Origin of the sequence: Flavobacterium sp. CF108 (genome assembly GCF_900129795.1) — a bacterium.
Lineage (GTDB): Bacteria > Bacteroidota > Bacteroidia > Flavobacteriales > Flavobacteriaceae > Flavobacterium.
In genome coordinates, this window is sequence record NZ_FQWW01000007.1 from 115,343 (window position 1) to 173,013 (window position 57,671).

Consider the following 57,671-nt stretch of genomic DNA (forward strand, 5'->3'; position numbering starts at 1 on the left):
TGGAACACCATTTGAGATATTACTAAAACCAGCACCCTGATTTACCTGCCATTGATATGAAGTTGCATTACTTGCAACAACAGAAAATGTAGTATTAGCTCCAGAACATATTGTTTTACTTGTTGGCTGTGTTGTAATTGCCGGAGGGGCAGAATCTGTAAATGTGAAATTATCAATAGCAAAATAATCGTAATTACCACTTAGTTGAATTTCTAGTTGATCGATAGTAAAGTTAGTATTATCTGATCCTCCTTCTGTAGCAAAATTAACTAATGTAAAACCATTACCAGGCAAAGCAAAGCCTGTATTAGCACCAGTTGTATTTCTTACAACAGTAAATTGTGTTGCACCAGCTAATTTTCCCCTAAAAGTAACAGAACCTGCTCCACCTCCATTAGAGGCTCCGGGGTTACTATTTGCATCACCAGAGATATAAAACCAAAAATTATTAATTTTAAATGTCCCACTTGCAGCTGTAATTACTCCAGTCTGTCCATAAGCTCCAGCAACAGCGGGATCTGATACCTGTATAAAATTTGGAGTTTTATTATAACCATATAGCTCAACCGGAAAGGAGGCTACCAAAAATCCAAATGGTGAAGTTAGATTAAAAGTTTTACCACTTGTCGTGAAGGTGGCCACATTTGTGGTCGAACTTTCAAACGTTTCTGTAACTTGCGCGCTAATATGCGGCATCGCAAAAAATAGAAGAATTAATAGTAAGTAGAGTTTTTTCATAATTACGATATTAAATTTATTCTGTTAGTATTGTAGCATTATATTTTTAACTTATATTTCTAACTTCAAAAAACATATTCTTAGAAGTTATAAAAACATGTATAAAGAAGAACTTACGATTATTGCTAAATCTATCATCGCGTCAAATACAGTTAATGAACATATAGAAAGTGCTCAAAAACTTTCAGATTTTTATAATGAAAATACAAAGCTTAAACATTCAGAAAGCAATGAAGTTTTTATTAAGGGCGGTGTTGCTTTGTCAAGTTCAGGAGCAGCAGACTGTGTTGACGATTATCTGCGTACTGTTTTTTTTATTAAAGGGATTCATAAAGCTTTGACTAAATTATGTGCAGATTTTCCGGAGAGAAGTATTAATATACTATATGCCGGCTGCGGGCCTTATGCAGCTTTAATTCTGCCTTTACTTCCATTATTTAATAAAGAGAGGATTAATGCTATCTTAATAGATATTAATAATTCATCCATTAAATCTGTTCAAAATCTTTTATCAATTTTTAGCCTTGAAGATTATAAAATACAGCTAGTAGAAGCAGATGCAGTAACGTATACCAAGCCAGAAGATTTTAGTATTGATCTTGCTATTTCTGAAACTATGCATTATGCATTAACCCGAGAACCGCAAGTCGCTATTACAAAAAATATTATGAAGCAGTTATCCTCTCATTCGGTATTTATTCCCGAAGAAATAAGAATCGATCTTGCCTATAGTTTTTTTGATTTTGAACCTTACCTTAAAAAAAACTTATATGAAGGAAAGGGCCACAAACAATTGCAGCCCTATTCCCATAATGTATTTGTTGATAGATTATTTACAATAAACAAAGAACATTTTAGCAGAGAAAATTTAAATTCAGTGATTGAAAGTAATTTTTATACGCTGCCAGATAATTTTGCCGATCATCCTGATGTATGCATTTTTACTGAACTTAAGATATATGAAGACATAGCGTTAAAAACTGCAGAGTCTTACATAACAAATCCTTATTGCCTTGTATCTATGTACAGTATCAAAGATTACTCAGAAATTCAATTAGTATATGATTTCAGCGAAATACCGCAATGGTCTTATAAATTGAAAGAATGATCTAAGCTGAATATTAATTTCTTGATGGGAAAAGACCAGAAACACAAATAATATAGTTTATCGCTAAATACGGCTGCATTATTGATACCGGAATATTACCACCCGTTGCACCTGTAGTAATGGTACTAGCTAAATTTACACTTGGGGTAGCCGTTGTAAAACCTAATGTAGGAGAAAAAGCTCTTGCTACTGTTGTTCCAGGCGTCGCAATTGAAGCACCATCTACAGGAGCAGATATCGTTGCATCTGCAGCACTTACACCAATTGTACCAGGACCAGCGTGTACGTGAGCAGGTAAATTAGAAGTTAAAATACTTACATTAGGTGTACCAGCAGTTTCACCAAGATCATAAGTACCGCCTTGTGGGCTGTTTCCTTGTCCAATTGGTACAATACCTTGTAAGTTAGGTAAGGCAAATGTAGTTGTACCATTTCCACCATAAGTAGTTCCTAAAATTGAAAATAAAGCAGTGTTTTGAGCAATAGACAATATTTGTCCTTGACAAAGCATAAAACCTCTTGGCGCAAAATTTCCAGCAAAAATTTTGATTACTCCTAAGTACTCTTCCATAATTTTTTAATTTAATAGGTTAATGTTAGTTTTTAGAATTATTAATAATTTGTCAGATTTGGTTAAAATAACTCTGACAATTTTTTTAACGAAATGCTAAGTTACTTTATGTAACTGTTTTTAAAACAAGTGTTTATACCTGATTTTTAAGTAGAGAATATTTTACTAAAAAAAATAATCCCTACATTTTTAAATTAAATCGCTAAACTTTTATGGGCTTAATTCAGGTTTAAAATTATATCGCTACATGCTTAACAGGGAAAAATATGTCATAGAACAGGTTTTTCTTGTCATGAAATTGCATTTAGTATAAAGGCTTGTAAGGTAAATTTTATAAGGTTTTTTTGCGTAATAAAGAGTTAAAGCAAAATTGATCTAACCTTTACTTTTCGGGTTGTAAGTTTCTTTACTAAGAAAGAATATAATAAAGATAAATAAAAGCTTACAAATAAAAACCAAATATTTATCAGAATTTTTCGAGGCAAATAAAAAATATTATTGTATAATATGCTGATTTAGAGTACCAGTAAAAACAAACTGTCAGGAACTATATCCTCGTTACCTTACTTATTAAGGTTTTCGAAAAAAAGTTCCTGACAGTTTATTTAGAGAATATCTTTAGATAGATATTGATACAGTTTACAGTTTTGAAGAATAATTCGAGTATATGATTTGCTAAATCTTAAACTCCACAAGACGAATGTTCGTCTATTATATTTTTGACACTGCGAATAAAAATTTCAGTGTTTTTAGCCTCCTCCTTAATATAGATATCATAATCGGTTAAATTAAACTGTTCCAGCATATCCTTTTTAAGATACTTTATCATCGATTCAATACTTCGCGTATCACTATCGTTTTGTCTTTTAAGTTCGCGATGTTTACTCTCCAGATATAATAAAGTCTTTTTTAATCTTTGAATGCTTAATTTATCCACGTTTTAATTTTTTAAAATTAATAGAAATAATGATCAACTAAATATCTAATCCTTCGTACTTACGATTAAATCGATAATTCAGTTTTAATGACTTTCTGGAATTTTAGAATATTTTTTACGGAAATGGTTTAACGATTTGAAAATCTTTTTATCAGGAAGAAATAAAATGAGAATATTTTTTTGCTTTTTCCTTTAGAAGAAGCATAAATTGCCAATTACTGCTTGGATTTCTACTAGTATGAGAAATATTTTAAACTTTTTCTTCTCTATTTTTAATATGATTTCGATGAGAAATTCCCCATTTAATCATTTCTAAAATTATAGGTCCAAAGGATTGGCAATAAGTAGTAGATTCATAAAGAATTGGCACTTTTGCGTCTCGGTCTTCGGTTCTTTTTACCAGATTATTCAGTTCCATATCTTTTAATTCCTTCGATAACATTCGCGAAGTAATTCCCGGAATACTTTCCTTAATATCCTTAAATCTATGATTTCCGTTACAAATAGAATTTATAATAGGCAGTTTCCATTTTCCGCCTAAAACATATAAAGTATCCTGAAGCGCCTGAACTTCTTCTTTTTGATTTCTTGCCATATTTAAGTTTTTTTGCCACGAAGGCACTAAGACGCAAAGTTATTTTTAAGAAGATTAAAAAAATAAGCACAAACCAATTAAATTGATCAAAAAATAATCTGCTAAATCTGCCAGATCTGCGTGAAAAAAAAATTGCGTCTTAGTGCCTTCGCTGCATAGCATAACAAAAGTATAAAATATATCATAAAATTGAATAAATGTTTTTATTTATGTATTTAACTACGTAGTTTTGTAATATAAAAATTAAAATATCATGGAACCAAAAATTAAACTTATAGAAAACCAATATTCAAATGTTATTGTCGATTTAATATTAAACATTCAGCAAAAAGAATTTAATGTTCCTATCACTATCGAAGACCAGCCGGACCTGCTTACTATTAATGATTTTTATTATGCCAGCGGAGGAGGTTTTTGGGGAGCTTTTATAAATGAAGAATTAGTAGGGACAATTGCTTTAGTAAAGTTTGAATATAATGCCGCAGCAATTAGGAAGATGTTTGTAAAGAAAGAATTTCGCGGAAAAGAATTTTCAATTGCCCAAAAATTATTAGAGACTTTAATTACACATAGTAAAGAAAACGGAATCGATGATTTATATTTGGGAACAGTTTCAATTTTAGAAGCGGCATTGCGTTTTTACGAAAAGAATGATTTTGTGCGAATCGAGAAAGAAAAACTTCCAACTGCTTTTCCTTTAATGGCACCAGACAATGTGTTTTGTCATTTAACTTTAAAGAAATAAAGATGAACATTATAGACGAATCAGGAATATTGGCCCTCTCGACACGATTGCAGCGACTGAGTGAACAATTGCGAAAAGACGGTGCCTTGTTTTACAAGTCATACGGAATTGATTTTGAACCCAAATGGTTTCCCGTAATTTATACTTTATATCATAAAGAGATTTTAAGCGTGGTGGAGATTGCCAATGAAATTGGTTATACACATCCATCAACTATAAGTTTATTAAAAGAACTCGAAAAACAAAAACTGATTCGTTCTAAAAAAGATAAAATAGATGAACGAAAAAGACTTATTCAGCTTACGGCAAAAGGTCAGGAATTAATTGAGCAGATGAAACCTGTTTGGGAAGTTATGAAAAAAGCGCTAAGTGATATTGCCGATAATCAAAATAATCTGCTTCAGGCAATTAATGAAGCCGAAAATAAAATTGTTCATCAAAGCTTTTTACAGCGGGCACTGCAATTAAAAAGTGAAGGGCAGAAATAAAAGAAAAGGAAAAAGCGATCTTATTAGGATCGCTTTTTTTGTTAAAAATATTTAAGTGGAACATCAAACGATATTATAAGAATGATAAACCCAATATGCTCCAAAAACAAATTCCATTTGAATTTACGCCCATTCTCTAACATCATTTAATAAATGTACGATAAAGTGTATGTTTTTGGTTTTTAAATATAGGTATTTTTGTAAAACTTTAACACAAGTAAATAATCTTGTCATTCTGAGGAACAAGGAATGACAAACTTTGTGAAAAAATTGCTAAAAGTGAAAAAAAAGCCATCGACAAAAAAGAAAAAAATCTTAGTACCTTAGCATCTCAGTACCTTAGAAACTACACAAATGACCATTCAGCAATTAAAGTATATAGTAGCCTTAGACGAAGAACGCCATTTTGCAAGAGCCGCCGAAGTCTGTATGGTGACACAGCCAGGGTTGACGATTCAGTTAAAAAATTTAGAGGAAGAAATCGGGATTAAGATTTTTGATCGTAATAAGGTGCCATTAACGCCAACAATCCTCGGAACAGAAATTATCAACAAAGCCAGAAAAATTCTTCGTGAAGCCGATGAAATCCGTGATTTTGTGGTAAATGAAAAAAATCTCATGGAAGGGGAGTTGAAGCTCGGTATTATCTCGACTTTATCACCTTATTTGATTCCGTTGTTTATTAATGCAATGAAAGAGGCTGCTCCAAAAGTACATTTTATCATTAAAGAAGGTTATACCGGGCATTTAATGAGAGATTTAGAAATAGGCGCGATTGATGTGGCCATTATGGCAACTCCAACAGGAAATCCCAATTTAATTGAACATGTTATTTTTAAAGAACCTTTTGTAGCCTATTTGAATGAATTGCACCCAATGGCAAACGAAGACTTTTACGAACTTCAGCCCGGAGATAAAACCGAACTATTGCTCCTTCATCACGAATATTGTTATAACGCACAGCTTTTGGATATCTGTGGATTAAAAACATCTGATAAAATTAAGGAACAGTTTACCTACGATATCAATTCGATAGAAACCTTAAAAAACCTCGTTCGTGCGCAATTAGGATTTGCGATTATTCCACAGCTTTCAATTTTAAACGAAGCACAATCCGGACTTTTTAAACCTTTTAAAGAACCCATTCCGGTAAGGGAAATAAGTCTGGTAGTTTCAGATTCTTTTTCGAAGAAATTATTACTCGAAAAAATGAACGAAGCCGTTTGGAACTGTCTTCCGGATGCACTCAAAAAAGATTTCGCATACAAAAAAATACGCTGGAACGATTCGCCGTATTTTGTAAAAGCTATTAGTAAAGTTTCTTAAAGGTAAATTCCAATAAAAAAATTCCAAATTCCAATTCGTAACAAAATTGGAATTTGGAATTTAAATATTGAAATTTCACTCCATTTTTGGAATTTCAAAATTGGAATTTATTTTTTCGAAGCAGCAATAATAACTTTTGCTACCGCTTCTGGCTGAGAAATAAATACCACATGGCTGCCTTTTATCTCCGTAATTTTTGTGTTAGAACGTTTGTACATTGCACGTTCGATATCAGGATTGATACTTTTATCTTCAGTTGCTACGATTCCGTAAGAAGGTTTAGTTCTCCAAGCTGCTTTAGTAATTGGAGTTCCAAAACCTTGGGCATAAAAAGCACCTTGTGAAGCAAACATAAAATCAGCATCTTCTTTACTTAAATCGCCTGCAAAACCAGCGTGAAATTTAGCTTTATCATAATAAGCAATTCCTTTATCATCTGGAGGCAATACACCGTTTTCTGGAGCAGGAGGCGCAGTTTGTAACCATTGAATAGAGTTTTCTCCGTTATCAGGCTGTAAAGCGGCAACATAAACCAAAGCCGCAGCTTTAGGATGATTTCCAGCTTCTGTAATTACAGTGCCGCCCCAAGAATGCCCCACTAAAATTGTTGGTCCGTCTTGTTTGTCTAAGGCTAAATTTGTTGCTTTAACATCATCTTCTAAAGAGCTTAACGGATTTTGAACAATAGTTACATTATACCCTTTTTTAGTTAAAATTTGGTACAAACCTTTCCATCCAGAACCGTCTGCAAAAGCACCGTGTACCAATACTACGTTTTTAATTTGTGGAGCAGTTTGTGCGTTTACATTTGATGTTGTAAATAACAGACTAAAGATTAGTGCTGCGAATGCTAAATAGCTTTTGATTGTTTTCATAATAATATATTTTAAATTGTTGATTTAAATTGTTGTGTTGTTTTTATAATGAAATTCCAATTTTTTGAAATTCCAAATACCAATTTTTTCCAATCTTTGGAGAGTTTCTTACGAAGATTCTTCGTTCCTCAGAATGACAAGATTGCGTTGGCTTTTTATTTACAGCAGTTGGAATTTGGAATTTTAATATTGGAATTTATTTAAAGTTGTTGATATTTAATTAGTTTAATGTTACAGATAATGTGATTTCTGTATTAAGAAGTTTAGAAATTGGACAAATTTCTTTTGCTTTTTGAGCTGTTTTTTGAAAATCTTCTGCTGAGATTCCAGGAACTTTTCCAGTTAACTCTAACTGAATTAAAGTAATAGTTCCGTCTTCAAAAGTTACTTTAGCAGTTGTATCTAAATCTTCTGGAACAAAACCAGCTTCAGATAATAAAAAGCTTAACTGCATGGTAAAACAGCCTGAATGTGCTGCTGCGATTAATTCTTCTGGGTTTGTTCCAACACCTTGTTCGAAACGGGTTTTAAAAGATAGTTGTGCATTATCTAAAGTCGTACTTTGAGTACTAATAGTACCTTTTCCTTCCATTCCTGTACCTTTCCAGTTTGCGTTTGCTCTTCTTGTAAATTTCATGATTTCTATTTTTTAAAGTTATTTTTTAAGATGATCAAATCATTTGTTTGATTTTGATGAGACAAATTTATGGTGATGCTATTTATTAATCAAATTAATAATTTTCAACACTTATAAAAATAAATTATAATCATCAATTTTAGAGGGCTGGATCAAAACTTTAGATTATATTTTTTTTCTGATAAATTTTAAATCTAAAAAAGAAAAGAGATTATTTCTCTGTTTTTTGGTTTCAAGTTAGAATTTGAAACCAACTAAATGCATGAATAATAGTTTTATATGTTCTATGGATTTAATTTTATTCGAAACAATTTTACAGGAATACCCCAGAGAATAAATTTTTAATGAATAATCTAACTTTTAAATTTATGAAAAAAGCTTTTCTAATAATTGTAGTTTGTTTGAGTACAGTTTTGTTCTCCTGCAAAAAAGATAAAGATACTGCTCAATCAAATCCGGAAGATGTAAAGTCTGATACTGCCAATGCTGCATTTGTCGATAACGGCTGGCCTCGCGAAGCTGAAAACAACGGTACAAAACTCGTTTATTATCAGCCTCAGGTAGATGACTGGAAAGATTATAAAGAAATTACAGCCCGACTGGCTTTTTCTTTAACTCCAAAAGACGGAAAACAAGTTATAGGTGTAGCTTCTTTAAAAGCCGAAACGTTGGTAGATAAAGACAACCGAAGCGCCTATATTAAAAACCTTCAGGTAACCGATGTGCGTTTTCCTGCTCTAGACGAAAAGAAAGTTCCCGAAATGGAAAAACTATTTAAAGAAACACTCCCTAAAAGCGGAGACCCAATTTCTGTAGATCGCATTCTCGCAGATTTAAGCCAGACCAAAAGCCCTGCAAAAGGAATTGCAGCTAAAAACGATCCTCCCGCAATTTTTTACAGCACCAATCCTGCTGTTTTATTAATAGTGCAGGGAGAACCGGTTTTAGTTCCTGTAGAAAAAACAGATATACAATATGTAGTAAACACAAACTGGGATTTGTTTTTTGATAAAACAGCTAAAGATTATTATTTATTGGCCGATAATGTCTGGCTGACTTCAAAAAATATAGAAGGTAAATGGACAAAAACTGCCAAACTGCCTTCGGGTTTAATTAATCTGCCTTCGGGACAAAATTTTGATGATGTTAAAAAGATGATTCCGCCTCCTTCAACCGGAACAGTTCCTGAAGTTTTTTACAGCAATAAACCTGCTGAATTGATTGCCGTAAACGGAAATCCTAAATTTATTAAAATTGACGGAACTAAATTATTATACATTGACAATACCGAAAATGATGTTTTTGCCAATGAAGCCGATGGTCAATACTATGTTCTATTATCTGGAAGATGGTTTAAATCTAAAGATTTGACAGGACCATGGACTTATGCCGGCAATAATCTTCCTGCTGATTTTGCCAGAATCCCTAAAGATTCTCCACGAGCAAATGTATTGTCCTCTGTACCGGGAACACAGGAAGCTAAAGATGCAGTAATGCTGGCACAAGTTCCCACAACTGCCATTTTAAAGAAAGCTGATGCAGAAGCTAAAGCAAAAGTAACCTATGACGGAGCACCGCAGTTTAAACCTATTGAAGGCACAAAAATGCAATACGCAAGCAATACGCAGGAGAAAATTATAAAAGTAGGCGACTTGTATTATTTGTGTTTTCAGGCCGTTTGGTTCATGTCGACAAGTCCTAACGGGCCTTGGAAAACAGCCGATTCTGTTCCGAAAGAAATTTATACCATTCCGCCGAGTTCTCCCGTATATAATGTAACCTATGTTACGCAAACCACAACCGATACAACTGTCGAAAGCAGTTCAACAGCAGGATATTTAGGTGCTTTTATTATTGGTGCTACAGTAGGCGCTATATTAACGTATGGTACAGGATGGTATTATCCGCCTTATGTATATTATGGCGGATTATATCCTATTTATCGTCCGTGGCCTTATGCTTATGGTGGTGGAGCAGTTTACAATCCGTGGACTGGTGGTTATGCTGTCGGAAGAAGTGTTTACGGACCTTATGGTGCTGCAGGAACTTCAGCCTGGTATAATCCGGCAACGGGAAGATACGGACGTTCAGCAAGTGTACAGGGCTGGTATGGCGGTCGAACTGCTGCAAGTACTTATAATCCGTGGACGGGAAATTATGCCAGAACCAATCAAGGACATAATGCCTATGCGCAATGGGGACATTCTGCTGCGACAAATGGCAATCAATGGGTGCAGACAGGACACGTTACAACCAGACGCGGAACAGCAATTGGTTACGAAACTTCTGGAGGAAATAAAGGTGTAATTACACATAACAGAGGAGGGGGAACCACGATTCATACCAACAATAATGTATATGCAGGTCACGACGGACATGTGTATAAAAAAGATGCTAACGGAAACTGGAGCCATTATAATAATGGCAACGGAGGCTGGACACAAGCCGGTACTTTGGGTTCAACAAACAAATCTGGCGGAGCTGTTGAACGTAATAAACCAAGTCAAGGACTCGGTGCAAATGGAGGAGGAGTTCAACGCGATAATCTTTCTAAACCAAATCAAAACCTTGGTGGAGAAAACCGTTTGGGTGAAGGTGCGCAGCGTGATAACCTTTCAAGACCAGAGCAAACACTTGGACAGCCAAATAAACTGCTTGGCGAAGCAGGACGTCCTGATGTAACAAACGATCTCGATCGATCTGCTTTATCCAGAGATCGCGGAGAATCGCAAACCCGAAATTTCCAAAACTTCCAGCATCAAGGTGGTTTAGGTGGTGGTGGTTTTAGAGGCGGCGGAGGCTTTAGGGGCAGAAGATAAATAAAAGTAAAGGTTGATTATAAGAGGAAAATCAGGAATGGTAGTAATAATGCCAGACCTGATTTTTTTATTGTTAAAAGTTAGAAGTTAGAAGTGAAATGAGTTGTCACCCTGAACGAAGTCGAAGGGACGTTCCAATTGGACACTGGTCTTCGACTTCGCTCAGCCTGACAAACGGTGAAACCTGAAACAAACAAATTCCCTATATTTAATAAAAAAATCAGACAAATGAACTCTAACAAACTTTTACTTTGTCTTTTATTCACAATGCAAATAGCATTAGGACAAACCAACCCGGACACTACTTTAAAACAATTAAGCAAACAGCATCAGTATGCTAAAATGGACAGCTTAAACAATAAGGAAAAAGGCAGAGACTATTATTTCTATAAAGGATTATATGCCAATGTCTGCAATAAACCGAAGTTGTCAAATATGTATTTAGACAGTTTAAAAAACAACGAACTCACCAATAGTTACGAATTTGCAAAGCTGAAGAATGACAACTATATAAAACTTTTTAATTACAATTTGGCTTATACGGCTTCTAAAGTTTTAACCCTTAAATTTCATAAACAGTATACCGAAGATGAACTTCAAGACGAATTAAACACACAGAGAATCTGGCAGACTTTACGCAATACACGCGTACAAACAATTGATAAATTTTTGACAATTTCAATTGCTGCAATAAAAGACAAAGCAGGTTTAATTACAACAGAAGTTACCGCAAATGGAACGCAGTCTAGTTTTGTTTTTGATACTGGAGCAGGAATTAGCTGTATGACCGAAAGTATGGCGAAGAAAATGGGAGTTAAAATCCTGCCCGATAATAATATCTCGGTGGCGAGCTTTACGGGACAAAAAAACAAAGTTCGTATAGGCGCAGCACCCGAAATTAATTTAGGAGAATTGAAAATTCATAATGCAGTGTTTTTAGTATATCCTGATAAGGCTTTTACATTTGCAGATGGCGCTTATGTCATTAACGGAATTATTGGTTTTCCTATAGTTAAAGAGTTAGGAACGATTACGATTGAAAAAGATAAACTTACCTTTTCTAAAGAATTAGAGACCAATACAACCGAAAAAAACTTGTTTGTAGACGAACTTAGAGCGATTGTAATGCTCACTTATAAAGGCAAAAGTCTGCCTTTTAATTTTGACAGCGGAGCCAAAGAAAGCCTTTTCAACAAAGCGTTTTACGAAACCTTCAAAACCGATCTTGACCGTATGGGAACTTTAGAAACGTCTAAATCCTCCAGCGCGGGTGCAGAAGTAGTTTCTACAGAAGTTTTGGTTTTAAAAGACCAGCAAATATATCTTGGAAAAAAATTAATTCAACTCCCAAAAATGGAAATTGACCAAAAGGATTATGGCGTTTATGGCGAAGTAAATTTTGGAAATATTGGGCAAGATGTGCTGGGACAATTTGAAAAGGTTGTGATTAGTTTTGATGGGAATTATTTAAGGTTGGAAAATTGAGTTTTCTGACTGTATTAAATATATTTTGAGTTATGGTTTTCCATAATATAATCTTGAATTTATTAATGTTATTTGTTTCCAAGAGTAGGAGTTTAAATTTCTAATCTTAATATAAATGTTTAATTTAAAAAATGCATTAATGGAAACAATTGAAGCAATTAAGCCTGGTCCAAAACCGAAAAAGGAAGATGGATCATTAGATGAAAGAAGACGTGTAACTCCTGAAAAAAAGGAAGATTATCCGCCTTTAAAAGAACATGATCACAAACCAAAGGATTGATGAATTATGATTTCAAGAAAAAAGAGACAGTTTTATACTGTCTCTTTTTATATAATTTTTCTTCTGTTGGCGCGCGAGTTCAGATATTTAATTTTGAGTTAAAAGGTCTTCTGGGAAATCAATAATATCTTTCTTTTTTGATTTTAAATTATTTTCAATTACTGTCTTATAGAATAATATTCTTTTATCAGCTTCACCATTTAATTCTTCTAAAATTTCTATTATATCTCCTTTTTTTAAAGTTAATTTTCCAATTGCTATAGCATATAAAAATTCTAACAAAGCTTCTCCTTGTGGCTGTGTACGATATTTAAAAATTGTTATCAAAATTTCTTTCATTTCTTTAGATAAAACAGAATCAATCGCATAATTCATTTCTTCATTTCTCGCACTACGTATAATACTTGCTTGAATAATTCCGTCATTAAATCTATTGAAATTTGCAGGAGACAAAAGATTTCTTATAAAAGATGATTGTTGCAAGATGTGGGATAAATTATTAGAATTACGAAGACGATTAATAACATACGCAATGCTAAAAAAAACATCTGATTGTGATGCATGTTCAGCATAATCTTCCCTATCAAAAAAAGCAGAGTTACGTCTAATATTTAATATTGAGTTAGTAGGAGAAAAAAGATTCGGAAGGAAAAGTTCGTTAGATAAACCTTTTATTTCTTTTGAATCAGATCCTAATAAACTTTTTTCACGATCTTTTAGAAAAGATTTTAATTCTTCGTCATCAGTATTCTTAATATGTTTTTGAAGAAAGTTTAATTCAGTTTGCCAAGAGTTAGATTCAGATAAATGAGAACATGAAATGGTTTCTACCTCAATAAAAGTACTATTTTCCGGCCCATAGTCACCATATTTTAAATTTGTTTTCAGAAATTTCATATTTTCAGGATTCGAAATTCTATTAATCCCGATAAAGAAAATTATACGTAAATTATTATCTCTTAATGCTCGATTTAGATAAAGTAAATTTTTTCCATTTGAAATACAAGATGATACTATTAAAACACTTCCTGACGGTTTTTGCTCTATTGATGAGAAATTATTTTGACTTAGTAATGTTGGAATTTTTGACTCTACATAATTAGGCGTAATTCTATGCAGAATATATTCGGCTAAAAGTTTTGATGAATCATCATTTAAATGAATAATGTAATGTAAATTACTTGGCACAAATTGATCAATATGAGCATCGAGTTTTGTTTTATGATCTTTAAATCTATGATTATCGAAATTGTTAATTATTTTTTCGTAATCTATATAAATTTCATATTTTCTACTAGATCCTTGATCGCTGTCTTTATAATTAACCTTTAGAATACTTTCTTTTTTTTCACTTGAAATAAATTGATTTATAAATTTTGAAGATGTTGGGAGAGCAATGTCCGAACCATTAATAAGTATGCTATTGACTTTAGGTTTTTCGAGTAAAAAAACATCTCCAGAAACTTCAATAGGAAAAGAGCCATTATCACATAAATCACATTTTTCATTTGTATATGTTTCATAAGGATCAACACCATTTAGATTATCATCATTTGTTTTAGTTAAATTACAAACAACTTGCTCTTTAGTTACTTCACTAGGATTTTTGTTCTCAAGATAAAATAAAATTATTACATCTTCTTTAGTTATTGCAGCTTGTTTTTTAATTATATATTCAATTATACCCCCTGATGTTGATGCTGAAATTATTACAAATGAGTTAGGTCTCAATTGGAATTTTTCATCATATAAGCCTTCATATGATTTAAAACTATTAATAGGGTAATTTATTTGTTTTTCTAAAGATATGAAACGATTCTTTAAATTAATCAATGATAAAGCGACGGAATTTATTGAGGAAGTATCACAATATATATAACGATAATCTTTTTTGCTAAATTGTTTTAAGAGACCGAGTGCTAAAAACGTTATTTCGCAACTGTACAAAAGTACATTGGCAGTTCTTAGAAATCTTTGACTGTGTTTTCCTGAGGGAAAAACATAGTGTTGTGAATCTCCAATTGATTCAACTAAACCTTCATGTTTTAAGAAAAAATTTTGGTTTCCTTTTGATAAATAAACTTTACTAAAATTTTTGAGGCTTTGAAAAGTATTAAGATCATCGTTAATAATAGGTGTTAGTTCACCAATTTCGTCAAATACTAAAATATGCAAATTTTTATAAAAAATAGAATTATCGATTTTAGGAACATGTTTAAAGATTAAATCTTTGCCATTTAAAATGATATTTGCAAAATCAATAATATATTTTCCTCCAATAAATATTGTTTTTTCAGTTTGATAATATTTAGAATAAAAATCCTTTATTTCAGTTTGGAGCTGTAAAGTGTCAATTGTAGGGTCGGGACAAAAAATTACAGTAGCAGTTTCCTTTGTCTTAGAATTCTTTTTATATTCTAGATTAAATATATAGAAACTATTCATGTTCTTGTTTATTAGTGAATGATATTGGATAAAGAATACTAACTATAGATCCAGAGCATTGATATTTAGAAGATAATATGTTTTCCGATCCCGTTTCCCAATCAAATATCTGCATTTTATCAGGATTGTAATTTTCAGCTAATCTGTAACGATCTTTTATCATATTTCTGTATACGCAATATTTATCTGTTTTAATTCGTATAAAACCATGATCGTCAAGTAAGTTTAAAATTCTGTCTAAACCAATACCTTTATCATTTTCTAAATTGCCTATAGAAGATGTTTGATGTTTTATTAGACAACTTTTTAATATAGAAAAATCATCTGTAACGTTGTTTTTATTATGAAATTTTTTTATAAAACCGCTACCAGTGTCAAAAACTGAAATTTCAACAAAAAATAATTGCTGTGAATTGTTGGTCTCTAATGATGGATGTGAGAAATAGTCTGTTATAATATCATCGCTAAAATTATCATTCAATATACTTAATTGTGGTCTTTTGTATGATCTAATATATAACCCTCTAATATTTGGATTCCAAGGAACTCCTAATTCATCTTCTTTACCCCATTCAAACGTATTCTTCATAAGTTCAAAAATGATACCTATGATATGATTAAATTTCCGCTCTATTTCTATTTTGCTTCTTTGATATTTAATAACTTTTTCAAGAATTGGTTTTTTTAGTATGGTCTCTAATTCTTTTTCATTTATATTAAATGAACCGTTTTCTTCAAAAAAATTTAAAATACCGCTTTGTGAATCAAAATGATCTAAGTTAATAAGTAGTAGCTTTTCTCCTTTCATTGCTTCAGCCTTTCTCATTTTTACAATGAATTTATTTTGAAACGGCCTTAAAAAAGGGCGAAGATTATCACCTGAAAGATTCGAAATTGTAATTTCATTCCAAGCTAGAGAAATTATTGGAAAGAAAAATTCCTGTTCATAATATTTTTCTGTATTTTCAAAGTCATCTAAATTAAGATCAATAATCAATTTGCCTTTTTTGTCAGACCTTATCCAAGTAGCAACAAATTGAATTATACTTGGAGCTAAACTAAAGAAGTATTTTTCAATGTATCTAGGAAGTCTTAAGTCAATTACTTCATTTGGCATTTCATTAAGTTGATCATAAAGTTTATCAACCTCGAAAAGTTTAATAGAATTTTTGATTCTTATTTCTCTCATAGTGTTTTATTTTTAATATTTTAATTCAAGAGGTAAAAGCTTTCTTAAATTAAGAATTAAAATATTTCGATTGCTAAATTATTGAATTATTAATTAAAAAAATGAGGAAAAATGTAAAGTATCAAAATATAGAAATCTTAGAAAGAATGATTAACTAAGTCAAATACAAATAGCATTCTATTGTTAGTTTTGTTTACTTTATTTTATTTATTATGATATCATAAAAACTGTTTTATGATTTATTGCTATTAACCCTCAATCATAAAATGATCAAGGGTTCATAAAATCTTTAAGACAAAAAGACTACTTCGCATCAAAAATAGGGATTCAAAATCTCAACTATATTAAACGAATAAAAGTTATTTTTCTAGTTTGATTTTGTTTCCTTTCACTAATAAAACCTAAATCAAGAATAAAATTTACCAGTCTAATGCTTTTTGCCATTTTTTTAGCGCTACAGTTTGGTTTGATTGAAAAAAATTATTCTTTATCGATTGGAGGAACTGTTACACTATTAATAACATCAAATTTAATTAATGTTGCTGTATCACCACCTTGGTCGTTCCAAACACATTCTTTTGCATTCCAATGTAATAAATGTATAATTTTTGAATCTTGATTTATAACACGATTTTTTCCAGTACCAGTACAAATAAAAGCCCATTCTCCAAGATTTATTTCTAGATTGGGAAGGTTATAAAAATGTCTAAACTCATTAGATATTTTACCTCCAGAATCAAAAGTTTTATCTACAATTGCATAATCTTTTAAATTGACTTTACCAGTTGCTTTAAGGATAACAAATTCTTTCTGAGGATCATTTGAATTTTTTACACGGTGGATTTTTAAACTCATATTTTTTTATTTTTGGTTCAATTTGTTAATTAGGAAATTTATTTACTCTTTCTCATGATTTGCGATAACAATGAAATTTAGTTTCCATGAGGTAAATTTATTGAAAGTTAAATGATGAGATTTACGGAAATCCATAATCAATTAAAAAATATTCTAACAAGTATATCAATAATCCAAACCCAAAACAACGCGTACTTTTACGGTATTTTCCAAATCAAAATCAAAAATAAAACCCTCAATCATAAAAAGATCAAGGGTTTTAAAGTTTTAAAAAATTTGTTAGAATTTACTCCACATCCAAATAAGGATTCAAAATCTCGGCTAGTTCATTGAGCCAGTAAAAGCTGTTTTCTAGTTTTAGTATTTCTTGTTGAAGAGTTTCGTTTTCTCTTATTAAACTTAAGGAAAGAACATAATTTGCCTGCCTTAAGGCTTTTGCCATTTGTTCTGGCGCTACGGTTTGATTGAAGAAATTGGTAAGTCTGATTTCGGCTTCTTTGGAAAGGGGTTTGGTACTCATAATCTTAACTTTTAGGGAAATATAAAACCCGCATGACTTAGGTGTCCTACGCTGTTAAGAGAGCGTTGCAGTTGTTTCCAATACCGCCACCATACCACACGGGCAAGCTTTTTTTCTGATATCATATCTTAACTATTAGGACTGTAAAGATATCAAAAAATATTTAAAATTGTAAGAAAATTATTTCTTTTAAGTTTTTGCTTCTAAATCTAATTTCCACAAAATCCTCTTATGAAAATGAGTGTCCTAGCCCAGATAGGAGCGACATCCTTTTGTGCCGGGGTTCGGCGCAAAAGATACAGCGGATAGCTGGAAATAGCTCCTTAAAAATCAAATACGAATATAAGAAATGGAAATGAAAACCTAAGCTTCGATAATACTCAAAATTGTCTTTGGAATTTCGGCGAAAGCCTCAAAAGAATTGGGTTTAATTATATGTATTTAAGGCGTTGTTGTTGTCATCTTCGGCAATTAAATCTTTTGAAAGGAATTAAATCATGAATTTCTATTGCAGGTATACTCTATGATACCATTAAAAAAGCAATGTGTTTTGAGATTTAACTTTGCTCCATTAATTTTAAACATATAAAAATGGACAATTTAAAAGATAAAATAGCTGTAATAACAGGTGGAAACAGCGGTATAGGTTACGCCACAGCAAAACAATTAAAAGAACAAGGAGCGCAAGTTATTATTACCGGAAGAAGAAAAGAAGCAATAGAAAAAGCGGCGCTGGAATTGGGAGTTTCGGCAATAACATCAGATCAGTCCAATATTTCGGATATTGAAAGTCTGGCTTTAAAAGTTAAACAGGATTTTGTTAAAGTAGATATTCTTTTTATCAATGCCGGAATTGCCGGTTTAGGAAATATTGAACAGGCAACAGAAGAACAATTTGACAGTATTATGGATGTGAATTTAAAAGGAGCCTATTTTACGTTGAGTCGGTTTATTCCAATTTTGAATGATGGTGCGTCGGTGGTATTTCTTTCTTCGAATACTGCGAGTATGCCGGGGCCGGGATCTTCGGTTTATTCGGCGAGTAAAACGGCTTTGAATTCGGTTATGAGATCAGCAGCTTTAGAATTAGCGCCTAGAAAAATTAGAGTGAATTCTGTTAGCCCGGGCCCAACCCAAACCGAAGTCATGAAAAAAGTTGGTTTAGATGAAGCAACCGTAAATGGGATTATGGATATGGTTGTGGAGAAAGTGCCGTTAAAACAAATGGGAAAATCTGAAGATGTTGCCAAAATGGTTTCGTATGTAAGCAGTGAAGCCGCAAAATTCATCACCGGAGCAGATTTTATTATGGATGGGGGAATGGTGTTGGCTTAATGGTGAATTGTGAATTATTAATTGTGAATTGAAGTTTAACCGCAAAGAGCGCTAAGGTTTACGCAAGGTTCGCTAAGATTTTTTTAATCTCGCAAAGTCGCGAAGTCGCAGAGTTTTTTTGTTTCACGCAGATTTGGCAGATTTGAGCAGATTATTTTTTTAAATTTTTGAATAAACAATCAATTAAAATCTGCCTAAATCTGCAGAATCTGCGGGAAAAATCATTTTAATCCTTTTAATCTGTGGCAAAAAAATATCACACAAAGGTCGCAAAGTTATTACCCACATAGCTTTGCGACCTTCGCATTTTTACAAATCTCTAAAAGTAAAAAAACCTTAGCGCACTTTGCGTTAAAAAAAACATTCGCATTTCAAACTCAAAACTCCTAACTCCAAGACTGTCCATTTCACCTCAAACTTCGCCCGTTTGGACTGTTTTCTGATTTCGTAAGAAGGGTTATCGAAATACTTTTGACGAAGAAATTAACTGATATTCAAATAATTTAAAAATCAAAAAAATGAAAACACTTCAACTAAACAAGCGTAGTTTTTTAAACGCTATCGCAGCCGGAACTTTTATGTTGGCTTCTGCCGTATCTTTTGCACAGAACGAAACTAAAACCGATTGTAATTTAATTCGTCCGTATCACATCAGCGTTTCGCAGGAAGCGATTACAGAACTTCGCAATCGTGTAAATGCTACAAGATGGCCGGATAAAGAAACGGTAACAGATCAATCGCAGGGAGTAAAACTGGATCAGATTCAGAATCTGGTTAAATACTGGGGAACGGATTATGACTGGCATAAAACAGAAGAAAAACTAAATGCATTGCCTCAATTTGTAACCAACATTGACGGACTGGATATTCAGTTCATTCACATCAAATCTAAACATAAAAATGCCTTACCGTTAATTATTACTCACGGATGGCCGGGTTCGTTTTTTGAACTTTTAAAAGTAATTGGCCCATTAACAGATCCAACAGCGTATGGCGGAAAAGCCGAAGATGCTTTTGATTTGGTTATTCCTTCGATGCCGGGTTACGGTTTTTCTGAAAAGCCAAAAGGAACAGGCTGGGGGCCAGAGAAAATTGGAAACGCCTGGGATGTTTTAATGAAACGTTTGGGGTACAAACAGTATGTTTCGCAAGGCGGTGACTGGGGTTCTGTAATTGCCGATGCTATGGCGCGACAAGCTCCTGAAGGTTTATTGGGAATTCACGTAAACATGCCTGCAACAGTTCCGGCTGATGTTGCCAAAGCACTTAAAGACGGAGATCCTGCACCAAAAGGATTATCGGTTAAAGAAAATGCAGCTTTTAATTCTCTGAATAAATTATACACAAAAGGCGGTGGTTATGCCGGAATGATGGTGACTCGTCCGCAGACTTTAGGTTACGGACTTACAGATTCTCCTGTAGGTTTGGCTTCGTTTTTCCTGGATAAATTCAACGATTGGACATACAGCGGAGGAAATGCCGAAAAATCATTGACTAAAGATGAAATGCTGGATGATATTTCGCTTTACTGGTTTACTAATACAGCCAATTCATCGGCTAATTTATATTGGGAAAATAACAACAATAACTTCAATGCGGTAGAACAAAGAACAGCTGAAATTAAGATTCCGGTTGCGATAACTGTTTTTCCGGGTGAGATTTATCAAGCGCCAAAAACATGGGCTGAAAAAGCATACAAAAACCTGATTTATTTTAAAGAAGTAAACAAAGGCGGACATTTTGCTTCCTGGGAAGAACCACAATTGTTTTCAGTTGAACTTCGTGCAGCTTTTAAATCATTGAGAAAATAATCTAATAATTTTTAAACACATAGAAACGTAGATATCTTATATGCTAAAAAAGTTTCACGCAGATTTGCTTCGCCAGTTCGCTATCGCTCGGGTGGCAGATTTGAGCAGATTAAATTAAATAAAAAAATCTGCGTTTATCTGCTTAAATCTTTTTAAAATCTGCGTGAAACACCCAGTAAACTATGTTTGTTCAAAACAAGTGAAACGCCTTTCTGGACAAAGAAAAACCATGTCCCTATGTGTTTAAAAAACTAACTATTAAAAAAATAAAGTCATGGAAACTAAAAAACAAAAAACTTGGGTAATAATCGCCATTATAATTTTAGGAATAATCGCCTTTTTAATTCCGAATCAAATTGCAGCCCAAACCGGAATAAAACGTACTGATTTACAAAAACACGATCTCAGCATTCCGGGAAGAGAAACCGTTCAAGCCAGAATTGATTTTGACGGACATACCGCTTTCGGAAAACATTCTCATCCGGGTGAAGAAATCATTTATGTATTAGAAGGTTCACTTGAATATGAAGTAGAAGGTCAGGCGCCAGTTACTTTAAAAGCCGGAGAAGTGCTTTTTATTCCCGCAGGAGTGGTTCACTCTGCTAAAAATAATACCAATACAAAAGCATCAGAACTGGCAACTTATATAGTTGAAAAAGGAAAACCGGTTTTGGTTATGAAAAAATAGTTTCAAGTTTCAGGTTGAAATGCGAATAGGTTTAACCGCAAAGTGCGCTAAGAATACGCAAAGTTCGCAAAGTTTTTGTTTCCCGCAGATTCTGCAGATTTGATTAAATTATTTACAATGAATTCAGCAAAAATAATCTGCTAAATCTGCAGAATCTGCGTGAAAAAATCATTTTAATCCTTTTAATCTGTGGCAAAAGCTTAACATAAAGATCACAAAGCTGTATGCAAAAAAACTTCGCGAACCTTGCGTAGACCTTAGCGCCTTTTCGGTTAAAAAAAACTTCTGTCCATTTCAACTTTTACTTTGTCCACTTCGGCTTTTTTCTCCTTTTAAAACGAGGATTGTCAAGATACCTTTGACGAAGAAATTAACTGATAATCAACTAATCAAAAAAATAATAATTATGAAAACGATAGTAAAAATCAAAAACAGTATTACAAACACAGCTCTTTTAATTGCCTTTCTTTTAGTAAATGCAGTATCAATTGCACAAACAGAAAAACAAGACGGTTCACTAGGAACTTTAAAACAAATCAATGCCGGATTATTAAATGTAGGATATACTGAAGCAGGCCCTTCAAACGGAACTCCGGTAATCCTGCTTCACGGATGGCCTTACGATATTCACAGTTACAATGAAGTAGTGCCAATTTTAGTTTCAAAAGGATATCACGTTTTTACACCTTATTTAAGAGGTTCAGGAACAACAACTTTCCTTTCAAAAGACACTTTCAGAAACGGACAGCAAGCAGCTTTAGCAAGTGATATTATTGCTTTTATGGATGCTTTAAAAATCGATAAAGCTGTAGTTGGCGGATTTGATTGGGGAGCCAGAACAGCGGTAGTTATGGCGGCACTTTGGCCGGAACGTGTAAAAGGTCTGGTTTCGGTAAGCGGTTATTTGGTTGTGAATTTAGAAGCTAATTTAAAACCATTACCTCCAAAAGCAGAATTAGGATGGTGGTACCAATATTATTTTGCAACTGAAAGAGGAAAATTAGGTTACAGCCAAAATACTTACGAATTCAACAAACAAATTTGGCAGATTGCTTCTCCGTTATGGAATTTCGACAAAGCTACTTACGATCAAACAGCTCAGTCTTTTGACAACCCAGATCACGTTGCAATCGTAATTCACAATTACAGATGGAGACAATCTCTTGAACCAGGAGAATCTAAATATGACAGTTTAGAAAAACGTCTTGCCGCAAGACCGGAAATTAAAGTACCAACAATTACAATAGGAAGTGATTTTGACGGCGCTTTCGCAGATGGAAAAGCATACGCCAACAAATTCACCGGAAAATACGCCCACAGAATTCTAAAAGGAATAGGACACAACGTACCGCAAGAAGACCCAAAATCATTTGCACAGGCGATAATTGATGTAGATGGGATGAAATAAATTCCAATTTTTTGAAATTCCAAATTCCAATGTTAGTAAATGTCAATGGCAATCTCAAAAATCAATTTCAATAATAAAATTAAAAAAATCAGAAATAATCTAAAATCAACAATCTAAAATCTAAAATTACTATGGAAACAAAAATCTTATACACAGGAAAAACACACACAACAGGTGGTAGAGAAGGCGCTTCTCAAAGTTCAGATGAACAATTGAATATTAAATTAAGCTCTCCGGGAACTTCACGTCCGGGAACAAATCCAGAGCAGTTATTTGCTGCAGGATGGTCGGCTTGTTTTATTGGCGCATTAGGAATTGCAGCTTCAAAACAAGGAGTTAGACTTCCGGCAGAAACTGCTGTAGACGCAGAAGTAGATTTGTGCGTAACAGAAGGCGAATATTCTTTGCAGGCACGTTTAAATATCAGCTTACCTGACATTGATCGTGAAACTGCAGAAGCTTTAGCAGCTCAGGCACATCAAACTTGTCCGTACTCAAAAGCAACAAGAGGAAATATAAATGTAGAGATTAACATCCTTTAATTTCTACGTTACTTAACCTGCAAGGTTTTCAAAACCTTGTAGGTTTAAATTATAGACTTTCTAAATAAAAAAATATACCTGCAAGGTTTTAAAAACCTTGCAGGAAATAAATAGGATCATGAAAAAGATAAAAATAATAAGTGCTTTTGCGATGCTGTTTTTCTTAACAGGAAACACTATTTTCAGCCAAAGCAATCAAGATAAAAAAGGCTTTGCCCTTTTAGAATTATATACTTCCGAAGGCTGTTCGAGCTGTCCGCCAGCTGATGAATTACTTGGGAAAATTCAAAATGAATTAAAAGATAAAAATGTTTACGTGCTTTCTTATCACGTTGATTATTGGGACAAACAAGGTTGGAAAGACATTTTTAGCAATGCCGATTTTACAAAAAGACAATACGATTATGCCAAATACATGGGCAAAGATCCAATCTACACGCCACAAGTAATCATTAACGGAAAAATCGATTATATCGGTTCTCAGGAAACAAGTTTACGAAACGGAATTAAATCGGCACTTTCAAAACCAGCTTTTACGAATTTAAGTTTAGAAGCCAGTCAAAATGCGAATACTATTGCTGTAAATTACAATGTGGAAGGAACTTCAAAAAACAGCCGTTTATTAATTGCTGTAGTTCAAAAAGAAGCCAAAAGCAATGTAAAAAGAGGCGAGAACGCACATAGAGTTTTATCGCATTATCAAATTGTTCGTAATCTGCAATGGGTAGATTTGAACAAAGTTAAAAAAGGAACAACACCAGTTCATCTTCCTAAAAATTATAATGCACAGGATTTTGAAATTATTGGGTTTGTTCAGGATATGAATTCAGGAGCTATTTTAGAAGTAAAACGAGCTTAATAGTTTTTCACGCAGATTTAAAAAGATTAAAACAGATTTTTGAAGATTTTTTTATTTTTTTAATCTGCAAAATCTGCGTGAAATATTTTTTCAAAATAAACCTATCTTTGACAAACAGGATAAAAACTGATACAATTATGGAAAAATCAAAACGTTTTCAGGTTTCACTCAAAATTATTTGGGGAAGCTCGATTGCACTTGCAATTCTGGCTTCAATCCCCAAATTATTTGATGCCGATTCTACGCCTGGAGACATCATCATAAACTCTTCAATTACACTGCTGTTTTCCCTTTTTATATGGTATTACAACATTTATAGTCTGCCCAAATTTTCATCGCAGCGTACAAATAAAAGCCTGTTTAACTGGAAACTTTTACTGAGTGTCGTTTTGGGAATTTTGCTGATGGTGATTCTCGTAATTGCACATCAGGAACTTTTTCAGGTTTCAAAAATGGACGCGCCAATTATGTTTGAACTTCGAGGTATTTTGATCAATTTGATTGTGTATATGTTTCTGCATTTACTTTTTCAGAATTACCAGACCCAGCAAATGGGAGTGGAGTTGGAGCGTACAAAAGCAGTACATTTAGGAGCGCAGTACGAACTATTGAAACAGCAGGTAAATCCGCATTTTTTGTTTAACAGTCTGAATACTTTAAAATCAATGGTGGATATGCAAGATCCGCAGAGTTCTGATTTTATCCTGAAATTATCTGATTTTTACAGATTTACTCTCGAAAGCAGAAAAATGGATTTGATTCCGTTAAAGGAAGAATTACAAATTTTAGATTCATATGTATATCTGCTGAAAGCCCGTTTTGAAGATGGATTTGAAGTGATAAAAGAAATCGATGAAAAACAATTAGATTGTGCGATTCCGCCTTTTTCATTGCAATTATTAATCGAGAATTGTATCAAACACAATGTGGTTTCGCTTGATAAACCTTTGAAAATTAAATTATATACCGAAAATGATTTTTTGGTAATCGAAAACCCAATTCAGCTGAAACGAGGAACTTTGTCAACCGGCGTTGGACTGAACAATATCAACCAGCGTTTTCTGCATTTAGTTAACAAGGAAATTGAAATTGATAAAACCGAAACCCTTTTTAAAGTAAAAATACCACTGATTTATGACTATCGTAATAATTGAAGATGAAGTAAAAACGGCCAAAGCACTTGGTCAGCTAATTTTGAGTATCAGACCCGATGCTCAAATTTTGTCGTATATTCAAAGTATAGACGGAGCTGTGAGTTATCTTTTAGAAAACGATCAGCCCGATTTGATTTTTATGGATATTCAACTTGCAGATGGTTTGAGTTTTGAAATCTTCAAAAATGTAGAAGTTTTGTCACCGGTTATTTTTTGTACGGCCTTTGATGATTACGCCATCGACGCTTTCAAATCAAACGGAATCGATTATGTCTTAAAACCTTTTTCAAGAGAAAGTATTTCGCAGGCTATTAAAAAAGCAGGCGAGCTGAAAAACTTCTTCCAAAGAAATAAAAAAATGATGCCTGATTTCGATTATCTCTTAACGAGAACAGGAGAAAATAAAGGAAAAAGCAGTTTTTTAGTTTTTAAAAACAACAAATACCAAACGATTCAAACAGAGAATATTGCCTTTTTCTACATCAAAAATGAAACACCAACCATCGTCACTTTTGATAAAACCGAATATCAAATTACGCAATCTCTGGATGAAGTTCATAAGCTTTTATCGGCGATTCAGTTTTTCAGAATCAACAGACAGTATTTAGTGAACTTTTCGGCGATAAGAGAAGCAGAGCATTATTTTTCCAGAAAATTGATTCTCAAACTAACCATTCCAACAGAAGAAAAATTATTAGTTGGAAAAGAGAAAGCAACGGCATTTTTAAGCTGGCTGGAGAATAGGTAACTTTTTAACCGCAAAGCACGCAAAGTTTTTTAAGTGACAGTTCTATATAACGCAAAGATCGCAAAGCTATATGAATAATAGTTTTGCGATCTTTTTTTTGCCACAGATTAGAAAGATTAAAAGGATTTTTTCACGCAGATTTGGCAGATTTGAGCAGATTATTTTTTCTGAATTTAAATAAACATTTATTAAAATCTGCCTAAATCTGCTGAATCTGCGTGAAACAAAAAAACTTTGCGATTTCGCGTCTTTGCGAGATTAAAAAAGAATCTTTGCGTAGATCTTAGCGTACTTTGCGGTTAAATTTTTTAAACTTGAAACCTGAAACAAAGAAAACCTGAAACAAAAAACTAAACTTTAGAAGGAGGTAACCCAAACTGTTTCTTAAACGCAAATGAAAAATGCGATAAATCCTCAAAACCCACTTCTAAATAAACTTCCGAAGGTGTTTTTCCTTTTTCTTTAATTTGATAATATGCTTCCTGTAATCTTTTCTGAATGAGCCATCGGCTTGGGGAAAGATCAAAAATGCGCTGAAAATCCCTTTTAAAAGTAGCCAGACTTCTTCCCGTTAAATAAGCAAAACGATCTAATTGTACGTTGAAATGAAAATTCTTTTTCATAAACGCTTCCAGATCAATTTTTCCGGGTTCGTTAAAGTCGAAAAGAATATCTTTTAATTCGGGATTGCATTGCAGTAAAATAGTAATTGCTTCATTTACCTTTAAAGCTTGAAGTTCTTCATTGATCAATTGATCTTCATTAATATACGGAATCAACGAATTCATAAAACTTTTTAATAACGGAACTTCTTTTAACTGCAAAACCATTTCCGTTTCCGGACTTTTAATCAAATTTGTTTTTTGATTGTATTGTATAGAATAATCCCGAAGCGCTTCCTGATTCAAATAAATAGAAATAGACTGAAAAGCCGTATTCGGATCGGGTTGTTTGATGAATTTTATAAGCTGATTTCTTCGGATAAATCTAAAATCACCAGGATTAAAAACGTATTCTTTATTCCCGTTATTTAAAGTCAGAACTCCCGAAATCTGAAAACTCAAAACATGCTGCGCAGCAAATTGCTCGCCTTCACGATTCTGTGTGTAATAACAGGAATACGCAATAGGCGAGGTTTTCTGATTTATTTTTGAATCGTTCATATCACAAATTTATAAAAATTAAAGGTTGGAGAATATTTTAAACACATAGAAACATAGATTATATTCTAAATAAAAGATGTTTGAAAAAATCTAGATTTTCACACATAGCTTTGCGTATAAATTATTTCACGCAGATTTTAATGATACAAGCAGATATACGCAGATTTTTAATTTGATCTGCATAAATCTACTGAATCTGCGTAAAAAAACATTAAGCTATGTTTGTTTAAAACAAGTGAAACGCCTTTATAGACAAAGAAAAACTATGTCCCTATGTGTTTAAAAAATTATGAGTTACAATGATCTTATTGTAATTGATATTGCATTTGTTATTTCTTAAGCCATTTAGCCTGAGCTGAATCAAAAAAACTTCCAGAGTCTTCATGATCTGTAGACAAACTTACATTCATCCATTTTTCCATTTCTTCGGTTCTGTTTTGATCGGCGTTTTGTAAAATTCCAATTGCCTCGCTTCCCAAAACAAGATGCACAGGCGGATTTGGATGCAAAGCCAGATCAACCATCACTTTAGCCGCTTTTTCAGGATCTCCAACCGGAACAAAATTTCCTCCTTTAAAGAAATCGGTGCGTTGTTTCACCATTTCGTAACCTTCAATATCTTCGGCATATGTCATCGATGCACCTGCCCAATCGGTACGGAAACCGCCCGGCTCTACGCTCGTAACTAAAATTCCAAGCGGTGCAACTTCTTTGGCTAAAGCCTCGGTAAATCCGCCAAGACCAAATTTCGCTGCCTGATACATTGTTAAACCCGGATTTCCAACGCGTCCGCCAACAGAGCTAATTTGTAAAATTCGGCCAGAACCTTGTTTACGCATATAAGGCAGAACCGCGCGTGTAATTTCGATTGGCGCATATAAATTGGTTTCTAACTGACTGCGAACCTGTTCGCTTGTATACGCTTCTGCAGCACCAATAATTCCGAATCCGGCATTGTTAACCAATACATCGATTCTTCCGAAATGTTCAACAGCTTTATTTACTGCCTGATGAACTTCATCATAATTGGTAACATCTAATTTTAAAGGCAGAATCTGATCCTGAAATTTTTCTTTTAAATCATTTAACTGATTAATGTCTCGTGCAGTTGCAGCTACTTTGTCTCCGCTTTCTAAAACTGCTTCAGTAAGATTACGTCCTAATCCTCGAGAGCTTCCTGTAATAAACCATATTTTGTTCATTGTAATTGTGTTTTTAAGTTCATTACAAATTTACGGCGGGAATAGAGGTTGTTGTTTTGTTGAAAAGCTCAAAATTATTTGTTTTAAGGCTCAAAGGTGTTTTGCCACGAAGGCACAAAGGTGTTTTGCCACGAAGGCACAAAGGCACTAAGTTTTTTTTGCCACAGATTAAAAGGATTAATAGGATTTTTTATTTCACGCAGATTTAAAAAGATTTAAAAAGATTTAAGCAGATGTGAGCAGATATTTTTTTTAAATAATCTGCGCAATCTGCTTAATCTGCGTGAAATAAAAACTTTGCGTCTTCGCGACTTTGTGGCGAAAAAAATTAGTTAGCTGTATAAGTTGCAGTATATAATCTTCTAAACATTATATAAGTAACACTTACCATTACAAAAGCAATAATAGCATCAATAGTTGCCGGAAAACCTAACACAACCAGTTTTGAAAAGAAAGCGAAAATAATGTCGAAAAATACTCCCGCAAATACCCATTCTTTTAATCGTAATAACTTATTCGGAATTAATAAGGTGATAACTCCGGAAACTTTCATTACACCAAGGATGTAAATAAAATGAGCCGGATAACCTAGAAGCTGTGTAATTTCCCAAACTAATTTGTTGGTTGTAAGTTCAAAAAATCCGCTGGCACCAAACCATAAAGAAGTTAAAATAATTCCTGTCCAATAAATAATTTTTGTTGATTTTGCATTCATGATTTTAAATTTTAAGTTGTTAAACAGGACAAATTTGCAGCAACGGCAATCGATTTCATATTGGTGTTTTGGTGAAACGGACAAATTCAAATCCCAAATAGACAATCAATAAGTTCATTTGATTTTATAACTTTACAAATGATTTTCAAACCAAAATAGTCACCATTTAAAATGGAAGCCAAAACACTTTTAAAAGAACATATCGCCAAAACAGTTTCACTCACAGAGGAAGAGTTTGATTATTTCTTTTCGCATTTCAAACCATTATCTTTTAAAAAAGGACAAACGATTATCAGCGCAGGCGATAAAGTGGATTGTGAGTATTTTGTGATTTCGGGTTGTCTGAAAGCTTTTTATATTAATGACGAAATCAAAATGTACATTCTGCAGTTTGCGATGCCAACCTGGTGGACATCTGATTATAATGCACTTTACAACCAAAGTCCGGCTGCCATAAATGTTGATTGCATTACGGATGCCGAAGTGCTTTGCCTTTCTAATAACGACCGCGAAAAACTTTGCGCCGAATTTCATCAGGTGGAACATTTCTTTAGATGGAGAACGAATAAAGGCTACATCGCTTCTCAAAAAAGACTTTTATCCTTTATGAATAATAATGTCAAAATACGTTATGAAGAACTTTTGGCTTTATATCCTCAATTATACAATTTAGTTCCAAAGCATTTAATTGCTGCTTATTTAGGTGTTTCGAGAGAGACCCTTAGCCGACTTTATAATTCTTAGTTTTTTTTAGCCCACGGATTTTACGGATTTATTTTTTTGTTTTGCGTAGATTTGATTTCCCACAGATTTTTTATCGCTATAAAAATATTGCCTGTGGTTTCAACCACAGGGATCTTGATTATGGCAATACTTTGCGTTCCAGCGGTTGAAACCGCTTTAAATTCGATATCAATATAAAAACCTTTGTCTCTTTGTCCCTTTGCACCTTTGTACCTCAAAAATAAGAATGTGATCTACATCACGTAACCGATTTCCATAGTCGCCGTTCCTTTGTACTGTACTTTTAAATACAACAAAAAATGGAAACAATAAATTTTGAAATCGTAAGCTCAAACAGCAGCGTAGAATGGACTGGTAGAAAAGTTACTGGTGCACATAATGGTACAATTGGTATCAAAAATGGTAATTTCATCTTTAATGATGGAAAAATAAAAGGAGGAAATGTTGTTATCGACACCACTTCTATTAAAATTCTGGATGTAACAGATCCGGCAGCGAACACTCAATTTGCAGGACACCTTGCATCTGATGATTTTTTCTCTATCGAAAAATTCCCAACAGCGACATTAGATATTTTAAGCGTAAAAGAAATATCAAGCACAACGTATCATCTTGAAGGAAACCTGACTATAAAAGATATTACACATCTTGTTGGGTTTGAAGCACAAGTAAACAATGACAACAACACACTTTCACTTGGAGGTAAATTGATCATTGATCGTACAAAATATGATATCAAATTCCGTTCAGGAAATTTCTTCAAAGATTTGGGAGATACCTTAATTTACAACGACTTTGAACTTGATTTCAATATCACTGCCGAAGCTTTTTCAGAACAATCTAAAAACTAATATCATGCCTTACGTAAAAATCGAATTGACCCGCGAAGGAGTAACACGCGGGCAAAAACAAGAATTAATCAACGGCATTACCAACCTGATTACAGAAGTATTAAATAAAGATCCGCATTTAACTCACGTTGTGATTCAGGAAATCGAACTGGACGATTGGGGTTATGCAGGAGAACAAGTATCAGTATTAAGAGAAAAAGGCATAACAGCCGACAAAAAATAAATATCATGAAAAAACAAACAATAATCGTTACCGGAGCAGCTTCAGGTATCGGAAAAGGAATCGCTAAATATTTTTTAGACAGAGGCGATAATGTGGTTATAAACTCAGTTACAGCATCTTCATTAGAAAAAACTTTCAATGAATTTGGAGCAGGCGAAAATCTGGCGATGTTTGCTGGCGATGTAAGCGATAAAAGAACCGGAGTGCAATTGGTTAAAATTGCTTTAGAAAAATTTGGTTCTGTAGACGTATTGGTTAATAATGCAGGGATTTTTGCCAGCAAACCATTTTTAGAAGTTGACGAAGCGTATTTAGATACATTTTTAAAAACCAATCTAAAAGGAACTTATTTCACTACACAATCAGTGCTTCCGCAAATGCTGAAACAACAAGGCGGTGTTGTAATTAATATCGGAACACCACTTGTAAATCACGGTTTAGGCGGATGGCCGGCTTCAGCACCAATTGCCAGTAAAGGTGCAATTCATGCTTTAACGATTCAGTTGGCTGCCGAATTTGGAAAACAAAACATTCGTTTCAATACCGTTGCTCCGGGTGTAATTCGTACGCCAATGCACGGTGACAACGCAGATCAAAGTGCCGGGTTACATTTATTAAACAGAGTAGGAGAGATCGACGATGTTTCTGAAATGGTCTACACAGTTGCCAAAAGCAATTTTATTACCGGATCAATCATCAATGTTGATGGTGGAAAAGGTGCAGGACACAATTTAAATTAAGGTGAAAACTATATTATTAACTGCTTTTATGCTCTGGGGTTTTCAGGGCATAAAAGCCCAAAATACTAGTAAAATGGAAAATCAAATAGAAATTCAGGCCATTACCAATGCAATAGAAAACTATTATTTTAAAGGTATATACGAAGGCGACGAAATCTTGCTTGGCAGTATTTTTCAACCCGGAACATTCCTGTTTGGAGATATAAATGGACAACCGTATTTCAAAACCGTTGATTTGTATTTAGACGGCGTTAAAAACCGTCAAAGTCCAAAGGATTCAGGCAAACCTTTTAAAGGTGAAATTCTACATATAAGCGTTGTAAATTCGATCGCTGTAGCGGAATTAAATGTTAAAATGTATGACTTTAATTATAGGGATTTTTTATCTTTCCATAAGATTAATGGCAAATGGCTTATCGTCAATAAAATGTTGACAGACACCAGCAAATAATTTAAAATTTGAAGCAATGTGGTACAATACAAAAGCTAAGGAACTGTTAGGAATTGATTACCCAATTTTGCAAGGCCCTTTTGGGGGCAATTTATCAACGGTAGAATTAACAGCAACTGTTTCTAATCTTGGCGGATTGGGCGGTTATGGAGCTTACACTTTAAGTCCGCAGGAAATTTATGAAGTTGATAAACAAATAAAAGCAGCCACGGATAAACCATATAACATTAATCTTTGGGTTTCAGATCATGATATTCCGGATGGTGGTTTAACCGATGAACAATTTGAAAAAACAAAAGCACTTTTTAAACCCTATTATGACGAGTTAGGAATTCCATTACCGGAAAAACCAGCGCCGTTTCAATCAAGATTTGAAAACCAGTTACAAGTTATTTTAGATGTTAAACCAAAGGTTTTCAGCTTTATGTTTGGCGTTCCTTCAGATGATGTTTTAGAACAATTCCGGAGATTAGGAATTGTTACCGTGGGCGCAGCTACAACTTTAGACGAAGCCATTTTTCTGGAAAGTAAAGGCGTTGATATGATTATTGCTTCTGGTTTTGAAGCAGGCGGACACCGACCTTCTTTTTTAACCAATGCCGAAGCATCTGTAACCGGAACTTTTGTTTTACTGCAGTTAATGCGCGAAAAAATAAAAACACCAATCATTGCGGCTGGCGGAATTGCCGACGGAAAAGGTGTCGCCGCAGCCTTAACTTTAGGCGCCAGCGCAGCCCAAATAGGAACCGCTTTTTTAGCTGTCGATGAATCGAATGCATTGCCAATTCACAGAGAAATGTTATTTTCTGATGCAGCAAAATATACAACGCTTTCACGCGCATACACTGGAAGACTCGGACGTGGCATTACAAGCCGAATTGCAAAAGATATTATAGGAAAAGAATCGAATATTCTGCCTTTTCCATTGCAGACTACTTTTATTTCTTCCTTAAGAAAAGCTGCACTAGATCAGCAGAAATGGGATATGATATTGTTTTGGGGCGGACAAATTTCTCCAATATTAAAACATACAAAAGCAAAGGAATTGATGCATTCATTGATTGAAGAAACTACAGCGTATTTTAATGATTTAAAATTATAACGTATCGTTTGTCATCTCGACTCTTCACGCCAAACCCGACAGGTTTTAAAAACCTGTCGGGTTTAAACTGTGTGCAAATTCGAGGGCATTTACTCTAACTGTATGAATTTCCATTATAAAAAAAGGAATTATTTAAATTTGAGTTGTGTTTTAATTCATTAAATATCAGTAATTTGTATTGTATGCAAAATGTTTTTTAAATAAAAATCAAAAAAAACAATTTTAAATACTACTAATTCGGTAGAATTAATATATATTTGTATCGCAGAAAAATTCTGAATGATACTTATCCAGAAAGACTGAGGGAGTAGGCCCTATGAAGTCTTAGCAACCTGTTACCGAATAAGGTGCTAAATCCTTCCCGCCTTGCGGGACAGATAAGAAAGATTGGCGCAAATCTGAATAAGATCATCATTGTTAAAATTATTTATTTTTTAAAATGAAAACCAAACTACATTTTTTACACGACAGTGACGAACTTTTGAATTCAATTTTCGAAGAATATAGTCTTGCTGGTTTCCGAATGCGAAAGCATTAAACTCTCTCTCATTTCTTTTTAAATACTATTTGCTAAAAGCCTTTATAAATTGGCTTAAAGGAATTCTTTTGCCCCAATATTAAACGATAATAAAAATCATATCATCACCTTAAAATCAAAATAAAATGAAAAAAATACTATTAGGTTTTGCCTTATTTCTTGGAGTTGCACAAACTCAGGCGCAAGAAAATAATTTGCAATTAAAAGGAACTGTTGTCGATACAGTCGCTCAATATGTGTATTTGCAAAAATTCCACAATAAAATGTTTACCACAATTGATTCGGTAAAAGTAAAAGACGGAAGTTTTAGCTTTAAAACCAAAGTTAAAACTCCAGAATTATACGGTTTAAGTGTAAATACTGAAGATTCTCCATTGTATATTTTCCTCGAAAAAACGCCGATTACAGTAAAATTAAGCCCAAAGAAATATTATACAAGCTCTGTAGTTGAAGGTTCTGAATCTCAGAATTTATTTGATGCCTATAAAAAATCAAAAGATGTAGAAATCAGTAAATTCATTACAGAAAATCCTAAATCTATAGTTTCAGCTTATGTATTGTACAGAAACTGGTCGTATAGATTAACGCCGGAACAAATCACTCAAAACATTGCTTTGCTTGATAAAAGTCTGCAAAGTACCACTTATGTGAAAGAACTAAAAGAACTGGTTACTGTTTTAGACGGATTGGCTGTTGGTAAAAAAGCCCCAGATTTTACTGCTAATGATCCGCAGGGGAAACCAGTTCGTCTTTCAGAAAATTTAAAAAGCTACACTTTAGTTGATTTTTGGGCTTCATGGTGCGGACCTTGCCGAAGAGAAAATCCAAATATCGTGGCGGCTTACAAAGAATATCACGACAAAGGGTTTAACATCGTAGGTGTTTCTTTAGATAAAAAGAAAGAAAACTGGATTAAAGGAATTCAGGATGATAATTTAACATGGATTCATGTTTCTGATTTACTTTTCTGGAACAGTGCTATTGCTAAATTATACGGTGTAAGAGCTATTCCAGGGAATTATTTAGTGGATTCTAAAGGAATAATCGTAGCAAAAAATCTTCATGGAGAAGAATTGCAGACTACACTTAAATCACTTTTAGGGCAGGCAAATTAATTTTTTTAAACACATAGGAACATAGTTTTTCTTTATCTACTGAGGCGTTTCACTTGTTTTAACAAACATAGCTATGTGTGAAAATCTAGATTTTTTCAAACATCTTTTATTTAGAATATAATCTATGTTCCTATGTGTTAAAAAAAAAACAATCAATAAAATTTAGTTAATTAAAATGATAAAGGAAATGAATGCTATTGAGAAAACAACAGAACCAATTGAATTGGAGTGTTACTTCTCTAAATTTAGAGAAAATACAATAGGAGTAGATCACCGCTTTAAATCCGTTTACGGAAAGCAAAACCTGCTTTATGCAGATTGGGTTGCCAGCGGAAGATTATACGCTCCAATTGAGGATATTATGCTCAATAAAATTGGTCCAATGATTGCCAATACGCATTCACTTTCTAGTCAGACAGGAAAGACTTCAACTCATGCTTATCAATATGCGAGAGATATCATTAAGAAATCAGTAAATGCCAATGAATCTGATGTTTTGGTGACAACCGGAACCGGAATGACGGCGGCTTTATCAAAATTGCACCGTATTATGCGTTTGCGAAAAGAATATGAAAATGACAAACCAGTTGTTTTTATAACGCACATGGAGCATCATTCTAATCAGGTTTCGTGGTATGAAACCAATGCCGATGTTGTGATTTTACCTCCAGACGAAAATAATTTAGTCGATCCCAAAATTCTTTCCGAAGAAATTAAAAAATATGCTCATAGAAGCTTAAAAATAGGCTCGTTTACGGCTTGTTCCAACGTTACAGGAATTATTACGCCTTATCATGAATTGGCCAAAATCATGCACCAAAACGGCGGACTTTGCTTTGTTGATTTTGCAGCTTCGGCACCGTATGTCAAAATCGATATGCACCCAAAAGATCCGGAACAGCAATTAGATGCTATTTTCTTTTCTCCGCATAAATTTTTAGGCGGACCGGGAACTTGCGGTGTTTTGGTTTTTAATGAAAAATTATACCAATCTGAGTTTCCCGATAATCCGGGCGGCGGAAATGTAAAATGGACCAATCCGTTAGGAAGATATTGTTATAGCGAGGACATAGAAGTTAGAGAAGATGGCGGGACACCAGGCTTTCTACAAGTAATAAGAGCTGCTTTAGCTTTAGAATTAAAAGAAAAAATGGGAGTTTTAAACATCAAAAACAGAGAAAAAGAACTGCTTGCTCTTTGTTTTTCGAGACTTCAAAAAATAAAAGGGTTGTCTATTTTAGGAGATTTAAAAACAGAAAGAATTGGCTGTGTTTCTTTTATAATCGAAGATATTCACTATAATTTAATCGTAAGGCTTTTAAATGACCGTTTCGGGATTCAGGTTCGCGGAGGCTGGTCATGTGCAAGTACTTATGCACATTATTTGTTCAATATAAACGAAAAGAAATCAGCGCAAATTACAAACGAACTTTTAGAGAGAAACCAAACTAATAAACCGGGCTGGGTACGTTTGTCGCTGCATCCAATTACGACAAATGATGAACTTAATTTTATTTGCGATGCAATTGAACAAGTATCTTTACATTATAAAAAATGGCAGAAAGATTATGAGTATAATCCCATAACAAATGAATTTGAAAATCCTGAAATTAAAGAAACTATAGCTGAAGAAGTAAATGAATGGTTTAAGTTAGAATAAATCATAAAATAAATATTCGAAAAGTATTAAACCTGACAGGTTTTTAAAATCTGTCAGGTTTCGTTATGAATTACTTTTGTACAATAAAAAGATAAAAATGAAAGCAATAGTATTACAGGAAAATCGAGAATTTCAATTAGAAGATGTTGAAATTCCGCAACCCAGAGAACATCAAATTCAGGTAAAAATAAAAGCTTCAGGTTTTAATCCGATTGATTATCAAATGACAGAAGACGGGTCTGAAAGAAAACTTTTGCACTCTCCAATTCTGGGACGTGAATTTTCTGGAATTGTATCAGCAATTGGTAAAAATGTAACTGATTTTAAAATTGGTGATGCTGTTTTCTGCGGATCAGGAAGTATGGGGTCTAATGGAACTTACACCGAATATATTTCTGTTCCCGAAGCAATTGCGGTGCATAAACCTTCTAATATTTCTTTTGAAGAAGCGGCAGCAATTCCGTCAGCAGGGTTAACAGCTTTGCAAGTCTTTAATCGTATCAATGTCAGTTTTTCTGATTCGATATTGATAACCGGAGCTGTGGGCGGAGTTGGAAATGTATTTGTTAAAATATTGATAGCAAATGGTTTTCAGAATTTTGTGGTTACAGCCGGGAATAAAAATAGTATTAATGCATTAATTGATCTCGGTGTAAAACCAAAACAAATCATCAATTATAAAAAAGAAGAAATATACGAAACTGCACTTTCTTTAAACGGAAATAAAAATTTTGATATTGCAGTTGATTTGGTTGGAAACAATGTTGCAGAAATTGCAGCAAAACTTTTAAAAACCAATGGAATCTATGTTGATGTAACCAATTTTTCTACTCCAGAATCGCGAGGAATTCTTTTTACAAAAGGTGCCTCAATCTTAAATATTTCCAATTATGCCCACGGACTTGAAAAACGTTACGATTATTACAAAAACGGATTGAATGCGTTACGATTACTTTTAGAACAGCAAAAGATTACACCACCCGTTATTTTAATAGTTGGAGATTTAGAAGTAAATACAGTAGAAAAAGCCCATACAATACTTCGTGAAAACAAAACAGAAGGAAAAAAGTTGATTATGAAGGTTTAGATATTTTTTTTACGCAGATTTGGCAGATTTAGGCAGATTTTAATAGTAAAATGCCAAAAAAAAAATAATCTGCTCAAATCTGCCTAAATCTGCCAAATCTGCGTGAAAAAATCTTTTTAATCCTTTAATCTGTGGCAAAAATTGGCGATAATCTGTACGGAGTTTCTAGTGCGATTCCTCGTTCCTCAGGAATGACAAATTGGATTGTTTAAACAAAGCAGATAAGCTTTAAATCAAAGCAACCGTTATAGTAATCTACTATTTTGATAGGTTAATAAAAGTTTTAATGGTTTTTATACTAAAATTAAAATTATCTATTTAAATTTGCAGCAACAATGAGAAATAATAGCCAGAAATTGAATAATTATTATAGCTGCAGCATGATGTGCTGTGATGCTTTATGATTGATTTGGCTTATATATAAAATGATATTATTTATTTCAAAAAGCCTTTCAAATAATTATGAAAGGCTTTTTTGTTTTTAAACTAGAATTGAACAAATGATTGAATTAAAAAACGTTACCAAAACTTTTCATCAAAAGGACAGAATCGTTTCTGCTTTAGATGATGTTTCGCTAAAGGTTCCGCAAGGGAAAATTTTTGGTGTTATTGGAACTTCGGGAGCTGGAAAAAGTACATTGATTCGATGTGTAAATCTTTTAGAAAGACCAACTTCGGGAGAAATTTTTGTTAATGGAAAACCATTGATGCAAATGTCGAATGCTCAATTGGCAATTGAAAGAAGACAAATCGGGATGATTTTTCAGCACTTTAACCTGCTTTCTTCAAGAACGGTTTTTGATAACGTTGCTTTTCCGCTTGAATTGATTGGAACTCCAAAAGCAGCAATTAAAACCCGTGTTTTAGAATTACTGCAAATAGTTGGTTTAGCCGAAAAAGCAAACGATTATCCTGCAAGCCTTTCCGGCGGGCAGAAACAAAGAGTTGCGATTGCGAGAACTTTGGCAAATAATCCAAAAGTTTTACTGTGTGATGAAGCGACAAGTGCATTAGATCCGGCAACAACACGTTCAATCCTGAATTTATTGAAAGACATTAACCGTCGTTTAAATATTACCGTTTTATTGATTACGCACCAAATGGAAGTCGTTAAATCGATTTGTGATGAAGTTGCGGTTATCAGCCACGGAAAATTAATAGAGCAGGGAAGTGTAGGCGAAATTTTTGCCGACCCAAAACATGAATTAACAAAAGAATTTATTGCTTCGTCGCTTCATTTGGAAATTCCGGACGTTTATCAGGAGAAATTACAAAAGGAAGATAACGGAAGTTTGAATCCGTTATTAAAGCTTGAAATGACTGGAAAATCAGTTAATGAACCTGTTATTTCAGAGGTTTCAAGATTGTTTGATACCAACTTCAAAATTGTGAGCGCACAGATGGATCAGGTAGGAGATGTAAACTTTGGCGTTATGCTGATTGAATTATCAGGAAAACGCGAGAATTACGATGCTGCCATTCAATATTTTATTTCAAAACACATTAAAACAGAAATCATAGGTTATGTCTGATTCTATTATCGCTTTATTATTAAATGGAACCTGGGAAACGATTGTTATGACATTTGTGTCTGGCTTTTTTGGTTTCCTAATCGGACTTCCAACAGGAGTTTTACTTTTCCTTACCCGAAAAAATCAAATCCTGGATCAGCCGGTTTTAAACAGAACTTTATCAGTTATTGTAAACGTTTTTCGTTCTATTCCGTTCATTATTTTAATCGTTTGGATGATTCCGTTTACACGTGCTATTGTTGGAACTTCGATTGGCGTAAGCGCTGCTTTGGTTCCGTTAAGTATTGGTGCGGCACCGTTTATTGCTCGTTTAGTTGAAAACAGTTTATTGGGACTGCCATCAGGATTAATTGAAGCCGCAAGAGCTTTAGGAGCAACGCCTTTACAAATTGTATATAAAGTATTACTTCCAGAAGCTTTACCATCATTAATAAACGCAGCATCGATTACTTTAATCACTCTTGTAGGTTATTCTGCAATGGGCGGAGCAGTTGGTGCGGGCGGTTTAGGACAAGTTGGTTATCAATACGGATATATTGGTTATGATGCCGTAACAATGAATTCGGTTTTGGCATTATTGGTGATTTTGGTTTTCCTGATTCAGTTTATTGGAGACAGATTATCAAAACATTTTGACCACAGATAATTATCAATTAAAAATTAGGAATTAAAAATTAAAAATAGATTTGTCATGAAAATAAATTTCTTGAAAACAGCCGGAATTTTAGCTTTATCATTAGTTTTAGTTAATTGTGGAAAAAGTAAAAACAACGATCCGCATTTTATAAAAGTGGGTGTGGCTTCCGGGCCGGAATTAAAAGTTGCTGAAGCTGCTAAAAAAGTAGCCAAAGATAAATTTGGACTTGAGGTTGAATTGGTTTCTTTCAACGATTATGTAATTCCAAATGAGGCTTTAAGTCAGGGTGATATTGATGCAAATGCTTTTCAGCATAAACCTTATTTAGATGAGCAATCTAAACAGCGTGGTTATAAATTGGCAATTATCGGAAATACATTCGTTTATCCAATTGCGGCTTATTCTAAAAAAATAAAAAACCTTTCTGAATTGAAAAACGAAAGCACTATTATTATTCCAAATGATCCAACAAACGGCGGACGTTCTTTATTGCTTTTACAGAAAAACGGTTTATTAAAATTGAAAGATGGTGTTGGTTTATTACCTAAAGTAACAGATATAGTAAGTAATCCTAAAAACTTAAAAATATTAGAGTTAGAAGCTCCTCAATTGCCTCGTGCTTTAGACGATGCTAATGTTTCGATTGCGATTATCAATAATACTTTTGCTTCTGCAGCTGGATTGGTTCCGTCGCGTGATGCCTTATTTGTAGAAGATAAAGATTCTCCTTATGTAAATCTTGTGGTTAGCCGCGAAGACAATAAAAACGATGAAAAGGTAAAACAGTTTTTACAGGCTTTTCAATCTCCGGAGGTTGAAGCTGCAGCAGAACGTGAGTTTAAAGGCGGCGCTGTGAAAGGATGGTAAGTTAATTGTGAATTGTGAGTTGTTAATTGTGAATTGAACTTTGGCAGCTAACTATTTGATATAAAAAAGGCAGATGAAAAATTGTTTCATCTGCCTTTTTTTATTTTGTTGTGTTTTTGGCTTCAAATCTTTCTTTTGAAGCTTATATTAGGCCTAACTGTCTTGCTTTATTAATAAGCTCGGTATCACCGCCTTTTTCTAATAATAAATGGCTTTTAATATTTGCTTTTCGCTTTTCAATTGAACTCATTGAAAGCGGAATATGATTTGGAATATTAACGGTTTTAACTCCTTGTGATAAAAGGATTAAAATCTGGCTGTCGTATTCGTCCCAATTTAAATTTCTGTGCGTTAATTTCTTCTGAGATTTAACGATTTCATCACTGTAAATTATTTCTCCTTTTAGAATTTTTTGACAGATAGCAGGAAAGGATTCAAAATTAACTTCACTTTTTGATATAAACCCGTCGGGAGCAATACTTTTTATAATTCTGTTTACGATGAAGGCTTCGGTATGCATTGTTAATAATAAAATTTTGCATGAAGGAAGCACTTTTCTAATCGTTATAGCCAAATCAATACCATCGGTAATATTGAATTCTTCATAAGGCGGCAGATTAACATCCAGAATGGCAAAATCCAGTTTGGTATTTTGTTTTTCGAGCAGCATTATTTTCTTGTAAGCTGTTTCGCAATTGTATTTTTTTAGGAAGGTTGGTTCAACTGTATCAAAGCAATCGTCAGACAGTAGGTTAACATAACTGTCTACCGTCATAGGATGATCATCAACAATTAAAATATTAAGTGACATTATCGTAAAATTTAAACAAAATTAAACAATCTTACGGATTTTCCGTAAAATATGCAACTTTTTTGGATGTTTTTTTGCAAAAACATAAAAATAACATACCATGAAAAGTAAAGTAATTCGTATTCTTTTTGCATCAGTTTTAATGATGAATTTATCTTGTACAACTGATGATCTTGACAACCAAGATTTTAATTCAACCGAAAAAAAAAAGCTAAATGATCAAATCAGCAAAGATGAAACCGTTAACTCCAAAACTGTTGACTCTTTAAAAATCAGTTATAATTTACAAATGAGCGCTCCCGATGGAGATCCGCTAAATCCAAAAATTAAATAAAAAATGTTCGACCCTATTTACTGAAGACTATAATACTGATATTGAAGTATTATAGTCTTCTTTATTTATGATATATTTGAATTTAATTTATAAAGTATCATTTTGAGATTTAAGTCGAAAATATATATTCCAATACTTCTATTAGCAATAGTAATTTTATTTATATTTTATCATAGGAGAGATGAATTAAAAATTAAGAATCAAAATCAAAATACTTTTGATACGGAATACTTTAATAAAATTTCAGGAACAGCAAAAGAGAAATATTTAGATTCGCTTGTCGATAATTTAAAGCATCAAAAAAATGACTCTGCTGTTAGAAACGTATACTTAAAAGCAGGAGAAGAATATTATTACTTGAATAATATTAAAAAATCACATTCATCCAGTTTAACCGCTTTAAAATTATCCAGAGAAGAAAACGATAGTTCCAGAATAGCAAAGTCTCTTTATTTTATTGGTGACTGTTATGAAAGTTCCCAAAAAGACAGTGCTTACTATTACTATCTGCAGGCTCAAAAAATTTATTTAAAGATTCACGACTACAACAAGCTGGGACAAATGTATTTTAATAAAGCATATGTTCTTTTTTATGATGGTAATTATGTAGAGTGTGAGGTAGAATTAACTAAAGGTCTTGAATATTTAAAAGATTCAGATAATATAAAATTGCTTTATTCCTGCAATACCTTAATGGGAAATTGTTTAGAAAAGCTGTTTATGTACGACCAGGCTTTAAAATATCATCAACTGGCGTTGAGAAATTTAAAAGCAATGAAAAAAAATAATACAGATAGTGATGAAGTGAATAATTTCAATATTTCTTCTGTAATTAATATTTGTAATTTATATGATTTAAAAGGCGATTATTCTAAATCAATTAATGAACTAAAGCCTTTATTGACTAAAAATTTAAGAAAGAACTGGCCTAGGTTTTATGCCATCGTTTTGTCTAATCTGGCTTATTCTAAAATGAAAAATAAAGAATATAAAAATGTTGAATCAATGTTTTTAGAGTCTTTGAAAATTGTAGACAGCCTGGGATACACTTCTGATGTCATGTATAAAAAAATTCATTTAGGAGAATTTTATCTCACACAAAAAGATTCTTTAAAATCCTTAAAAACGCTGCAGGAAGCTTATACAGTTTCTATCAAATTAAAAAATACCAATGAAACTTTAAATACATTAAAACTGCTTACCCGAATAGACAGCAGTAAAAGATTGTTTTATGCCAACCAATATATTGCTATAAGCGACAGCATAAACAGTATTCAAAGCAGAACAAAAAATAAATATGCAAGAATAGAATATGAAACCGTAAAGGTCGAAGATGAAAATAAGGTTTTGACCAAAAAGAACTTTTACTTTCTAATTTTTTCCTTTGCCTTGTTTTTAGTCTTGTCTGCAATTTCGGTAGCAATTTACTTAAAATATAAAAACAAAGAATTAAGATTTGTAAAGCAGCAGCAAAGTGACAGCGACGAAATCTACCAGCTTTTGAGCGAACAGCAAAATATAATTAACGCCGCAAAAGAAGAAGAAAAAAATAAAATTGCAAGAGAACTTCACGACGGTGTAATGAATAAGGTGTATGGCGTAAGAATGAATTTAGGGTTTTTTAATTCTAAAACAGATGAAAAAACGATAGAAAAAAGAAAGGAGTATATATTCGAATTACAGAACATCGAAAATGAAATCAGGACTATTTCGCATGATTTGAATCAGGATTCTTTTTTAGAAAGCAATGATTTCAATACGCTGTTATCCAATTTAATTAAAAGTCAAAACGAGATTAGTAAAACACGGTTTAATTATTTTGTAGATGAAAGATTTGAGTGGGAGCAGGTGCAGAATATTTATAAAATAAACTTTTACCGTATCATTCAGGAAGCACTTTTAAATATTCAAAAATATGCCAAAGCCTTAAAAGTCGAGGTAAAAATAGATTTAATTGATAAAGATGTTTTGCAATTATCAATTATTGATGACGGTATTGGATTTGATATCTATACAGTAAAAAGAGGAATTGGCTTATCTAATATAAAAGAGAGAACCAACTCTTTAAAAGGAAACTTCGAAGTAAAATCTAAACCGGGCGAAGGCACCGAAATCATTGTAACTTTTACTATTTAGCTGTAAAATAAAGTAAAGAAAAAATAAGTCTTATTTTATTGCTCTTCAGTCTTTTACATACCTTTTTTTGATTTAATGCGGGCTAATTTTGCCTTGTTAATTTGATTTAAAATAAAACAAATCAAATTAATAAAAACTTTAGACTTTGCATTAAATTAAAAATACTTGTCATGAAAATATACAGCTTATTTTTTTTGTTTTTTACAATTAGTTTTTTTGGAAATCCTGTAGAAATTAAAAATGATACTCCGCCATTAAGCCCGGAAATGGAAAGACTTAATACGGAACTTTTGGATGTAAAAGCAATGATTAAAAAAAATGCGGCTTACAATACAAAAATTGCCTTCTTTATTGATATGAGAATTAAATCAGGTAAAAACAGATTTTTTGTTTACGATTTAGAAAAAGATGAAATTATAGACCAAGGTTTAGTTGCAAATGGTTTTGGTTCTGAAACTAATGTTAGAGGAGAATTAAAATTTAGTAATGAACCAAATTCAAAATGTACATCATTAGGGAAATATACAGTTGGAAAATCTTATAGAGGAATGTTTGGTAAATCGTATAAATTATCTGGTTTAGATGAAACAAACAGCAACGCAGCAAAAAGAGCAATTGTGTTACATTCCTATTCAGCAGTTCCAAATGAAGAACAAGATTATTATATAGCAAACAGCCACGGCTGTCCAATGGTTAGTGAAGCTTTCTTTAAAAAATTAGAAAAAATAATAGACAGCTCGAAGCCTAATATTATTATGCATATCTATTATTGAGTTTTGAGTTATGAATTATAAGTTATGTGTTTTTAAGTTTGAGTTATGGATTATGAGTTATGAATTAAAAGTTGAAACTCATAATCCATAACTCATAATTCAAAACTTAAAAAGAATTAACCGTGAGCTGCAACTGAAACATCAGCCCATTCTTCCCATGTTTTTAGTTTTTGCTCGTATGTTTGTTTTGCAAATGGTAAAGCTATTTTTCCTAAAAATAAACGTAAAGGCGGGTTTTCAGCTTCAACTAATTTAACGATTGCAGGAACAGTTGCGCTTACTTGTCCAAAAGTATCTGGATCGTGTCCATCAGCAAGTGCTTTTTTGATTCCGTCGTATGCAGGAATACTTTCGCTGTGGAATCCGTTATCCCAAATATCAGTAAAATAACCATTTGGCTCTACTAAAGAAACATTGATTCCGAATTGTTTTACTTCAGATGCTAAAGTTTCGCTTAAACCTTCAACAGCAAATTTTGAAGCATTATAAAGTCCGATAACCGGTAAAGTTGCGATTCCTAAAATAGAAGAAACCTGAATAATGTGTCCGCTTTTTTGATTTCTCATAATTGGTAAAACAGCTTGTGTTAACCATAAAGTTCCAAAGAAATTAGTTTCAAATTGTGCTCTAGCTTCTGCTTCACTTGCTTCTTCTACAGCACCGTTTAAAGCGTAACCTGCGTTATTGATCAAAATATCAATTGTTCCGAAATGATTTTTTACTTTTTCAACAACTGCAAATGAATCTTCGCGTTTATTAACGTCAAGTTTTAAAGGTAAAATTGCGTCTCCGTATTTTGCTTTTAAATCGTTTAATGTATCGATATTTCTGGCTGTTGCAGCTACTTTATATCCTTTTTCTAAAAATGCTTCTGTCCAGGCTTTTCCAAATCCTTTTGATGCTCCTGAAATTAAAATTGTTTTTGACATGATTTCTTAAATTGTTAAATGTGAATTGTAAATGATTTTATTTTAATTGGTATTGTAATTTTTATTGCAATTGATATTGATATTTGTTTTTTGACATTGAAATTGTTATTTACAAATATGACTGATCGGTCATTTTTTTAATAAAAAAAAATTAGATGCTGTTTTGGTCTATTAAATTTTTTAGGGTTTTAACAATGACTTCCATTTTATCATTGTTTCCAGACATTCTTGACATTAAATGTCCGCCTTCGAGCATTGCAAACATTACAGTTGCAAAATCAGCTGGTTTTAAATCTGTTTTAAATTCTCCGTTTGCAATTCCTTTTTCTGCTATGCCCGAAAGCAATTGCTGTGCAGTGTGAATAGCGTTATTTACTTTCTGTTTTACGATTGGGTTTGTATCATCGGCTTCTGTTCCGAAATTTAATATCGGACAGCCTCCAATAAGCGGTGACTGAAGCGGATTGCTAAAAAAATCGATATAAGCAAATAATTGTTCTTTTGATGTTTTAGGTTTGCTTAATGCAGCCTGCAGTTTAGCCGTTAAAACTTTTACATTATGATCTACGGCTGCACAGGCAAGTACTTCTTTATTTTCAAAATGAACATACATACTTCCTTTAGACAATTTGGTAGCTTCCATAATATCGCTCATAGAAGTAGCTGCAATTCCTTTTGTATTAAAAATAGGAGCGGCTTTTTCTATAATAAATTGTCTGGTTTCTTCACCTTTTGCCATGATAGCTTTTATTTAACGGTACAAATATATGACCTATTGGTCATATTTGCAAACAAAAGCAGAATTATTTTTTGAAAAATTTCAAAATGTGCCTGTTTATGAGGGATTCGTGAGGGCAATAATTAATTTTTTGTGTTCAGGATATTGGGCAATTAAGGTATCACGATCTCCTAAAAAGTAATTATCAGGATTAAATGGAGGTGCCATAGATACCCCCATAAGGCTCCAGGAATCTTTACTTTTAATTCTTGAACCAATCCATGTTCCGCCCGGAATCACTTTTATCGGTTTTCCGCCTTTGGCAATATCATTACTAAAAACGCAGACTTCAGATTTTGGCGTATGACCTTCCGGATACAATAAAAGCATTTCTACAGGCTTTCCGGCATAAAAATGATATAACATATCTCCTGTAACTTTATGCATAATAGAGCAGCGGGAATTATCCAGAAAGTAATAAATGGCACTGCAAGGTGGGTTTTCTACAGGTGGAATAGGGTAGGTATTGGCAAAATAGCCGCCTTCGGTACTGTTTAACTGCAAATTAAGCAGCCTGATTATTTCAGATGCTGGTGACATAATGTTAATGTTTAATTGGTTTGTTAGAAATAGTAAATCCCCGAAGATTTATACTAAAACTTCGAGGATTTGGGGTTAGTAAGCATTATACTCTGGTTCGGTTGATCGGGCTGATATCTGTTAATTCTTTTGTTGGATTAAATGGCGAACCAACGCTTTGCTGGAAATTAAAATAATTGTTTGGGTCAACTTTCTTTTTAATTTCTAAAAGGCGTTTATAATTACTTCCATAATATTGTTTGGCCCAGTTGTGCTGCAAAGGATCAATGTAGTTTACATAAGCTCCAGTGGCTTTTCCGGCATCAGCTAATCTTTCGAAAAATTCATAAGCCCATTCTACATTTTTCAGCGTATCGCCAGGTTTATCTAAATCCCAGATTGCTTTAACTTCGGGGATAAAACGACTGTTTCTGTGTACGTATGCTGTAGCATCTGAGGCAACATTTTCGATTGCACCGCCGGCATGTGTCCAAACGGCAAAACTTTCTGCAGACGGAGCTTTGCTCATTGATTCTATAATAACCTTTGCCACTTTATTATTCATTCCGCCTTTTGGAAGGACGGTAGAACGGATGTACGAACTTCTTCCGGCAACTCTTGTCGTGTAACCGTTATAAAATTCCCAGTCCGGAAGCGTCATATTAAACAAATCGGCATTAATTGGTTTTAGTTTCAAAAGTCCCTGAAGCAACTCAATTCCTTCGGCACCATCACCATTAAAAACCGGAGTTAAACCCAGCACTTTTACATTGGTCGTTTTGTCTATCAAATCTTTTTGATTTCCCATAAAACCATAAACGGCCATTGCATCTGGAACTTCTTCGACCCATTCGTTGTAATAACCTAAAACATCTTCAGCCATTTCTAACGGATATCGAATTTGTCCCACTAACATTTTTTTGCTTAATGGTTTACGAACTCTCATTTCCATTTCAACTACAATTCCAAAGTTTCCGCCGCCGCCGCCAGAGCAAGCCCAAAAAAGATCAATATCTTCTGCAGATGTACTGTGTACACCAATGTGACGTAATTCGCCGTCTGGAGTAACGATTTTTAAACTTTCAAGATTATCGATGCTCATTCCGTACGAACGGGAAACAAAACTATATCCGCCGCCAAGCATAAATCCCGGAGGTGCAACAGTAGGGCAGCCGCCGCCTACAGGAATTAAGCCTGTATTGGTTAACTGCATAAACTTGTAAACATCGTACCAGATTACGCCCATTTCTGCCGTAACGGTTTCTTTTTTAGGGTTGAATGTAATTCTGTTTAAATTTTTCATTGCAATTACAACACCGCCTTCATTCAGGCAGTAACCGGCAGCACTGTGTCCGCCGCCTTTTATTGAAAAAGGAAGATCGTTTGTAATGGCAAATTTTAATCCCAGTCTGACATCTTCAACTACGGCCGGAAAAATGATTAAACGCGGTCTGAACTGAATTCGTCCGTTATCAATTTTTATAACGTCTTCATATTCTGAATCGCAGGGCTGAAGCACATAACCGCTCAGTTCACGAACTAATTCCTGAATTGCTGTTTCTATCATGATTTTTAGTTTTTGGGGTTAATTTTTATCTGGTAAGCGAATACACTTTTGACTGGTATTTTATATAAGAATCAAAAATGTACGTGTTGTCAATCATTCCGGCTGTTGCAGGAAAAAAATCTTCGTGCTTTTTGCTTGTCAGATAATCATCGTACGCTTTTTTACTTTCGTAAATAATAGAAACCGCAACATCAAAATTTCTAACAGAAACATTTCTTTTAATATCTGTTAAACCTCCGGTTGAAAACTGCTGAATTCCCGGATGTCCTGCTAAATATTCTACACAGATATCCGTAAACTTTTTAATGTTTTCCGGCGATTTATCTTTTAGAGAAAAATACAGGTCATGAAACATACTTTGCGGATAATTTCCATCGGCACCAATCGATTGTGGTTCAGATGAATTTCCTCCAATAATAAGATTGGTTACATAATAATCCATAACACGTCTTGTTGTGCCCGGAACCCATCTGTTTACATCAATTACGAATTGATTGTGTGCAGAATCATTTCCGTTATAGACATTAAAAGCATCTTCGTTTGCAAAAAGCTGATGCATGGCAATGTCATAATTAAGATCATTTTCAGGACGGATCATATCATCGGCTCGAACGCCAATCCAGAAAGAAATCATTCCAACAGATTCAGAAAGATATTGTCTTGCTTCGGCCATATAAGCTTCTACAATGCCTTGTGTATTACTTGTACCCAAATTGAAGTACGTGCTGTGCATCAACATAGGTGCGTTATTTGAATTTTCCATTTGAATTTTTTTAAATGTTTTTAGTTGATTTTCTTCAGAAATTATTATTGCTGAAGACGAAGTGTTGCTACTGAAATATGAGGCCATTTAATTTCGACAACGCTTCCATCTGGGGCAAAAACGGGGAAATCAAGGATTACGGTTTGTGTATACTGCAATTGAAGGAAAGAAGTTCCGTCTGCATTTTCAACAGTTTCGATCCAAAAAATTGCTGAAAGGCTGTTTGCATTGGCATTTACATTTACAAACGGAATGTTTGTAATTCCGCCAACAGGAGCAGTTGCGCCCGGAGTTGCAACACCGTCAATAGGGTTTGCATCTAAAAAGATCACAACAGTTTTAGTAATGTTTTGTCCTTTAATGGCATTTTCTAAAAGAATATTCGGGTTCATAATTACTTCTTTTGCAATTCCCGGAGGCGGAACTGCATTTACCAATTGTGATAAATAAGTTTGGCTTGTGTCATTTACTCTTTTTCCGTTTACAATAAAGAATGGAGTAGGATCTGCCACTTCAAATTGTGGCGGACCGTTTACAGTAAAAAAAGTTCCCTGAGCTAGAATTGAATCTCCGTGCGGAATTGAACCTAATCTGGCGATACTTGGCTGTACCGCCGGATCAGTGCCACTTGGAAGATTTAAGAATAATCCCGTTTCTAAATGAATTCCGTTTTGACCGCTTGGAAGATTCACATCATCTACCTGTTGTAAATAATGTAAGCCTTGAAAAGCGATATCAGATTGTGCATTTCCACGGTTGATAATATCACCTCCAATAGAATTGAAAGTAAAAGTTTCTGCCGTTGAATTTAATATGATTTTGAATTTATCAGCAGGCGGCGGACCCGGTTTTGCCTGATTCATATTTGGAACTTCAATTAAATTGAAACCTGGACCAACCCAGGTTCCTACTAATGTTTCTAATACACCAAGATCAACTGGTGCAGTTGTTACAGCTTCGGCTTTAAATTTTGATTGAAGTCCTTTGTTAACTGGTTTTGCTTCTAGCTTTTCTAAACCTGACAGGTTCAGATTTGCTAACGGATTATTTTGTTGTGATGCCATTTTATTTTTTTTGAATTGATTTTGTTTTTTTGATGGGTTTATTTTTTCTTAGGATTTTAAAGTGCTTTTCGACTAAATCCCTGAATCTGAAATAATACTTCAGTGGTCATGAAAACATTTGGCGGTGTACTAAAATCGCTTAGAAATAAATCGCCGTAAGTTTTTACAAATTCAGTAAATATGGGACCGTTCACATGTTTAAAAAATGCGTCTTGGTTTTCATAAACTTCCCAAAAAATAACCTGACCCTGTGGCGGAGTCGGAAGGCTTTTTTGGTTGAAATCCGGAACGTGAACCATATACAATAAAGTTTCCGGTTCGTTTTCCTGAACATCTTTTGCCAGTTGAATCAAAGCTGTTTTTGCTTTTTCTTCATTTCCGGGCAAAATGGTCCATTTTGCTTCAAGTGGGTAATACATAGTTTTTTGAATTATTAGTTATTAGTTATGAATTATGAATTATGAGTTATAGCCATTGCCATTGAAATTGCGATTGCTATTGTCATTACCATTGAAATTGCCATTTTTACACTTCTACATATTCAAAAGTTGGCCCTGCACATTCGCCATTTTCAAGCGGAATGTTTAGTAATTCCAGCGCTTTGTATTTAAGTTCATACATTACTGTAATTCCTTTAATAAGAAGTTCAGGTTCACCGCTCACTGCATCGTTAATTCCGTTTAGGAGCTGTACATATACTTTGTTGAAGTCTTTTGCTTTTTCCAGCAATTCAGGATTTTTTTCATAATCTTTCATTTTTGGATTCGCTTTCATGTTATAAACTGATGACCAGCTTACCGTAAAAGGTTTTCCTGTTGGGATACTTTTTACAGGCATTTGAAAATTGGTATCATTGGCACTGTACATTCTTCCAAAACAGATTTCCTGAAACTTGAAATAGTGTGCATATTCAATATCTTCTCCAAATAAAACCTGTTCTGTAGCAATAGTTCCGTCGATACCTTCACCTTGACCTACGATTTCTCCAATCGCTTCTTCAGCATCTTCATAATTTACAACTTTTGTGATTTTACCGCCGCTTCCGTAGTAATGTTCAGCAGTAATTTGACGGCTTGGATCTCCAATGAAAATACCATTCTTTGTTTTTTTCTTTGCTTCTTCATTTAAACGAAGTAAACCGTAACGAATCGCTTCATAAAACTGCCCAATACTATCAAAGTTTTTGGTAATAGGCGCTTTAGGATCAGAAGGTCTTTCGATTGTAGAAAATTCATCTAATGCTTCTCTGGAGAATTTTAAAAGATGAACTTCAAACGGAGGTGAACCTTTTGGAACTTCAGGAACAATGCCTCCCGGAAGCGGAGTAGGGTAGTTTGGAATAATATCTTTTACATTAAAAAGTTTATCTCCTTTTTTTATTGTTTTTGGATCTGTAATTGCGTTTAAAATATTGGATACCAAAACCATATGCAGCATTTCTTCAACCACAACACTTCTAATAAGAGCTGCCGCTTCGACATTACTTCCTTCTTTAATCGTGTAAAGTCCGCATAAATAAGGAGGAATTGTTGAAAGCTCTAATTTTAAAGCGGTTCTAAGAGAATCCTGAAGATGTTTCAAATCTTTGATGTAATTTTTTACATCTCTTTTAGACATTTTCAATGATGTTTTCAAGGTGCTTTTTTGGGCTATTGCAGGCGCATCGATATTGAATTCATTATCAGCAATAAAGGCATTATCTGTAGCAACTGAGTAAACCTCTTCGTTAATATCCAGATCAGCAATTGGTTTAATTAGCTTTTGACGATTTGGATTGTTCTTTTGAAATAATTTATTTTCCATAATAGTTATTGTTCAAGTTGTTGAAGGATAGCTTCTGCCGCTTTAAAAGTTAGGGCAGACATAGTTAGAGTTGGGTTTGAAGTTCCTAGAGTCGGCATATTTCCACAGCCAACCAAGTACAAGTTTTCGTGATCCCACGTACGCATATTGGCATCGACTACAGAATCTTCTTTTGAGAATCCCATTCTGTGTGTTCCTACAATGTGTCCTGCACCAGCAAAAGTGTAACCCTTGCCTTTGTAAGTCACATAATCAGCATCTGAAGCCGGATTGTAAGATGTAAAATCTTCGATACCGCATTGGCTGAACAATTGCTCAGAAACAATTCCTGATGCTTCAAAAGCTTTCAGCATATATTCTGTCGCTTTATAATAAATTATAGGTCTGTAATTGCCAATATTATCTTTGTATTGCGGATCAATTCTTACACGGTTTTCAGGATCCGGAGCTTGCTCGCATTCGAAATGAGTAAAGAATTGTCTCGTAACCAGATTTTCGATTTTAGCGCGAAGTTCTTTTCCAATAATACCTTCATTTACTGCATTAATAACATCTGTTGCAGGTGAACCAGTTGGCCATGCCCAGCCCCAGTTGTCCAGTGGTAAAATCCAGGCGGCATGATTTTTACGAAATTCTCCATCTCTAAAAGTTGGAATGTTAGAAGTAGAACCCGGACCGCGATACGGATAAATAGGATCTTTTGCTAATCCCCATCTTAAAACCGTCATGTGATCCATTAAATTACGTCCAACTTGGTCACTGCTGTTTGCTGCTCCTGATGCTAATAATAATTTAGCATTTTCAATAGCGCTGCAGGCCATTACATACAATGTTCCTTTTGCAGTATGGGTCTCGTATGAAGAAGAACTTCCTTTAACGTACGTTTTGTATTCAACGCCGTTAATCCAGTTTGAAGTTTCGTTGATTAACAATCGAGAAGCAACGGATTGTGTTTTTACGACAAGATTTCCCATGTCGCATTTTCTGAATGTTTTTAAGGCATTGTATTTTGCCTGAACCGGACAAATAGGTACACAGCTCGCATTTCCTTCGCAGCGCTGCCCTGTATATTGATCCCAGTTTGAACCAACCGGATCATATTCTCCGGGTTGATTTTTGATAATATCTAATTTTTTTGAACCTGGATTCCATTCAACGCCGCCAATATTGTAATCAAGATTTGGGATTGAATTTCGTCCTTGCGGAGTACTGATACAAGTTAATTTATAGTCTTTACCGTTAAGTTTAATGTTATTGTTCTTATCAATTACCTTTTTCATTACGCCGTCAAGGTAACTTGTTGGAATACCTTTCATTGGAAACACGTAATCTTTACCAAAAATGTTTTTTTGTTCGATAGGATAATGCTGATCTTCTACATTTCCTGAAACACCAATTTCGTTTTCGGCCATTTGATAATATCGGGACATATCTTCATACTTAATTGGCCAGTCTACACCAACGCCGTATTTAGATTTCATTACAAAATCGTTTGGCAGCATTCTAAGTGTGGTTCCAAGCCAGTGTAAAGTTGTTCCTCCAGGTGCTCTCGTATTATCACTTGCAAAAGGAAGCGGTCCCATTTGTACCAAATAACCTTTTGTTGAAGGTCCGTTTTTTGGGATTTTCTGAATATCAAGAACATTAATTGAAGGCGCATCTTTGATATTCGGGTAAGGTGCATTCGGAACTTTTGCAGAAGCATTATAAAACGTATTAAGATAATCCTGATAGTTTTTATAATTAGCATCCTGATCCATTGCTAAACCTGCAGAAAGACCTGCTTCGAGCATTAAAACTTTCTTACCAGCATTAGTAAGAACCTTTGCTATTATTGATCCGGCAATACCAGAACCAACAATTACTACATCATAATTATTTTCCATTTGATTACCTTTTTGTTATGAATTTTTTACTGTAAGCGGACGTTCTGCCCATGAGCCGTAACCCGGTTGTTTTGCTCCCGGCGGATGTGTATGCGCGGCATTCCACATAAGCCCCTGAATGTAAGAAGCTGATGATATTACTTCGCTTCCCCAGTTTCCGGTATACCAAAGGATAATGATGTTTTTTGCCAATCCGTTATAAGCAGAAGCAGCCATGAATTGTGAGGCTAAAGTGGCTTCAATGTTTTTTTTGGACTTGTCATTTAAAAGCACATGAACATCAAGAAAGAAATAATCGATGTCTTGTTTGTCTGTGTTTTTCTGGATCGTGTTGTAATAGGTTTCCAGCATTCCGGTAGCTTTGAGTTCAGTTTTACTGAAACCGGTTAAAAGTGCCGAAACCTCTAAAAAGAGTTTTGTTTGGGAATTAGGTTCCATGGTGTTAGTTTTTTGGGAATTAAAGGGTTAAACATTGTTTTTGTTAATTAGTTTTTGATGTAACATGTTTAAGTCCAATATGCTAACGTTGTACCTTGAGTATAGATGCGATGATTCCTCCAGACGTAAAAGCAAGCTTTTACAATTGGCTGTTCCCGCAAGTTTTGAAGCGAAAGTATTAGTAGCGTTACTTTGCTTCGACACAGTAGTAGTAGTTTTGATATTGAGCCTTGTTTTTTCTACTAAAATTACTGGAGATATAAAACGGCTATTGATAAATTGACACAGGAGTAAGATTTTATGTCATAAAAGCGATAATTTTTGGTATTAAAACTTTTATAATGTTAGATTAGATGTTAAAAGTTTGAAAAATTAACATTAGCTTAAAGATTATAACATATTGAAATTGAGTTTTCTATACTGTTTTAATTAGTATCGGATGTAAAAAGAGTTTTTATTCTACTGAATTATAAGCATAAAAAAACTCCCAAATTGCTTTGGGAGTCTTTATTTGAGAATTTATTTATTCTGAGAATAAAATCCAGATTAAAGTTTATTCGTTTTGGTATCAACAATTTTACTGACTCTAAATACTAAAAAGATAGTAAGCAACATAATTCCCGAAGCAGTCATTGCCAGAATATCATAATGTTCTAACGGTGCATAACTGTCTTTTTGGTAAATGATTAATCCGGCAATTACAGCGCCAAAACCTCCGGCCATTTGCTGTAAAGAAGAGTTAATACTCATAAACGCACCACGATCCTGCGGATCTGGAATGGCAGAGGTTAAAGTCGTTGACGGAACCATTCTGCTCATGATTGTTGCCATCATAAATACGTTGATAAGCAATACAATGTAAAATGGAGTTGGGCCAAATTGAGCATAAATGTTGATTAAAATCACCGCAGATACAGTTGCAAATGCAAAGATTTTAAATTTATTTACCCTGTCACTCAGTTTACCAATAAACGGCATTGTAATTAAAGTAGCAATTCCGGTAATCATGAATAATAAAGGTAACTGCTCATTAGTTACTTTAAGGTTGTTGATAGCAAACGCACTACCAAAAGGCATCATCATAAAGCCTCCAATAGAAAGCAAGGCAGTAGCTAAAAAACCAACCTGATAATTCTTTTTAGAAATAGTATGATACAAATGCATCAAGGCTGTTTTTTCTTGTTTCAACTGTAAATGCTCTGTAACAGGTTTTAATTTTGCATATAAAATAATGGTAATAATAGCCGCCATTGCTGCGATCCATAAAAACGGAACGTGCCATCCCCATGCATTTGCAATGTATAAACCTATTGGGATTCCAAGAACCTGACTAACGCCAAATCCCATTTGAATAAATCCCATTACTTTTCCTCTTTGCTGCAAGCTGAATAAATCGGCAACAATAGCAAGAGAGATTGAACCAATTACACCGCCAAATAATCCGGTGAAAACACGCGCTGCAACTAACAGAAAAAAGTTGGGTGCCAGGGCACAGAATAAAGTCCCGATTGTAAATCCGATGTAAAAGAAAAGTAACAATTTTTTTCGGTCAAATTTATCTGCAAAACCAGCTGTCAATAATCCGGAAATCCCGGCACTAAAAGCATAAGCAGAAACGGCAATACCAAATTGAGAAGCCGTTATTTTTAAAGTTTTAATCATAATATCTCCAAGCGGCGACATTACCATAAAATCAAGCACAACTGTAAATTGTGTCATGGCTAAAAGAAATATAACCAGTTTTTGATAGCCATTAAAACTGGGTGCGATAGTTTGTTTTTCGTTCATATAATTATTGTAGTTCTTTGCAGTCAAAATTGTGAAAATTCAATAAATCAATAATTTGGGCTGCGTTTAGTTTTTCGCTTATAATTCTCAATACACAATCAACATCTTCCTGATCAATAGACCATTGAAGTATAGATTTGTTTGCGTTTAAAAACGTTGCGATTTTGTTTTTACTTGTCTCTGTTTTTATATTAGTAGCGAATATCAATACATTCATAACATAAAATTTAAGGTGTTAATGCCTTTATCACGAGTCTAAAAGCTTCTTGTTGTATTTCATTTGTTAATTGAAATGGAGTGGTACCTCCAAGTCCTTTACCTTTTTCATGAAAACGAAGTAAATTGTACAACGGGCCATAAGCAATACTCCAGAATACCTCCTTTGATACTGGTACTATTTCTTTTCTTTCAATTGCCCGATGCAAAAATTTCGTCATGATTTCTTTGAGTTCAATCAAACTTTCGTTAACGATATGTTCGCCATAATTTGAATTTTGGAGAATTTCCCAACAGGCAATTTTATCAGTGTTTTTCAGCATAAACTCTGATCTGTTTTCCCATTGCTTGGCGAGACCTTCTACAAAAGGCATATCTGGTGAGAAATCTTTAAGCGAACTTTTAAAGAAGTAAGTGCCCATTTCAGTTCCAATTTTTTTAATCAGATCTTCCTTGTCGGCATAATAAATATAAAGCGTCGCTACAGAAATCCCGCACTCTTTGGCAAGTTTGTTCATTGTAAAGCCTTCTATGCCATACTTTACAATCATTTCTATAGTTTTCTCTTTAACTAATTCTTCTTTATTAATATCTCTTGTTCTCAAAATGAAAAGGATTTTATTGAATTGACTCTGCAAAGATATAATAATAAGTGAACGTTTATTCATTTATGAAAAATATTTTTCAAAAAATTTTAAAAAACAGCAAAAGCTGCTTCTCAATATAATTTTACTATTTTTACTCTTAGCAGCTATCATACAGAACAACTGTTTTGTATGAAATACTGAATTGTTTTATTAACTTAATTATTTAAAAATGAGAAAAAACAACGATTTTGGTTTGTTAATACTTCGTATTACAATTGGATTTTTAATGCTTTTGCATGGTATTTCAAAATTTAAAGGCGGTTTAGATTTCATCAGCGGAATGCTTGTTGAAAAAGGACTTCCGGGTTTCTTTGCTTATGGCGTTATCATAGGAGAAATTTTGGCACCAATCTTAATTATAATTGGTTTTAGAACCAGAATTGCGGCTTTGATTTTAGCTTTCAATTGTTTAGTTGCGGTTTTAATGGCACACA

General features: G+C 33.7%; 58 protein-coding genes and 1 riboswitch (2 of these 59 running past the window's edge). Of the genes, 31 read left to right on the plus strand and 27 right to left on the minus strand.

What is annotated here, in order from left to right:
* Window positions 1–738 carry the 5' portion of a T9SS type A sorting domain-containing protein gene (locus tag BUE10_RS23920; protein WP_091290704.1) on the minus strand. Its footprint begins 7,950 nt before the window's first position, so only the first 738 of its 8,688 coding nucleotides appear in the window; its start codon is at window positions 736–738; its stop codon lies off the left edge, out of view.
* Window positions 739–835: 97 nt separating this feature from the next.
* On the opposite strand from BUE10_RS23920, the gene BUE10_RS18490 reads away from it, so the two are divergent.
* Complete coding sequence (locus tag BUE10_RS18490; RefSeq protein WP_073487512.1) at window positions 836–1,846, plus strand: SAM-dependent methyltransferase; 1,011 nt, start codon at window positions 836–838, stop codon at window positions 1,844–1,846.
* 13 nt (window positions 1,847–1,859) lie between these two features.
* On the opposite strand, the gene BUE10_RS18495 is transcribed toward BUE10_RS18490, so the two are convergent.
* The 3 genes from BUE10_RS18495 to BUE10_RS18505 form a co-directional block, all read right to left on the minus strand.
* Entirely contained in the window at window positions 1,860–2,417 is a 558-nt protein-coding gene (locus tag BUE10_RS18495) for a phage tail protein (RefSeq protein WP_177178047.1), read from the minus strand.
* 682 nt (window positions 2,418–3,099) lie between these two features.
* The gene (locus tag BUE10_RS18500; RefSeq protein ID WP_073487516.1) at window positions 3,100–3,354 is read right to left on the minus strand and encodes a hypothetical protein; all 255 of its coding nucleotides are present in this window, start codon (window positions 3,352–3,354) and stop codon (window positions 3,100–3,102) included.
* 250 nt (window positions 3,355–3,604) lie between these two features.
* Entirely contained in the window at window positions 3,605–3,949 is a 345-nt protein-coding gene (locus BUE10_RS18505; protein ID WP_073487518.1) for a winged helix-turn-helix transcriptional regulator, read from the minus strand.
* A gap of 253 nt (window positions 3,950–4,202) precedes the next feature.
* Here BUE10_RS18505 and BUE10_RS18510 point away from each other — a divergent pair, with 253 nt between their 5' ends.
* The 3 genes from BUE10_RS18510 to BUE10_RS18520 all read left to right on the plus strand — a co-directional run bounded on the left by BUE10_RS18510 (window position 4,203) and on the right by BUE10_RS18520 (window position 6,508).
* Window positions 4,203–4,694, plus strand: a complete 492-nt coding sequence (locus BUE10_RS18510; protein WP_073487520.1) for a GNAT family N-acetyltransferase — start codon at window positions 4,203–4,205, stop codon at window positions 4,692–4,694.
* A 2-nt stretch (window positions 4,695–4,696) separates the two neighbouring features.
* Window positions 4,697–5,182, plus strand: a complete 486-nt coding sequence (locus BUE10_RS18515) for a MarR family winged helix-turn-helix transcriptional regulator (protein WP_073487521.1) — start codon at window positions 4,697–4,699, stop codon at window positions 5,180–5,182.
* Between the two features lie 354 nt (window positions 5,183–5,536).
* Window positions 5,537–6,508 carry a hydrogen peroxide-inducible genes activator gene (locus tag BUE10_RS18520; protein WP_073487523.1) on the plus strand — a complete coding sequence of 324 codons (972 nt, stop codon included), beginning with the start codon at window positions 5,537–5,539 and terminating at the stop codon, window positions 6,506–6,508.
* Window positions 6,509–6,615: 107 nt separating this feature from the next.
* Here the strand turns inward: BUE10_RS18520 and BUE10_RS18525 are convergent, their stop codons facing one another.
* Window positions 6,616–7,383, minus strand: coding sequence for an alpha/beta hydrolase (locus BUE10_RS18525; RefSeq protein ID WP_073487525.1), 768 nt, complete (start codon window positions 7,381–7,383; stop codon window positions 6,616–6,618).
* A 220-nt stretch (window positions 7,384–7,603) separates the two neighbouring features.
* Entirely contained in the window at window positions 7,604–8,020 is a 417-nt protein-coding gene (locus BUE10_RS18530; protein ID WP_073487527.1) for an OsmC family protein, read from the minus strand.
* A gap of 368 nt (window positions 8,021–8,388) precedes the next feature.
* Here BUE10_RS18530 and BUE10_RS18535 point away from each other — a divergent pair, with 368 nt between their 5' ends.
* From BUE10_RS18535 to BUE10_RS24135, 3 genes are all read left to right on the plus strand, one after another.
* Window positions 8,389–10,839, plus strand: a complete 2,451-nt coding sequence (locus BUE10_RS18535) for a hypothetical protein (RefSeq protein ID WP_234984767.1) — start codon at window positions 8,389–8,391, stop codon at window positions 10,837–10,839.
* 228 nt (window positions 10,840–11,067) lie between these two features.
* On the plus strand, window positions 11,068–12,324 hold the full coding sequence (locus BUE10_RS18540) for a retropepsin-like aspartic protease family protein (protein ID WP_073487975.1): 1,257 nt from the start codon (window positions 11,068–11,070) through the stop codon (window positions 12,322–12,324).
* Between the two features lie 139 nt (window positions 12,325–12,463).
* Window positions 12,464–12,604 (plus strand): hypothetical protein, encoded by a 141-nt coding sequence (locus BUE10_RS24135; protein WP_177178048.1) that lies wholly within the window; start codon window positions 12,464–12,466, stop codon window positions 12,602–12,604.
* 87 nt (window positions 12,605–12,691) lie between these two features.
* Here BUE10_RS24135 and BUE10_RS18545 read toward each other — a convergent pair whose 3' ends face one another.
* The 4 genes from BUE10_RS18545 to BUE10_RS18560 form a co-directional block, all read right to left on the minus strand.
* A complete protein-coding gene (locus BUE10_RS18545; protein WP_073487529.1) occupies window positions 12,692–15,049 on the minus strand; it encodes a hypothetical protein in 2,358 nt (785 codons plus the stop codon).
* Window positions 15,042–16,238: a hypothetical protein gene (locus tag BUE10_RS18550; RefSeq protein ID WP_073487530.1), complete on the minus strand. Its 1,197-nt coding sequence runs from the start codon at window positions 16,236–16,238 to the stop codon at window positions 15,042–15,044. The genes BUE10_RS18545 and BUE10_RS18550 overlap by 8 nt, the downstream gene beginning before the upstream one ends.
* A 480-nt stretch (window positions 16,239–16,718) precedes the next feature.
* Window positions 16,719–17,093: a hypothetical protein gene (locus tag BUE10_RS18555; protein ID WP_073487532.1), complete on the minus strand. Its 375-nt coding sequence runs from the start codon at window positions 17,091–17,093 to the stop codon at window positions 16,719–16,721.
* Window positions 17,094–17,379: 286 nt separating this feature from the next.
* Window positions 17,380–17,613, minus strand: a complete 234-nt coding sequence (locus BUE10_RS18560; RefSeq protein WP_073487533.1) for a hypothetical protein — start codon at window positions 17,611–17,613, stop codon at window positions 17,380–17,382.
* A 591-nt stretch (window positions 17,614–18,204) separates the two neighbouring features.
* Here BUE10_RS18560 and BUE10_RS18565 point away from each other — a divergent pair.
* From BUE10_RS18565 to BUE10_RS18600, 8 genes are all read left to right on the plus strand, one after another.
* Entirely contained in the window at window positions 18,205–18,948 is a 744-nt protein-coding gene (locus BUE10_RS18565; protein WP_073487535.1) for an SDR family oxidoreductase, read from the plus strand.
* 518 nt (window positions 18,949–19,466) lie between these two features.
* Window positions 19,467–20,759 carry an epoxide hydrolase family protein gene (locus BUE10_RS18570; protein ID WP_073487537.1) on the plus strand — a complete coding sequence of 431 codons (1,293 nt, stop codon included), beginning with the start codon at window positions 19,467–19,469 and terminating at the stop codon, window positions 20,757–20,759.
* 274 nt (window positions 20,760–21,033) lie between these two features.
* A complete protein-coding gene (locus BUE10_RS18575) occupies window positions 21,034–21,447 on the plus strand; it encodes a cupin domain-containing protein (protein ID WP_073487539.1) in 414 nt (137 codons plus the stop codon).
* Between the two features lie 406 nt (window positions 21,448–21,853).
* Entirely contained in the window at window positions 21,854–22,855 is a 1,002-nt protein-coding gene (locus tag BUE10_RS18580) for an alpha/beta fold hydrolase (RefSeq protein WP_073487541.1), read from the plus strand.
* A gap of 131 nt (window positions 22,856–22,986) precedes the next feature.
* Window positions 22,987–23,397 (plus strand): organic hydroperoxide resistance protein, encoded by a 411-nt coding sequence (locus tag BUE10_RS18585; protein ID WP_091290706.1) that lies wholly within the window; start codon window positions 22,987–22,989, stop codon window positions 23,395–23,397.
* Window positions 23,398–23,515: 118 nt separating this feature from the next.
* Window positions 23,516–24,256, plus strand: coding sequence for a DUF1223 domain-containing protein (locus BUE10_RS18590; protein WP_073487544.1), 741 nt, complete (start codon window positions 23,516–23,518; stop codon window positions 24,254–24,256).
* A 137-nt stretch (window positions 24,257–24,393) separates the two neighbouring features.
* Entirely contained in the window at window positions 24,394–25,410 is a 1,017-nt protein-coding gene (locus BUE10_RS18595; protein WP_073487546.1) for a sensor histidine kinase, read from the plus strand.
* Window positions 25,391–26,158 (plus strand): LytR/AlgR family response regulator transcription factor, encoded by a 768-nt coding sequence (locus BUE10_RS18600; protein WP_053472760.1) that lies wholly within the window; start codon window positions 25,391–25,393, stop codon window positions 26,156–26,158. The genes BUE10_RS18595 and BUE10_RS18600 overlap by 20 nt, the downstream gene beginning before the upstream one ends.
* A 350-nt stretch (window positions 26,159–26,508) precedes the next feature.
* Here the strand turns inward: BUE10_RS18600 and BUE10_RS18605 are convergent, their stop codons facing one another.
* The 3 genes from BUE10_RS18605 to BUE10_RS18615 form a co-directional block, all read right to left on the minus strand.
* Window positions 26,509–27,321, minus strand: a complete 813-nt coding sequence (locus BUE10_RS18605) for a helix-turn-helix domain-containing protein (protein WP_073487548.1) — start codon at window positions 27,319–27,321, stop codon at window positions 26,509–26,511.
* 329 nt (window positions 27,322–27,650) lie between these two features.
* A complete protein-coding gene (locus BUE10_RS18610) occupies window positions 27,651–28,523 on the minus strand; it encodes an oxidoreductase (RefSeq protein ID WP_073487550.1) in 873 nt (290 codons plus the stop codon).
* Window positions 28,524–28,851: 328 nt separating this feature from the next.
* Window positions 28,852–29,238, minus strand: coding sequence for a DoxX family protein (locus BUE10_RS18615; RefSeq protein WP_073487552.1), 387 nt, complete (start codon window positions 29,236–29,238; stop codon window positions 28,852–28,854).
* A gap of 171 nt (window positions 29,239–29,409) precedes the next feature.
* Here BUE10_RS18615 and BUE10_RS18620 point away from each other — a divergent pair, with 171 nt between their 5' ends.
* From BUE10_RS18620 to metQ, 12 genes are all read left to right on the plus strand, one after another.
* Complete coding sequence (locus BUE10_RS18620) at window positions 29,410–29,982, plus strand: Crp/Fnr family transcriptional regulator (RefSeq protein WP_073487554.1); 573 nt, start codon at window positions 29,410–29,412, stop codon at window positions 29,980–29,982.
* Window positions 29,983–30,281: 299 nt separating this feature from the next.
* Entirely contained in the window at window positions 30,282–30,833 is a 552-nt protein-coding gene (locus BUE10_RS18630) for a YceI family protein (RefSeq protein ID WP_073487558.1), read from the plus strand.
* A 4-nt stretch (window positions 30,834–30,837) separates the two neighbouring features.
* The gene (locus tag BUE10_RS18635) at window positions 30,838–31,056 is read left to right on the plus strand and encodes a tautomerase family protein (RefSeq protein ID WP_073487559.1); all 219 of its coding nucleotides are present in this window, start codon (window positions 30,838–30,840) and stop codon (window positions 31,054–31,056) included.
* Window positions 31,057–31,061: 5 nt separating this feature from the next.
* Window positions 31,062–31,796, plus strand: a complete 735-nt coding sequence (locus BUE10_RS18640; RefSeq protein WP_073487561.1) for an SDR family NAD(P)-dependent oxidoreductase — start codon at window positions 31,062–31,064, stop codon at window positions 31,794–31,796.
* A gap of 73 nt (window positions 31,797–31,869) precedes the next feature.
* A complete protein-coding gene (locus BUE10_RS18645) occupies window positions 31,870–32,247 on the plus strand; it encodes a nuclear transport factor 2 family protein (RefSeq protein WP_234984768.1) in 378 nt (125 codons plus the stop codon).
* Window positions 32,248–32,263: 16 nt separating this feature from the next.
* Window positions 32,264–33,349: an NAD(P)H-dependent flavin oxidoreductase gene (locus BUE10_RS18650; RefSeq protein WP_073487565.1), complete on the plus strand. Its 1,086-nt coding sequence runs from the start codon at window positions 32,264–32,266 to the stop codon at window positions 33,347–33,349.
* 283 nt (window positions 33,350–33,632) lie between these two features.
* Window positions 33,633–33,733, plus strand: a riboswitch (SAM riboswitch).
* A 279-nt stretch (window positions 33,734–34,012) separates the two neighbouring features.
* Window positions 34,013–35,002: a TlpA disulfide reductase family protein gene (locus tag BUE10_RS18655; protein WP_073487567.1), complete on the plus strand. Its 990-nt coding sequence runs from the start codon at window positions 34,013–34,015 to the stop codon at window positions 35,000–35,002.
* A gap of 187 nt (window positions 35,003–35,189) precedes the next feature.
* A complete protein-coding gene (locus BUE10_RS18660; protein ID WP_234984769.1) occupies window positions 35,190–36,662 on the plus strand; it encodes an aminotransferase class V-fold PLP-dependent enzyme in 1,473 nt (490 codons plus the stop codon).
* Window positions 36,663–36,759: 97 nt separating this feature from the next.
* Window positions 36,760–37,749 (plus strand): NADP-dependent oxidoreductase, encoded by a 990-nt coding sequence (locus BUE10_RS18665; RefSeq protein ID WP_073487571.1) that lies wholly within the window; start codon window positions 36,760–36,762, stop codon window positions 37,747–37,749.
* A 500-nt stretch (window positions 37,750–38,249) separates the two neighbouring features.
* Entirely contained in the window at window positions 38,250–39,281 is a 1,032-nt protein-coding gene (gene metN / locus BUE10_RS18670; RefSeq protein WP_073487573.1) for a methionine ABC transporter ATP-binding protein MetN, read from the plus strand.
* A complete protein-coding gene (locus tag BUE10_RS18675) occupies window positions 39,274–39,927 on the plus strand; it encodes a methionine ABC transporter permease MetI (protein ID WP_053472747.1) in 654 nt (217 codons plus the stop codon). Before metN ends, BUE10_RS18675 begins: the two co-directional genes overlap by 8 nt.
* A 45-nt stretch (window positions 39,928–39,972) precedes the next feature.
* Entirely contained in the window at window positions 39,973–40,785 is an 813-nt protein-coding gene (gene metQ, locus BUE10_RS18680; protein ID WP_073487575.1) for a methionine ABC transporter substrate-binding lipoprotein MetQ, read from the plus strand.
* A 142-nt stretch (window positions 40,786–40,927) separates the two neighbouring features.
* Here metQ and BUE10_RS18685 read toward each other — a convergent pair whose 3' ends face one another.
* Window positions 40,928–41,596, minus strand: coding sequence for a response regulator (locus BUE10_RS18685; RefSeq protein WP_073487577.1), 669 nt, complete (start codon window positions 41,594–41,596; stop codon window positions 40,928–40,930).
* A gap of 100 nt (window positions 41,597–41,696) precedes the next feature.
* Between BUE10_RS18685 and BUE10_RS18690 the strand changes: the two genes are divergently transcribed.
* The 3 genes from BUE10_RS18690 (at window position 41,697) to BUE10_RS18700 (ending at window position 44,839) form a co-directional block, all read left to right on the plus strand.
* Window positions 41,697–41,930, plus strand: a complete 234-nt coding sequence (locus tag BUE10_RS18690; RefSeq protein WP_073487579.1) for a hypothetical protein — start codon at window positions 41,697–41,699, stop codon at window positions 41,928–41,930.
* 102 nt (window positions 41,931–42,032) lie between these two features.
* Window positions 42,033–44,066 carry a tetratricopeptide repeat-containing sensor histidine kinase gene (locus tag BUE10_RS18695; protein ID WP_234984770.1) on the plus strand — a complete coding sequence of 678 codons (2,034 nt, stop codon included), beginning with the start codon at window positions 42,033–42,035 and terminating at the stop codon, window positions 44,064–44,066.
* 170 nt (window positions 44,067–44,236) lie between these two features.
* Window positions 44,237–44,839 carry a murein L,D-transpeptidase catalytic domain-containing protein gene (locus BUE10_RS18700; protein ID WP_073487582.1) on the plus strand — a complete coding sequence of 201 codons (603 nt, stop codon included), beginning with the start codon at window positions 44,237–44,239 and terminating at the stop codon, window positions 44,837–44,839.
* Between the two features lie 116 nt (window positions 44,840–44,955).
* On the opposite strand, the gene BUE10_RS18705 is transcribed toward BUE10_RS18700, so the two are convergent.
* The 13 genes from BUE10_RS18705 to BUE10_RS18765 form a co-directional block, all read right to left on the minus strand.
* Entirely contained in the window at window positions 44,956–45,768 is an 813-nt protein-coding gene (locus BUE10_RS18705; protein ID WP_073487584.1) for an SDR family NAD(P)-dependent oxidoreductase, read from the minus strand.
* 151 nt (window positions 45,769–45,919) lie between these two features.
* The gene (locus BUE10_RS18710; RefSeq protein WP_073487586.1) at window positions 45,920–46,507 is read right to left on the minus strand and encodes a TetR/AcrR family transcriptional regulator; all 588 of its coding nucleotides are present in this window, start codon (window positions 46,505–46,507) and stop codon (window positions 45,920–45,922) included.
* A gap of 96 nt (window positions 46,508–46,603) precedes the next feature.
* Window positions 46,604–47,086, minus strand: a complete 483-nt coding sequence (locus tag BUE10_RS18715; RefSeq protein ID WP_073487588.1) for a cupin domain-containing protein — start codon at window positions 47,084–47,086, stop codon at window positions 46,604–46,606.
* An 85-nt stretch (window positions 47,087–47,171) separates the two neighbouring features.
* On the minus strand, window positions 47,172–48,632 hold the full coding sequence (locus tag BUE10_RS18720; RefSeq protein ID WP_073487589.1) for an FAD-binding oxidoreductase: 1,461 nt from the start codon (window positions 48,630–48,632) through the stop codon (window positions 47,172–47,174).
* Between the two features lie 25 nt (window positions 48,633–48,657).
* Entirely contained in the window at window positions 48,658–49,395 is a 738-nt protein-coding gene (locus BUE10_RS18725; protein WP_159439067.1) for a Dabb family protein, read from the minus strand.
* A 44-nt stretch (window positions 49,396–49,439) separates the two neighbouring features.
* Window positions 49,440–50,459 (minus strand): heme-binding protein, encoded by a 1,020-nt coding sequence (locus BUE10_RS18730; RefSeq protein ID WP_073487593.1) that lies wholly within the window; start codon window positions 50,457–50,459, stop codon window positions 49,440–49,442.
* 56 nt (window positions 50,460–50,515) lie between these two features.
* Window positions 50,516–50,878: a putative quinol monooxygenase gene (locus BUE10_RS18735; protein WP_053472730.1), complete on the minus strand. Its 363-nt coding sequence runs from the start codon at window positions 50,876–50,878 to the stop codon at window positions 50,516–50,518.
* Window positions 50,879–50,984: 106 nt separating this feature from the next.
* Window positions 50,985–52,262, minus strand: coding sequence for a ferritin-like domain-containing protein (locus BUE10_RS18740; protein WP_073487594.1), 1,278 nt, complete (start codon window positions 52,260–52,262; stop codon window positions 50,985–50,987).
* Between the two features lie 5 nt (window positions 52,263–52,267).
* Window positions 52,268–54,148, minus strand: coding sequence for a GMC family oxidoreductase (locus BUE10_RS18745; RefSeq protein WP_073487596.1), 1,881 nt, complete (start codon window positions 54,146–54,148; stop codon window positions 52,268–52,270).
* 15 nt (window positions 54,149–54,163) lie between these two features.
* Window positions 54,164–54,586 carry a sugar dehydrogenase complex small subunit gene (locus tag BUE10_RS18750; protein WP_073487598.1) on the minus strand — a complete coding sequence of 141 codons (423 nt, stop codon included), beginning with the start codon at window positions 54,584–54,586 and terminating at the stop codon, window positions 54,164–54,166.
* Window positions 54,587–55,132: 546 nt separating this feature from the next.
* A complete protein-coding gene (locus tag BUE10_RS18755; RefSeq protein WP_073487600.1) occupies window positions 55,133–56,374 on the minus strand; it encodes an MFS transporter in 1,242 nt (413 codons plus the stop codon).
* Between the two features lie 4 nt (window positions 56,375–56,378).
* Window positions 56,379–56,591 carry a hypothetical protein gene (locus BUE10_RS18760; RefSeq protein ID WP_073487601.1) on the minus strand — a complete coding sequence of 71 codons (213 nt, stop codon included), beginning with the start codon at window positions 56,589–56,591 and terminating at the stop codon, window positions 56,379–56,381.
* Window positions 56,592–56,601: 10 nt separating this feature from the next.
* Window positions 56,602–57,195 (minus strand): TetR/AcrR family transcriptional regulator, encoded by a 594-nt coding sequence (locus BUE10_RS18765; RefSeq protein WP_073487978.1) that lies wholly within the window; start codon window positions 57,193–57,195, stop codon window positions 56,602–56,604.
* 211 nt (window positions 57,196–57,406) lie between these two features.
* Here BUE10_RS18765 and BUE10_RS18770 point away from each other — a divergent pair, with 211 nt between their 5' ends.
* On the plus strand, window positions 57,407–57,671 hold the 5' portion of the coding sequence (locus BUE10_RS18770; protein ID WP_073487603.1) for a DoxX family protein. 137 nt of this gene lie beyond the right edge of the window; only the first 265 of its 402 coding nucleotides appear in the window; the start codon lies at window positions 57,407–57,409; the stop codon falls past the right edge of the window.

What these genes read in the sequence shown, in the direction of transcription:
- BUE10_RS18490 (WP_073487512.1), top strand. Translation starts at nt 836, where the DNA reads ATGTATAAAGAAGAACTTACGATTATTGCTAAATCTATCATCGCGTCA.
- BUE10_RS18495 (WP_177178047.1), bottom strand. Translation starts at nt 2,417, where the DNA reads ATGGAAGAGTACTTAGGAGTAATCAAAATTTTTGCTGGAAATTTTGCG.
- BUE10_RS18505 (WP_073487518.1), bottom strand. Translation starts at nt 3,949, where the DNA reads ATGGCAAGAAATCAAAAAGAAGAAGTTCAGGCGCTTCAGGATACTTTA.
- BUE10_RS18510 (WP_073487520.1), top strand. Translation starts at nt 4,203, where the DNA reads ATGGAACCAAAAATTAAACTTATAGAAAACCAATATTCAAATGTTATT.
- BUE10_RS18515 (WP_073487521.1), top strand. Translation starts at nt 4,697, where the DNA reads ATGAACATTATAGACGAATCAGGAATATTGGCCCTCTCGACACGATTG.
- BUE10_RS18520 (WP_073487523.1), top strand. Translation starts at nt 5,537, where the DNA reads ATGACCATTCAGCAATTAAAGTATATAGTAGCCTTAGACGAAGAACGC.
- BUE10_RS18525 (WP_073487525.1), bottom strand. Translation starts at nt 7,383, where the DNA reads ATGAAAACAATCAAAAGCTATTTAGCATTCGCAGCACTAATCTTTAGT.
- BUE10_RS18530 (WP_073487527.1), bottom strand. Translation starts at nt 8,020, where the DNA reads ATGAAATTTACAAGAAGAGCAAACGCAAACTGGAAAGGTACAGGAATG.
- BUE10_RS18535 (WP_234984767.1), top strand. Translation starts at nt 8,389, where the DNA reads ATGAAAAAAGCTTTTCTAATAATTGTAGTTTGTTTGAGTACAGTTTTG.
- BUE10_RS18540 (WP_073487975.1), top strand. Translation starts at nt 11,068, where the DNA reads ATGAACTCTAACAAACTTTTACTTTGTCTTTTATTCACAATGCAAATA.
- BUE10_RS24135 (WP_177178048.1), top strand. Translation starts at nt 12,464, where the DNA reads ATGGAAACAATTGAAGCAATTAAGCCTGGTCCAAAACCGAAAAAGGAA.
- BUE10_RS18545 (WP_073487529.1), bottom strand. Translation starts at nt 15,049, where the DNA reads ATGAATAGTTTCTATATATTTAATCTAGAATATAAAAAGAATTCTAAG.
- BUE10_RS18550 (WP_073487530.1), bottom strand. Translation starts at nt 16,238, where the DNA reads ATGAGAGAAATAAGAATCAAAAATTCTATTAAACTTTTCGAGGTTGAT.
- BUE10_RS18555 (WP_073487532.1), bottom strand. Translation starts at nt 17,093, where the DNA reads ATGAGTTTAAAAATCCACCGTGTAAAAAATTCAAATGATCCTCAGAAA.
- BUE10_RS18560 (WP_073487533.1), bottom strand. Translation starts at nt 17,613, where the DNA reads ATGAGTACCAAACCCCTTTCCAAAGAAGCCGAAATCAGACTTACCAAT.
- BUE10_RS18565 (WP_073487535.1), top strand. Translation starts at nt 18,205, where the DNA reads ATGGACAATTTAAAAGATAAAATAGCTGTAATAACAGGTGGAAACAGC.
- BUE10_RS18570 (WP_073487537.1), top strand. Translation starts at nt 19,467, where the DNA reads ATGAAAACACTTCAACTAAACAAGCGTAGTTTTTTAAACGCTATCGCA.
- BUE10_RS18575 (WP_073487539.1), top strand. Translation starts at nt 21,034, where the DNA reads ATGGAAACTAAAAAACAAAAAACTTGGGTAATAATCGCCATTATAATT.
- BUE10_RS18580 (WP_073487541.1), top strand. Translation starts at nt 21,854, where the DNA reads ATGAAAACGATAGTAAAAATCAAAAACAGTATTACAAACACAGCTCTT.
- BUE10_RS18585 (WP_091290706.1), top strand. Translation starts at nt 22,987, where the DNA reads ATGGAAACAAAAATCTTATACACAGGAAAAACACACACAACAGGTGGT.
- BUE10_RS18590 (WP_073487544.1), top strand. Translation starts at nt 23,516, where the DNA reads ATGAAAAAGATAAAAATAATAAGTGCTTTTGCGATGCTGTTTTTCTTA.
- BUE10_RS18595 (WP_073487546.1), top strand. Translation starts at nt 24,394, where the DNA reads ATGGAAAAATCAAAACGTTTTCAGGTTTCACTCAAAATTATTTGGGGA.
- BUE10_RS18600 (WP_053472760.1), top strand. Translation starts at nt 25,391, where the DNA reads ATGACTATCGTAATAATTGAAGATGAAGTAAAAACGGCCAAAGCACTT.
- BUE10_RS18605 (WP_073487548.1), bottom strand. Translation starts at nt 27,321, where the DNA reads ATGAACGATTCAAAAATAAATCAGAAAACCTCGCCTATTGCGTATTCC.
- BUE10_RS18610 (WP_073487550.1), bottom strand. Translation starts at nt 28,523, where the DNA reads ATGAACAAAATATGGTTTATTACAGGAAGCTCTCGAGGATTAGGACGT.
- BUE10_RS18615 (WP_073487552.1), bottom strand. Translation starts at nt 29,238, where the DNA reads ATGAATGCAAAATCAACAAAAATTATTTATTGGACAGGAATTATTTTA.
- BUE10_RS18620 (WP_073487554.1), top strand. Translation starts at nt 29,410, where the DNA reads ATGGAAGCCAAAACACTTTTAAAAGAACATATCGCCAAAACAGTTTCA.
- BUE10_RS18630 (WP_073487558.1), top strand. Translation starts at nt 30,282, where the DNA reads ATGGAAACAATAAATTTTGAAATCGTAAGCTCAAACAGCAGCGTAGAA.
- BUE10_RS18635 (WP_073487559.1), top strand. Translation starts at nt 30,838, where the DNA reads ATGCCTTACGTAAAAATCGAATTGACCCGCGAAGGAGTAACACGCGGG.
- BUE10_RS18640 (WP_073487561.1), top strand. Translation starts at nt 31,062, where the DNA reads ATGAAAAAACAAACAATAATCGTTACCGGAGCAGCTTCAGGTATCGGA.
- BUE10_RS18645 (WP_234984768.1), top strand. Translation starts at nt 31,870, where the DNA reads ATGGAAAATCAAATAGAAATTCAGGCCATTACCAATGCAATAGAAAAC.
- BUE10_RS18650 (WP_073487565.1), top strand. Translation starts at nt 32,264, where the DNA reads ATGTGGTACAATACAAAAGCTAAGGAACTGTTAGGAATTGATTACCCA.
- BUE10_RS18655 (WP_073487567.1), top strand. Translation starts at nt 34,013, where the DNA reads ATGAAAAAAATACTATTAGGTTTTGCCTTATTTCTTGGAGTTGCACAA.
- BUE10_RS18660 (WP_234984769.1), top strand. Translation starts at nt 35,190, where the DNA reads ATGAATGCTATTGAGAAAACAACAGAACCAATTGAATTGGAGTGTTAC.
- BUE10_RS18665 (WP_073487571.1), top strand. Translation starts at nt 36,760, where the DNA reads ATGAAAGCAATAGTATTACAGGAAAATCGAGAATTTCAATTAGAAGAT.
- metN (WP_073487573.1), top strand. Translation starts at nt 38,250, where the DNA reads ATGATTGAATTAAAAAACGTTACCAAAACTTTTCATCAAAAGGACAGA.
- BUE10_RS18675 (WP_053472747.1), top strand. Translation starts at nt 39,274, where the DNA reads ATGTCTGATTCTATTATCGCTTTATTATTAAATGGAACCTGGGAAACG.
- metQ (WP_073487575.1), top strand. Translation starts at nt 39,973, where the DNA reads ATGAAAATAAATTTCTTGAAAACAGCCGGAATTTTAGCTTTATCATTA.
- BUE10_RS18685 (WP_073487577.1), bottom strand. Translation starts at nt 41,596, where the DNA reads ATGTCACTTAATATTTTAATTGTTGATGATCATCCTATGACGGTAGAC.
- BUE10_RS18690 (WP_073487579.1), top strand. Translation starts at nt 41,697, where the DNA reads ATGAAAAGTAAAGTAATTCGTATTCTTTTTGCATCAGTTTTAATGATG.
- BUE10_RS18700 (WP_073487582.1), top strand. Translation starts at nt 44,237, where the DNA reads ATGAAAATATACAGCTTATTTTTTTTGTTTTTTACAATTAGTTTTTTT.
- BUE10_RS18705 (WP_073487584.1), bottom strand. Translation starts at nt 45,768, where the DNA reads ATGTCAAAAACAATTTTAATTTCAGGAGCATCAAAAGGATTTGGAAAA.
- BUE10_RS18710 (WP_073487586.1), bottom strand. Translation starts at nt 46,507, where the DNA reads ATGGCAAAAGGTGAAGAAACCAGACAATTTATTATAGAAAAAGCCGCT.
- BUE10_RS18715 (WP_073487588.1), bottom strand. Translation starts at nt 47,086, where the DNA reads ATGTCACCAGCATCTGAAATAATCAGGCTGCTTAATTTGCAGTTAAAC.
- BUE10_RS18720 (WP_073487589.1), bottom strand. Translation starts at nt 48,632, where the DNA reads ATGATAGAAACAGCAATTCAGGAATTAGTTCGTGAACTGAGCGGTTAT.
- BUE10_RS18725 (WP_159439067.1), bottom strand. Translation starts at nt 49,395, where the DNA reads ATGGAAAATTCAAATAACGCACCTATGTTGATGCACAGCACGTACTTC.
- BUE10_RS18730 (WP_073487593.1), bottom strand. Translation starts at nt 50,459, where the DNA reads ATGGCATCACAACAAAATAATCCGTTAGCAAATCTGAACCTGTCAGGT.
- BUE10_RS18735 (WP_053472730.1), bottom strand. Translation starts at nt 50,878, where the DNA reads ATGTATTACCCACTTGAAGCAAAATGGACCATTTTGCCCGGAAATGAA.
- BUE10_RS18740 (WP_073487594.1), bottom strand. Translation starts at nt 52,262, where the DNA reads ATGGAAAATAAATTATTTCAAAAGAACAATCCAAATCGTCAAAAGCTA.
- BUE10_RS18745 (WP_073487596.1), bottom strand. Translation starts at nt 54,148, where the DNA reads ATGGAAAATAATTATGATGTAGTAATTGTTGGTTCTGGTATTGCCGGA.
- BUE10_RS18750 (WP_073487598.1), bottom strand. Translation starts at nt 54,586, where the DNA reads ATGGAACCTAATTCCCAAACAAAACTCTTTTTAGAGGTTTCGGCACTT.
- BUE10_RS18755 (WP_073487600.1), bottom strand. Translation starts at nt 56,374, where the DNA reads ATGAACGAAAAACAAACTATCGCACCCAGTTTTAATGGCTATCAAAAA.
- BUE10_RS18760 (WP_073487601.1), bottom strand. Translation starts at nt 56,591, where the DNA reads ATGAATGTATTGATATTCGCTACTAATATAAAAACAGAGACAAGTAAA.